The sequence below is a fragment of the Mycobacterium sp. 1164966.3 genome (genome assembly GCF_001665395.1).
GTDB lineage: Bacteria > Actinomycetota > Actinomycetes > Mycobacteriales > Mycobacteriaceae > Mycobacterium.
Window position 1 is genome coordinate 57672 of record NZ_LZSG01000027.1, and the last position, 41108, is coordinate 98779.

40 protein-coding genes and 4 pseudogenes (1 of these 44 only partly in view) are annotated in these 41108 nt (G+C 65.3%); 26 read left to right on the forward strand and 18 right to left on the reverse strand.

The genetic code is table 11. The features are described 5' to 3' along the window. The 5 genes from A9W99_RS09680 to A9W99_RS09700 form a co-directional block, all read right to left on the reverse strand. Window positions 1-61: the 5' portion of an SDR family oxidoreductase gene (locus A9W99_RS09680; RefSeq protein WP_067239632.1), read on the reverse strand. It extends 779 nt beyond the left edge of the window; 61 of the gene's 840 nt are visible here — the first part of the coding sequence; the start codon lies at window positions 59-61; its stop codon lies off the left edge, out of view. 103 nt (window positions 62-164) lie between these two features. Further along, window positions 165-1442 (reverse strand): TetR/AcrR family transcriptional regulator, encoded by a 1278-nt coding sequence (locus A9W99_RS09685; RefSeq protein WP_067376220.1) that lies wholly within the window; start codon window positions 1440-1442, stop codon window positions 165-167. 111 nt (window positions 1443-1553) lie between these two features. Continuing rightward, entirely contained in the window at window positions 1554-2483 is a 930-nt protein-coding gene (locus A9W99_RS09690) for an SDR family NAD(P)-dependent oxidoreductase (RefSeq protein WP_067376222.1), read from the reverse strand. Next, on the reverse strand, window positions 2480-3553 hold the full coding sequence (locus A9W99_RS09695) for an acyl-CoA dehydrogenase family protein (RefSeq protein WP_067376224.1): 1074 nt from the start codon (window positions 3551-3553) through the stop codon (window positions 2480-2482). The genes A9W99_RS09690 and A9W99_RS09695 overlap by 4 nt, the downstream gene beginning before the upstream one ends. Beyond that, complete coding sequence (locus tag A9W99_RS09700) at window positions 3550-4695, reverse strand: acyl-CoA dehydrogenase family protein (RefSeq protein WP_067376227.1); 1146 nt, start codon at window positions 4693-4695, stop codon at window positions 3550-3552. Before A9W99_RS09700 ends, A9W99_RS09695 begins: the two co-directional genes overlap by 4 nt. A 145-nt stretch (window positions 4696-4840) precedes the next feature. Here A9W99_RS09700 and A9W99_RS09705 point away from each other — a divergent pair, with 145 nt between their 5' ends. From A9W99_RS09705 to A9W99_RS09745, 10 genes and pseudogenes are all read left to right on the forward strand, one after another. Beyond that, window positions 4841-6511, forward strand: coding sequence for a nitric oxide reductase activation protein NorD (locus A9W99_RS09705; protein ID WP_082929935.1), 1671 nt, complete (start codon window positions 4841-4843; stop codon window positions 6509-6511). 67 nt (window positions 6512-6578) lie between these two features. Next, the gene (locus A9W99_RS09710) at window positions 6579-7424 is read left to right on the forward strand and encodes a CbbQ/NirQ/NorQ/GpvN family protein (protein ID WP_067376228.1); all 846 of its coding nucleotides are present in this window, start codon (window positions 6579-6581) and stop codon (window positions 7422-7424) included. A 101-nt stretch (window positions 7425-7525) separates the two neighbouring features. Further along, a complete protein-coding gene (locus tag A9W99_RS09715) occupies window positions 7526-8638 on the forward strand; it encodes an ABC transporter substrate-binding protein (protein ID WP_067376229.1) in 1113 nt (370 codons plus the stop codon). A 10-nt stretch (window positions 8639-8648) separates the two neighbouring features. Next, window positions 8649-9785, forward strand: a complete 1137-nt coding sequence (locus tag A9W99_RS09720) for a spirocyclase AveC family protein (RefSeq protein WP_067376230.1) — start codon at window positions 8649-8651, stop codon at window positions 9783-9785. Then, the gene (locus A9W99_RS09725) at window positions 9778-10749 is read left to right on the forward strand and encodes an SDR family oxidoreductase (protein WP_067376231.1); all 972 of its coding nucleotides are present in this window, start codon (window positions 9778-9780) and stop codon (window positions 10747-10749) included. Before A9W99_RS09720 ends, A9W99_RS09725 begins: the two co-directional genes overlap by 8 nt. 11 nt (window positions 10750-10760) lie before the next feature. Beyond that, window positions 10761-11978: a cytochrome P450 gene (locus tag A9W99_RS09730; protein ID WP_067376232.1), complete on the forward strand. Its 1218-nt coding sequence runs from the start codon at window positions 10761-10763 to the stop codon at window positions 11976-11978. 94 nt (window positions 11979-12072) lie between these two features. Beyond that, window positions 12073-13557, forward strand: a complete 1485-nt coding sequence (locus A9W99_RS09735; RefSeq protein WP_067376234.1) for an aldehyde dehydrogenase family protein — start codon at window positions 12073-12075, stop codon at window positions 13555-13557. Continuing rightward, window positions 13558-14193 carry a maleylpyruvate isomerase family mycothiol-dependent enzyme gene (locus A9W99_RS09740; protein WP_067376235.1) on the forward strand — a complete coding sequence of 212 codons (636 nt, stop codon included), beginning with the start codon at window positions 13558-13560 and terminating at the stop codon, window positions 14191-14193. It abuts the gene before it with no gap. A 139-nt stretch (window positions 14194-14332) separates the two neighbouring features. Beyond that, a pseudogene (locus tag A9W99_RS26005) lies at window positions 14333-14565 on the forward strand (cytochrome P450); the annotation flags it as partial. Then, window positions 14562-15350 (forward strand): lysophospholipid acyltransferase family protein, encoded by a 789-nt coding sequence (locus A9W99_RS09745; protein WP_067376237.1) that lies wholly within the window; start codon window positions 14562-14564, stop codon window positions 15348-15350. The pseudogene A9W99_RS26005 and the gene A9W99_RS09745, both read left to right, overlap by 4 nt. Here the strand turns inward: A9W99_RS09745 and A9W99_RS09750 are convergent. Beyond that, the gene (locus tag A9W99_RS09750; protein WP_067376239.1) at window positions 15347-16783 is read right to left on the reverse strand and encodes a wax ester/triacylglycerol synthase family O-acyltransferase; all 1437 of its coding nucleotides are present in this window, start codon (window positions 16781-16783) and stop codon (window positions 15347-15349) included. The two genes, A9W99_RS09745 and A9W99_RS09750, sit on opposite strands and share 4 nt — an antisense overlap. Before the next feature lie 453 nt (window positions 16784-17236). On the opposite strand from A9W99_RS09750, the gene A9W99_RS09755 reads away from it, so the two are divergent. Together A9W99_RS09755 and A9W99_RS09760 are read left to right on the forward strand one after the other, a co-directional pair. Beyond that, window positions 17237-18385: a thiolase family protein gene (locus A9W99_RS09755; protein WP_067376241.1), complete on the forward strand. Its 1149-nt coding sequence runs from the start codon at window positions 17237-17239 to the stop codon at window positions 18383-18385. Further along, entirely contained in the window at window positions 18382-19179 is a 798-nt protein-coding gene (locus A9W99_RS09760; protein WP_067376242.1) for a crotonase/enoyl-CoA hydratase family protein, read from the forward strand. Before A9W99_RS09755 ends, A9W99_RS09760 begins: the two co-directional genes overlap by 4 nt. Before the next feature lie 20 nt (window positions 19180-19199). On the opposite strand, the gene A9W99_RS09765 is transcribed toward A9W99_RS09760, so the two are convergent. Both A9W99_RS09765 and A9W99_RS09770 read right to left on the reverse strand, forming a co-directional pair. Further along, entirely contained in the window at window positions 19200-20216 is a 1017-nt protein-coding gene (locus A9W99_RS09765; protein ID WP_067376244.1) for an NAD(P)/FAD-dependent oxidoreductase, read from the reverse strand. Continuing rightward, window positions 20213-20713, reverse strand: coding sequence for an isoprenylcysteine carboxyl methyltransferase family protein (locus tag A9W99_RS09770; protein ID WP_067376246.1), 501 nt, complete (start codon window positions 20711-20713; stop codon window positions 20213-20215). The genes A9W99_RS09765 and A9W99_RS09770 overlap by 4 nt, the downstream gene beginning before the upstream one ends. A gap of 180 nt (window positions 20714-20893) precedes the next feature. Here A9W99_RS09770 and A9W99_RS09775 point away from each other — a divergent pair, with 180 nt between their 5' ends. Together A9W99_RS09775 and A9W99_RS09780 are read left to right on the forward strand one after the other, a co-directional pair. Continuing rightward, window positions 20894-22039, forward strand: a complete 1146-nt coding sequence (locus A9W99_RS09775) for an NAD(P)H-binding protein (RefSeq protein WP_067376303.1) — start codon at window positions 20894-20896, stop codon at window positions 22037-22039. Then, entirely contained in the window at window positions 22036-22758 is a 723-nt protein-coding gene (locus tag A9W99_RS09780; protein WP_067376248.1) for a CPBP family intramembrane glutamic endopeptidase, read from the forward strand. The genes A9W99_RS09775 and A9W99_RS09780 overlap by 4 nt, the downstream gene beginning before the upstream one ends. Here A9W99_RS09780 and A9W99_RS09785 read toward each other — a convergent pair whose 3' ends face one another. Together A9W99_RS09785 and A9W99_RS09790 are read right to left on the reverse strand one after the other, a co-directional pair. Beyond that, entirely contained in the window at window positions 22759-24135 is a 1377-nt protein-coding gene (locus A9W99_RS09785) for a DUF2867 domain-containing protein (protein ID WP_067376250.1), read from the reverse strand. Between the two features lie 76 nt (window positions 24136-24211). Further along, window positions 24212-25024 (reverse strand): enoyl-CoA hydratase, encoded by an 813-nt coding sequence (locus A9W99_RS09790; protein ID WP_067376252.1) that lies wholly within the window; start codon window positions 25022-25024, stop codon window positions 24212-24214. A gap of 91 nt (window positions 25025-25115) precedes the next feature. Here A9W99_RS09790 and A9W99_RS09795 point away from each other — a divergent pair, with 91 nt between their 5' ends. After that, complete coding sequence (locus tag A9W99_RS09795; protein WP_067376254.1) at window positions 25116-26213, forward strand: CaiB/BaiF CoA-transferase family protein; 1098 nt, start codon at window positions 25116-25118, stop codon at window positions 26211-26213. 56 nt (window positions 26214-26269) lie between these two features. Then, window positions 26270-27022, forward strand: coding sequence for a 3-hydroxyacyl-CoA dehydrogenase (locus A9W99_RS09800; protein WP_067376260.1), 753 nt, complete (start codon window positions 26270-26272; stop codon window positions 27020-27022). Between the two features lie 202 nt (window positions 27023-27224). Here the strand turns inward: A9W99_RS09800 and A9W99_RS27540 are convergent, their stop codons facing one another. Continuing rightward, the gene (locus A9W99_RS27540) at window positions 27225-27356 is read right to left on the reverse strand and encodes a hypothetical protein (protein WP_156623035.1); all 132 of its coding nucleotides are present in this window, start codon (window positions 27354-27356) and stop codon (window positions 27225-27227) included. Between the two features lie 247 nt (window positions 27357-27603). On the opposite strand from A9W99_RS27540, the gene A9W99_RS09805 reads away from it, so the two are divergent. Both A9W99_RS09805 and A9W99_RS09810 read left to right on the forward strand, forming a co-directional pair. Continuing rightward, window positions 27604-29934, forward strand: coding sequence for an MMPL family transporter (locus tag A9W99_RS09805; protein ID WP_067376263.1), 2331 nt, complete (start codon window positions 27604-27606; stop codon window positions 29932-29934). 56 nt (window positions 29935-29990) lie between these two features. Then, window positions 29991-30632: a bifunctional 2-polyprenyl-6-hydroxyphenol methylase/3-demethylubiquinol 3-O-methyltransferase UbiG gene (locus A9W99_RS09810; RefSeq protein ID WP_067376270.1), complete on the forward strand. Its 642-nt coding sequence runs from the start codon at window positions 29991-29993 to the stop codon at window positions 30630-30632. 86 nt (window positions 30633-30718) lie between these two features. Here the strand turns inward: A9W99_RS09810 and A9W99_RS09815 are convergent, their stop codons facing one another. Both A9W99_RS09815 and A9W99_RS09820 read right to left on the reverse strand, forming a co-directional pair. Beyond that, window positions 30719-31570 carry a hypothetical protein gene (locus A9W99_RS09815; RefSeq protein WP_067376274.1) on the reverse strand — a complete coding sequence of 284 codons (852 nt, stop codon included), beginning with the start codon at window positions 31568-31570 and terminating at the stop codon, window positions 30719-30721. Window positions 31571-31697: 127 nt separating this feature from the next. Next, window positions 31698-32411 (reverse strand): NAD-dependent deacylase, encoded by a 714-nt coding sequence (locus tag A9W99_RS09820; RefSeq protein ID WP_067376276.1) that lies wholly within the window; start codon window positions 32409-32411, stop codon window positions 31698-31700. A gap of 38 nt (window positions 32412-32449) precedes the next feature. Between A9W99_RS09820 and A9W99_RS09825 the strand changes: the two genes are divergently transcribed. Next, a complete protein-coding gene (locus A9W99_RS09825) occupies window positions 32450-32815 on the forward strand; it encodes a GntR family transcriptional regulator (RefSeq protein ID WP_067376278.1) in 366 nt (121 codons plus the stop codon). Window positions 32816-32823: 8 nt separating this feature from the next. On the opposite strand, the gene A9W99_RS09830 is transcribed toward A9W99_RS09825, so the two are convergent. Next, window positions 32824-33657, reverse strand: coding sequence for a class I SAM-dependent methyltransferase (locus A9W99_RS09830; RefSeq protein ID WP_067376280.1), 834 nt, complete (start codon window positions 33655-33657; stop codon window positions 32824-32826). After that, entirely contained in the window at window positions 33654-34169 is a 516-nt protein-coding gene (locus A9W99_RS09835) for a DUF1697 domain-containing protein (protein ID WP_067376281.1), read from the reverse strand. The genes A9W99_RS09830 and A9W99_RS09835 overlap by 4 nt, the downstream gene beginning before the upstream one ends. A gap of 56 nt (window positions 34170-34225) precedes the next feature. Between A9W99_RS09835 and A9W99_RS09840 the strand changes: the two genes are divergently transcribed. Together A9W99_RS09840 and A9W99_RS26505 are read left to right on the forward strand one after the other, a co-directional pair. Beyond that, window positions 34226-34669 (forward strand): PPOX class F420-dependent oxidoreductase, encoded by a 444-nt coding sequence (locus A9W99_RS09840; RefSeq protein WP_067376284.1) that lies wholly within the window; start codon window positions 34226-34228, stop codon window positions 34667-34669. Window positions 34670-34691: 22 nt separating this feature from the next. After that, window positions 34692-34865 (forward strand): DUF5302 domain-containing protein, encoded by a 174-nt coding sequence (locus A9W99_RS26505; RefSeq protein ID WP_156623036.1) that lies wholly within the window; start codon window positions 34692-34694, stop codon window positions 34863-34865. A gap of 53 nt (window positions 34866-34918) precedes the next feature. Here the strand turns inward: A9W99_RS26505 and A9W99_RS09845 are convergent, their stop codons facing one another. Further along, on the reverse strand, window positions 34919-36124 hold the full coding sequence (locus A9W99_RS09845) for a cytochrome P450 (RefSeq protein WP_067376285.1): 1206 nt from the start codon (window positions 36122-36124) through the stop codon (window positions 34919-34921). A gap of 163 nt (window positions 36125-36287) precedes the next feature. Here A9W99_RS09845 and A9W99_RS09850 point away from each other — a divergent pair, with 163 nt between their 5' ends. The 3 genes and pseudogenes from A9W99_RS09850 to A9W99_RS26010 all read left to right on the forward strand — a co-directional run. After that, a complete protein-coding gene (locus A9W99_RS09850; protein WP_253869714.1) occupies window positions 36288-37142 on the forward strand; it encodes an SMP-30/gluconolactonase/LRE family protein in 855 nt (284 codons plus the stop codon). A gap of 114 nt (window positions 37143-37256) precedes the next feature. Then, window positions 37257-37340: pseudogene (locus A9W99_RS26510) on the forward strand (Fe-S cluster assembly protein HesB); the annotation flags it as partial. A 332-nt stretch (window positions 37341-37672) separates the two neighbouring features. Continuing rightward, window positions 37673-37846: pseudogene (locus A9W99_RS26010) on the forward strand (Fe-S cluster assembly protein HesB); the annotation flags it as partial. Between the two features lie 108 nt (window positions 37847-37954). Here A9W99_RS26010 and A9W99_RS09860 read toward each other — a convergent pair. Further along, the gene (locus A9W99_RS09860; RefSeq protein WP_067376289.1) at window positions 37955-39007 is read right to left on the reverse strand and encodes a class I SAM-dependent methyltransferase; all 1053 of its coding nucleotides are present in this window, start codon (window positions 39005-39007) and stop codon (window positions 37955-37957) included. 124 nt (window positions 39008-39131) lie between these two features. On the opposite strand from A9W99_RS09860, the gene A9W99_RS09865 reads away from it, so the two are divergent. Then, window positions 39132-39797 carry an HhH-GPD-type base excision DNA repair protein gene (locus tag A9W99_RS09865; protein ID WP_067376290.1) on the forward strand — a complete coding sequence of 222 codons (666 nt, stop codon included), beginning with the start codon at window positions 39132-39134 and terminating at the stop codon, window positions 39795-39797. A 22-nt stretch (window positions 39798-39819) separates the two neighbouring features. After that, the gene (locus A9W99_RS09870) at window positions 39820-39966 is read left to right on the forward strand and encodes a DUF1059 domain-containing protein (RefSeq protein WP_067235884.1); all 147 of its coding nucleotides are present in this window, start codon (window positions 39820-39822) and stop codon (window positions 39964-39966) included. 54 nt (window positions 39967-40020) lie between these two features. On the opposite strand, the pseudogene A9W99_RS09875 reads toward A9W99_RS09870, so the two are convergent. Then, window positions 40021-41034 (reverse strand): annotated as a pseudogene (locus A9W99_RS09875) (hypothetical protein); the annotation flags it as partial. Window positions 41035-41108 lie beyond the last annotated feature (74 nt).

The window sequence follows — 41108 nt, forward strand, 5'->3', positions numbered from 1 at the left end:
TCGCGCCGCCGACGACGAGCGCCCGCTTGCCGTCATAACGCAATCGATCGATAACAGTCATGGAAATCCCCTTCTCGGCAACTGCCAACCCGGTTCTAATTGCCCAACTGTATGGGTAACAGTTATTTGGTTCAACACCGGGTACCCGGTTGTGACTCTGACGCCTACTTCCCGCAAACCGCGACTCCGCGCAGGACGGTGTCGCGGGCGTGCAGCAACGCCGCGCGAGTGCCCACGGCACGCAGAATGTTCTCCGGTATCCACTGCATGCCGATGACACAGCGCGCCAGCATCGCGGTCGACGGCGTGTCGATGCTTATCTCTCCCGACCGGATCCCCTCGGAGAGCAGTGATTTCATCTGTCGCAGCCGCGTGGTGTACGACCAGCCCGGGTTGGTGGTCGGTGGCGACTGTCGCATCCATGCCAGCTGGATCCGGAACTCGTCGGAGAACCGATCCAACGCGTTGACGTGGACCCAACTGAGCGCGTCGAGCTTCTCGAGCGTCGACGCATCCGAGCGCAGCACGCTGACCCATCCGGCTTCGACCTTCTGCCCGAACGAACGCATGATCGAGGCCAGCAGCTCATCCTTGGATCCGATCACCCGGTAGACGGTGCCGGTGCCCAGACCCGCCGCGGATGCGATGTCCCGGATGGTGGTGACTTCATAGCCTTTTCGGCCGAACTCGGTTTTTGCAACCGCGCGCAGATGGGCCGCCTTGTCGCCAGGGTCCGCGAAGCTGTCGTCGGCCCATGTCTCGATGACCTCGCTGGCCGCGGCAATGGCCTTGGACCGATCCAGTGCGGCATCGGTGGGGGGCCGTGCTGCCAACCCGTGCAGGATGATTCGGCACATGAGCCCGGCCACCTGATCGGCGGATGCTTTGTCGCGAATGACGTCCAGACCCACCTGCAGCATGGTCTGGCAGATCCGGTCGGCCAAGGTCGGAAGGTCGATGTCGGGTTTGATGTAGCCGCTCCACCTGCCGGCGCGCAGTGTCTGCAGCATCGCGTCATGGATTGCGCTGGACTGTTGCGCGCGCTTGAGCAGTTCGGGATCCGCGCTCGGTCCCTCGTAGAACGACATCTGCAGGGCGGCCTGATGTTCCACCGCACAGTTGGCGATTGCCACTCCGAGCTCGGTGATTTGCTTGTCGGCGGGCCGCGAGTCGGGTTGGTCCAGCCTCGCCTGTGCGCGCTGGCCGATGCGGTTCAGATCGTCGTGGTAGCGCTGCGTCAGCTCGACCAGGATCGCTTCTTTGGATTCGAAGTGGTGGTACAAGCTGCCCGGGAGAATGCCTGCGGCATCGGCGATTTCCTGCAGCGAGGTCCGTAGCCCCGACGAGGCGATCAGGGATGCCGCGGTCTGCAGGATCTCGGTCCGGCGGGTTCCGGAATCGGCTGCGGTGCCGGCTTGTTCCAGTGCATCGGCTCTGGCCATATGCACCTGTCCTCCCGGTGAACCAAATCTTTGTTGAAGGCTATCAGACTGCCCGGTTGGAAAGATGCTGCTGAGCGGGCCAACCAGCCAATCTTAAAGCGGGTAGCGGCGTCACGTCGTCACACCGAGCTGGGCGGCCACGGCGAAGACTTCCTCGAAGATCGAGTCGGGCACGGTGAACGGTTCGGTTGCCGACACCTCGGAAAGATGAGCTTCGATGTCGTCGGCCGTCGGATTGCTGTCACGCGCCGCGAACCAGCCCTGACCGAGGCCGACGAAGACCCGAGCGAAACGACCAGCGCAGGCCGAGTAGTTCTGGTGGGTGAATTGGCAGGCCCGACTCGCCAGGAAGACCACGACAGGGACCACCAGCTCCGGCTTGATCACGTTCAGAAATCCGATCTCCTCAAGGGCTTTCGGGTCGCCGACGGTTTCGGTCACCATGCGGGAAAAGCCGAACGGTAGCACCGTGTTGGAAAGTATGCCGTGGTCGGCGCCCTCGATCGCGATCACATTCGACAATCCGACCAGCCCGGCTTTGGCAGCGGCGTAATGGGCTTCCAGCGGTTGTCCGAACATGCCGCCCGACGAAGAGATGAAGACGAACCGGCCGTAGCGCTGTCTCTTCATCACCCGGTAGGCGGCCTGGCTCAAATAGAACCCGCCGTCCAGGTGCACGCTGAGCATCTGCCGCCATTGCTGCGCGGACATCTCGTCGAACGGAACGCTGTTGAAGATGCCGGCGTTGCTCACCACCGCGTCGAGTCGGCCGAACCGCTCGACGGCCGTATCGACGATCGCTTCGCCGCCCTCCGGGCCGGCCACCGAGTCGTGTGATGCCACCGCGACACCGCCGGCGTTCTCGATCTCGGCGACGACCTCGTCGGCGACGGTTGCGTCGGAACCTTCGCCGTGCATGGTGCCACCCAGGTCGTTGACAACCACCGCAGCTCCGCGCCGGGCCAGCTCGAGCGCATACAACCGGCCAAGGCCTCGGCCTGCGCCGGTGACGATTGCGACCTGGTCGGTGAAGTCGATCACGGGAAATCCTTCGTCGGTTCGGAACTAGCAAGGCGTGCACCGAGTTCGGTGAGATAGCGGTCGGGGCCGCCGAGGAATTGGCTCCAGCTCAGCAGCCGCTTGAGATAGAGATGAGCGTCGTGCTCCCAGGTGTAGCCGATGCCGCCGAACACCTGGATCGCGGTGTCGCCGACGGTGGCCAGCCGCCCGGCGAACGCCTTGGCGCGCACCGCGGACAGGTGCCGCTCGTTCGGGGCGGCGTCGGCGGCCCACAGCGCGTGGATGACTCCGCTGCGGGCCAGTTCGACAGTCTCGTACATGTCGACGCACAAATGCTGGACCGCCTGAAACGACCCGATGAACTGACCGAATTGTCTTCTCGTCTTGGCATATTCGACGGCGAGCTGCATTACCGCCGTTGCCGCCCCGAGTGCGTCAGCGGCCATGGCGATGAGCACGTCGTCGACGACTGCGGCGATGTCCTCCGGCGAGGGTGTGGCGAGCAGATGCGCGTCGGCGTTGTCCAGCGTGACCCGAAACTGTTTGCGAGTCTGGTCGACTCCGCGTTCGAACGTCAATGAAACGCCTGCCGAGTCTTTGTCAACGGCGAAAAGCCCAGTGCCGTCTTGGTATTCAGCAAGTATTAGCAATACATCGGCCGCCGCGGCGTCAGGCACGCCGGTTAGCGTGGCCGACAGTGCCCCCGGCTCGCCCAGTGGAGCCAGCGTCGCGATCGTGCTGCCGTCGTCGATGCCGGCCAGAAGCTCAGCGGCCGCGTCTCCGCCGGCCCGGGTCAGCATGCGTGTCGCGGCCACCGCGCTCGACAGCCATGGCCCCGGGTGCAGGGCGGCGCCGAGTTCCTCGGCCACGATGCCGGCCTCGACCATTGTCATGCCGGCGCCGCCGTATTCCTCCGGCACGAGCAGTCCCGTCGTCCCGAGGTCGGCGAGGCCCTGCCAGACCGCGTCGTCGGTGCCGCAAGGATCATCGAGCAGCTCGCGAACGTGCCCGGATATCGGTGCTTTCTCAGCCAGGAAGCGTCGCACGGTGTCGCGCAGCGCCAGTTGCTCGTCGGTCAGCTCGAGGTTCATTTTCGTGGCAGCCCCAGTACCCGCTGGGCGGTGATGTTCTTATTGATCTGCGTCGTGCCCCCCGCGATGGTCAGCGAGCGGGAGGTCAGCCGGTAGTCGGCCCAGCGCCCGTTGCTGCCCAGCACGTCGAAGGCCAGCGCGGCCAGATCCTGCCCGATCTCACCCCATACCGTCTTGGCCAGGCTCGCGGATCCAAAAGCGTCGCCGCCGTGCAAAGTTGCCGAAATCGACCGCTGGCAAAGTACTTCCAGATACTTGATGCGGACCGCGATCTCGCCGAGGCGCCGCAGTGTGACTGGGTCTGCTCCGACGCCCGCGGCGGCGAAGCCGGCCATTAGTTCCTCGAGCCGGACCTGCAGTTCGGCGTATAGCCTTGCCGCCCCGGCACGTTCGTGGCTGAGGGTTGTGGTGGCAACTTGCCAGCCGCCGTTGAGCGGCCCGAGTAGCGCGTCCGCCGGCACCCGCGCGTCGTGGAAGAAGACCTCGGCGAAATCGGTGTCCCCGTTGAGCGTGACGAGCGGCCGGACCTCGATGCCCGGCAACTTCAGGTCAACAATCAGGCAGGAGATCCCCTGGTGTTTCGGAGCGTCGGGATCGGTGCGCACATATAGCTGACACCAGTCGGCCCGGTGCCCGAGCGACGTCCAGATCTTCTGCCCGTTGACGACGAACTCCCCGTCTCGCTGGCCGCCGTGCCGCACCGCACGGGTACGCAGGGCAGCCAGATCGGATCCGGCTTCGGGCTCGGACATGCCTTGGCACCAGATGTCGTCGGCCCGCATCATGCGGGGCAGCAGCGTCTCCTTCTGCGCCTCGGTCCCGTACTGCATGATGGCCGGAGCGATATTGTTCATGCCAATGACATTGAGCGGCAACGGAGCCCGCGCGCGAGTGGTCTCCTCGGTATAGATCAGTTGCTCGAGCACGGTCGCGCCTCGGCCCCCGTACTCTCTGGGCCAGGAGACCGCTGCCCATCCGGCCTCGGCCATGGCGCGATTCCAGTCGCGCAGCATCTCGAATGTCGCGTCGTCGCGGCCGGTGGGCCGACGAGCCGCTATCAACTCGTCGGTCAGATTGTCTGACAACCAGGCGCGCAGCTCGCCTCGGAAATGTTCCACTTCCACTGGGTATGAGAAGTCCACGTTTCCTATTCGACCTCACGCGATTGACTGCGACCAAGCCGGACTCTACGTTGGAACAGATATTTGGTCAATCGGTCAAGAAGGGTGCATTCGGAGGTTGGGCGCGGGAAACGACGCTTGTGGCGAGCAGTTTCAGGCCCTCGGCATGCTCGCTTCTGCGCTGGCGGGCCGTCCCGTGGCGGTTGCGGAACTGCCACCGGGTGAGTCCTCGTGGACGGACGGCCACACCATATACATTGACGCCTCGACGCGGCCGCAGCGGAAAATCGAGATCCTCGAGGCTGTAGCGGTGCAGGCGTCGATGATCGCGGCCGGCAGCCTGGAGACCGACGTCGTTCGTCGGTTGGTCCGACACCCGCGGTTGGCTAAGCGCTACCTTGCGATCGAGGGTCACCGCGCCCTGGTCGCCAACGGCGACTTGCTGCCGAGCATCGTGTCGACGATGGGCAACCGCGACATTGCCGGCCGCAGCGACTCGCCCGCCACGTCGCTGCGAATTGCCGAGGGACGGGAAGCGATCGACGACCCGCCGCCGGGATTCGGCGTGATCCGCGCAGCCAAGGTGCTGGCGGCGTCATCCCAGGCGGTCGCGCAAAAGGACCCGGGGACAACGCAGCATGTCCCGCGAGACCCTCAAAAGCGGGACAGCGTGCGGCAACTGGACGAGCTCGACGACGGCGAAGTCGACGCGTCGGACGATCCCGATGTGTTCACCAGCCCGGTCGGCGGCGGCGGCTTCATAGGCAAGTGGTTGAAGAAGATGCTGTCGTCCGCGCGCAAGGCCGGTCGCGGCGGCGGACCGCCGGGTGCGGACAATCCGACGCATCGCACCATCTCGGGAATTCGCGGCTTGCACGCCGTGACCTCGTTGGCGTCGACCTCGAGCGAAGACGTTGGAGACAGCGATGTGCAAGCGGACGGCATGCAGTATCCCGAATGGGATGTGACGCGCAAGCGGTATCGTCCCGGGTGGTGCACGGTGCGTGAGGTCGAGCCGACGATCAAGCCGACTGCGACTCAAGCGATCGAATCCGCCATTGGACTGCGGCGCCCGCTTTCCCGATTGGGAATGGGTCTGCACCGACGGCATCGGCAATCGCAGGGCGACGACATCGACATCGATGCCGCCGTCGAGGCCCGCGTCGAGGTGTTGGCCAGGTCGGCGCCCGACGAAGCGGTGTACCTCGACAGCCTGCGGCGCCGTCGTGACCTCTCGGTGTTGCTGCTACTCGATGTGTCCGGGTCGACGGCAGAGCCTGGAACGGTAGGGCGCACGGTGCACGAACAACAACGTGCGGCCGTCGCCAACCTCACCGTCGCACTTCATGATCTCGGTGACCGGGTTGCGCTCTACGCCTACTTCTCCCAGGGCCGAGGAGCGGTGAACATGGTGCCGGTCAAAAGGTTTGACGACCCTCTCGACGCCCGGGTGATACGGCGGCTGAACAGTTTGGAACCTGGTGCTTACTCCCGCCTGGGTGCGGCGATTCGTCACGGCTCGGCGGTCCTGGAGGCTCGCGGAGGCACGACGCGGCGGTTGCTGGTTGTGCTTTCCGACGGTCTCGCTTACGACCACGGCTACGAGCGGCCCTATGGTGCCGCGGATGCGCGCCGCGCGTTGACCGAAGCGCGCCGACGGGGCACCGGCTGTGTATGCCTGACGATCGGCGCCGGAACTGATGTGCAATCGCTGCGACGAGTGTTCGGCACCACTGCGCACGCGACTATCGCCCGCCCAGATCAGCTCGCTGGTCTGATCGGGCCGCTGTTCCGGTCCGCGCTGCGCTCGGCAGAGGTCCGCCGGAGAGTGTCATGACGACGGCCGACCTTGAAACAAACATCTGTTCCGGTTAGGCTCCGAAACAACTAGCAGAAGGGAAGCCATGGCCAAGGAGTCCGGGGTGGTGCACCGGAACGGCGCGACCCCCGAGGCGGAGAACTTGCGGCCCTATTACAAAACGGTCGGCAGCGAAGAGGCGGTATTCAAGGCGGCCTACCACCAAGGTTTGGCACTCGTGCTCAAGGGACCGACGGGTTGCGGCAAGACCCGCTTCGTCGAGGCCATGGCCCACGACCTCGACCGGCCGCTGATCACCGTGGCCTGCCACGACGACCTCACCACGGCGGACCTCGTCGGACGGTATCTGTTGCAGGGCGACGAGACGGTGTGGGTGGACGGTCCGCTGACCCGAGCGGTGCGCGAGGGCGCGATCTGCTACCTGGACGAAGTAGTGGAGGCCCGGCAAGACACCACGGTGGTGCTGCACCCGCTCGCCGACCACCGCCGCCAGCTGCCCATCGAGCGGTTGGGGATCACCCTGGACGCCGCACCCGGCTTCGGCCTGGTGGTGTCATACAACCCCGGCTACCAGAGTGTGCTCAAGGATCTGAAGGATTCGACCCGTCAGCGCATGGTCGCGATCGAATTCGGTTTCCCCGCAGCCGATATCGAAGAGGAGATAGTGGCGCACGAAGCAGGGGTGGACAGTGCTGCGGCGGCCGAGCTGGTGCGGTTCGGCCAGGCAATTCGGCGGTTGGAAACCGGCGGACTGCGTGAGGTGGCGTCGACGCGCGTGCTCATTGCGGCCGGCCAGCTCATTGCCGAGGGCTTGACTACGCGAGAGGCCGCCCGGGCTGCGATCGCCGGACCGCTCACCGACGACGTGGCCGTGGGCCGGGCCCTGAACGAGATGATCGACGTCTACTTGGGCGGGGACGGATGGAACTGACGTGTGCCGGTGCAGGCCGTTACCATTACTGCGCGAACAAATATTAGGTTGCTCACGGATCCATGCCGGTGACTCGTCACGCGGCTTTTCAAGGAGGTCAGATGTCCTACGAAAGCAGCGCCGAGCCGATCAAGGTCGGCTACCTGATGGACTTCACCTTGCCGCCGATGTTTCCCGAGGAGATGAAGGCGGATTTCACCCAGTGCTTTGACCTGGTATTCGAGGAGGCCGTTGCAAGCGGGGCGCTGGACCGGCCCGTGCAAATGGTTTACCGCGAAGTGGAGGGGCTGCCGAAGGGATCGGTCAAGGCCGTGATCGATGTGTTCGGTGAGCTCGTCGACGAAGGCTGTCTGGTGGTGTTCGGACCGCACATCACCGACAATTGTGTGCCGACTCGCGAAGCGATCGAGGAGCGGTTCAAGGTTCCGGCGATCGGGGTCACCGGCACCGACGACTGGCTAGGCGAATGGACGTTCTCCTTTCCGCAGGGATCGATGACCGACGAGCCGATCTTCATCGCCGACCTCGTCGCCAAACGCGGGCTCTCCGACATCGGGGTGCTCGTCGAACAGAACCTCATAGGCGAAAGCTACTTGAAGAATCTGCGAAACGCTTGTCGCCGCAATGGCATTCGGATTGTGGCGGAAGCACCGATCGCGCAGACCGCCCAGGACATCAATGAAGCCGTGCGTACCCTTCACGATGCCAAAGCGGAAGCGATCGTCCACCTGGGCTTCGGCTTCGGGATCGTGTTCATCAATCCCGCCTTGCAGGCCGTCGACTGGGACCCGCCGCGATTCACCACCACGGCTTTCCAGAACGCGTGGGTGAACCCGATCATGTGGAACGCGTTCATGGGCTGGATCGGGGTCGATCAGTACGACGAAGAGAATCGGATCGGCCAGGACTTCCTCGATCGTTATGCCCAGAAGTACGGAGGCAGGCGCCCGGAATACTGCGTGCCGGTGGTCAACCGGGACGTCGCCGCCACACTCGTGCGCGCGTTCACCGATGCACACCCGCTCAGCCCGCGCGGGGTCAAGGAGGCGCTGGAGCGGGTGAAGATGATGCCCGCCGCCTCGGGGGCGCCCGGCACCCGAGTGTCGTTCGGCAAGTGGACTCGCCGGGCCTGGATGGGTGCCGGCTATCTGGTGGCGCGAACCCTCGATGCCGACGGCATCAACTCGCACTTGGTAGATCGTTTCGGAGAGTGAGGCCGACACCATGACGACTGAACAGTTGCCGGCACACGAGGAGCCCACCCGGGCGCGTGAGACCAAAAAGCGTAGTTGGGGCGGTTGGATCGCCGGCGCCGCGCTGGCGGCGTTCGTACTCTTCTTCATCGCGAACATGCGCGTCGCCCTCGACCCCCGCGTCGCCAACCCGAACGTGCAGGGCCGGCCCCGCCCCGTCAAGTTCATCTTCGGCTTGGACTACATCGCGTTTCTGCACATTGCGACGATCGTCTTGCTGCTGGTGCTGCTGGTCATATTCATTCGGGGCTGGCGACGCAACCCGGGCAGCCCGGCGATGCTGATGTTCCTGTGCACCACCCTGATCGTCTGGCAAGACCCGATCATGAATTGGTCCCCTTTCGCGGTATACAACCCCGACCTCATCCACTGGCCGGAGTCGTGGCCCTTGGTGTCGCTGTCGCCGACCGTCGAGCCGTTCGTCGTGTTCGGCTACGTCCTCTTCTATTTCGGGCCCTACTTCCCGGCGGTCTGGATCTTGCGCAAACTGCAGGCCAAGCGTGGGCCGCAAGCGTTTGTGTCGCGCCACCCGCTGGTCAGCCTGGGCTTGCTGACCTGTGCAATCGGCTTCGTCTTCGATATGTTCTTGGAGATCCCGCTGGTCCACATGGGCATGTACATCTACTCTCAGGTCATTCCGTGGGGTTCGGTATTCACCGGCACGACGTTCCAGTTTCCGCTGATCTGGGAGTCGTTCTCGGTGACGTTCGTGATGGTGCCCGCGGCCATACTGTGCTATCGCGACGACACGGGTAAATCGGTGGCGGAGAAGCTCGCCGCCAAGGCCAAGGTATTTCCGACGCGTCCGGTGTTGGGCACGTTCCTGGTGATGTTTGTCATCATCAACGTGTCGTACTTCGCCTACGGCGCATGGTTCGCGGTCATCAAGGCCAGTGGAGCGGCTACCTCAGTTGCCTGCCCGTGGCCCTACCCGGAAGCGAAAGTGTATGACCCGCAAGGCTATTACGAGAAGGCGGGTGCGCAGGGACCGTATTCGGTCGGCATCTGGTCGACCTGGATGAGCGGCCAGCCGAACGGGCGTCCCCATGTCGACCCACCCCCTGCGGGCCAAGGCGCCTGTGCGACTTCACCGAGCGCGCATGGCTGAGCCGCGCACCGTCGTCATCACCGGCGCGTCACGCGGACTCGGCTTCGCCTCGGCGGTGCGCTTGTATCGCGAGGGCTGGCGGGTGGTCGCGGCCATGCGCACACCCGACCCGGGGATGGCGCGGCTGCGCGAGGCGACGGGGGCGGGCGAGGACGACGACCGGCTGATCGGGGTGCAACTCGACCTGTGTGACCCCGCATCGGTCGCCGCTGCCGGCAAGGCAATTGGAGAAGCTGTGGGCGCACCCTATGCGGTCGTACACAACGCGGGGATCGCCGCCGGCGGAATGGTGGAGGAAGCGGGAACGCAGTTGTGGCAGAACATGTTCGCCACGCATGTCTTCGGCCCGGTCGAACTCACCAAGGCGTTGTTGCCGACCATGCGCGCGGCGGGCGAGGGCCGCATCGTGCTGGTGTGCAGTGCGGCCGGGGTGCGCGGTCAGCCGGCGGCGGCGCCGTATGGCGCGGCCAAGGGAGCCGTGGAGCGGTGGGGCGAGTCATTGGCGGGTGAGATCGCGCCGTTCGGACTTGGCGTCACCATCCTGGTGGCGGGAATGTACGACACGGACATCATCACCGACGACGGCGTCACCGATGACCGCGACCTCAACGGCCCCTACGCCCGACTGCACCCGACCATCTACGCCCGTGGCCGCTTCGCGACCAGCTTCGCCCGTCCACCCGAACGGTTCACCGACGGGTTGGTTAAGGCATTGGCCGACACGAGCCCGTTCCGGCGCCGCGGTGTCGGAACGGACGCGTCAATATTGTTGGTGGCCAACCGGTTTCTTCCGGCGATAGCTATGCACCACATGTCGCGGATCTTCTTGGGCATACCCAGACGCGGCTCGATGCGGCGCGGCGCCTGGCCCTTGACGGCGGGCCAAAAAGCAATGGTGTTCGCCGCGCGCGTCATCCCGCAGCCCGTAGTGCGGCGGCTGGCCGCCCTGGCGAAGAAGGACTAGAAGGAGCACCAATGGATCAGCTTTTTGACGACCTGGAGGATTTCGGCTCCTTCGACGATGCCATTTCCGGTGACGTGCGTGATCCGTACACCGAGCTGGCTCGATTGCGCCGCGTGGAACCGGTGCAGCGGCTTGAGACGTCGGGCGCATTGCCGCACGAGGAATCGAAGCCGATGTTCATCGTGTATCGCCACGAGGACGTCCAGCAGATGCTGCGTGACAACGAAACGTTCTCGTCGTCGGCCGTGATCGCGGCCTTCGGTCCCGTGCTCGGCGAGGGCGTGATGCTCGGTATGGACGAGCCGATCCACGGCCGGCTCCGTTCGTTGGTGTCAAAGGCGTTCTCGCAAAAGGCATTGGCTCGCTGGCAAGACGAGTTGGTCGGCAGGGTGGCCAACAGCCTGATCGACAGGTTCGCACCGAACGGTAAGGCAGATCTGGTGAAGGAGTTCACCTTCGACTATCCGAGCCAGATCATTGCGGGTCTATTGGGCTTGCCCGAAAAGGACTACCCGCAGTTCCAGCGATGGTCGATTTCACTGCTGAGTTGGCTGATGAATCCGGAACGCGGGCTCGCGGCCTCGGCCGCCCTGTGTGACTACTTCGCGCCCCGCCTCCCGGCCCGCCGCGCCGAGCCGAAGGACGACCTGATCAGCGCGCTTGCCGCGGCCGAGATCGACGGGGAGAAGCTCGCAGACGAAGAGATCTTCTCGTTTCTGCGACTGCTGCTCCCCGCCGGCGTGGAGACGACCTATCGAGCGCTCGGCAGCCTCCTTTTCGGCTTGTTGTCCGATCCGCCACAACTCGACGCGATCCGCGCCGACCGCTCGCTGCTGCCGCAAGCGATCGAGGAGGGCGTGCGGTGGGAACCGCCCTTGTTGACCATCACCCGGGTGACGACCCGTGACACCGAACTCGGCGGGGTGCAGATACCTGCCGGCTCGACGGTGATGCCGATGCTGGGCTCGGCGAACCGGCAAGAGGATCGCTATCCCGACCCCGACACGTTCAACATCCACCGGCAGCAAAAGCCGAATCTGGGCTGGGGGCACGGCGTACACGTATGCCTCGGTATGCACCTCGCCCGCCTCGAAATGCGCACCGCCGTCAATCTTCTGCTGGATCGGTTGCCGAATCTGCGGCTAGACCCCGACGCCGACGACCCGCACATTCGCGGGCAGGTTTTCCGGTCTCCTACTTCGCTTCCCGTGTTGTTCGATCTCCAGTAGGCCGACCCCCACCAAGGCGACAGCTTGCCAATCGGCTAGTTTCCAGTAAGGCTCTCCGTAGAGCCCGCTAACGAGTCAACAGAGAGTGACAGACATGGCTGACACTGTAAAGGTCCGGTTCGAGCCGAAAATGATGATCGACGGCAAGCTCGTCGACGGCCAGGCCGGCACCTTCACGAACATCAACCCTGCTACCGAGGAATCGCTTGGCGAGGTCGCCGATGCGTCGAAGGAGGACATGCACCGGGCCATCGACGCCGCCCGGCGAGCCTTCGACGAGTCCGACTGGTCGACCAACCGGGAACTGCGCAAGCGCTGTTTGCTGCAGCTGCACGACGCAATCGAGGAGGAGAAGGAAGAGCTGCGCGAGGAGCTCATTCTCGAGGTTGGGTCGCCGCGGGCGATCACCTTCGGTCCGCAGCTGGATGCCCCGCTGGCCGACGGCTTGAAGTACCCCGCCAGGCTGATCGACGAGTACGCCTGGGAAACCGACCTCGGTGACCGGGTGATCAGCCTCACCGGCGCGAACACGTCGATCAAGGTTTGGCGCGAGCCGGTGGGCGTGGTGGGCGCGATCGTGCCGTGGAACTTCCCCTTCGAGGTGACGCTCAACAAACTCGGCCAGGCACTCGGCACCGGCAACACCGTCGTGCTCAAGCCGGCCCCCAACACTCCGTTCAACGCGACGCGGCTGGGTCGGCTGATCGCCGAGAAGACCGATATTCCGGCCGGCGTGGTCAACGTCGTGACCGCATCGGATCACTTTGTGGGCGAGGAGCTTACGCTGTCGCCCAAGGTCGACCTGATCTCGTTCACCGGCTCGACGGTGGTGGGCAAGCGGATCATGGAAAAGGGTGCGGCAACGATGAAGCGGCTGTTCCTCGAGCTCGGCGGCAAGTCGGCCACCATCGTTTTGGAGGACGCCGACTTCGGGTTGGCCTGCGCAATCGGCATCGCGCCGTGTATGCACGCCGGCCAGGGCTGCGCCAACCCGACGCGGATGTTGCTGCCGCGCTCGCGCTACGAGGAGGGTGTGGCGATCCTCAAGAGCATCTACGAGAACGTCACCTGCGGCGACCCGCAAGACCCCGGAACGTTGTGTGGCCCGGTGATTTCGGCGAAACAGCAGGAACGGGTCATGGGTTACATCCGCAAGGGCGTCGAAGAGGGCGCCACGGCTCTGGTCGGCGGGCCAGACGCACCCACCGGCTTCGATAAGGGATTCTTCGTCAGGCCAACGCTTTTCACCGACGTCGACAACAAGATGACGATCGCCCAAGAAGAGATTTTCGGTCCGGTGCTGTCCGTCATCCCGTTCGACGACGAAGAGGACGCGATCCGGATCGCCAACGACAGTATGTATGGGTTGGCGGGCAACGTGATGTCGGGCTCGCTGGAGCACTCGCTGGCGGTGGCACGCCGGATCCGGGCCGGCTTCATCGGCGTCAACGGTGGCGCACCGTACGGCGCGGACACACCGTTCGGCGGCTACAAGTACAGCGGGGTGGGCCGCCAGAACGGTATCGCCGGATTCGATCAGTACACCGAGATCAAGTCCGTAGGGTATCCCGCGGGGTAAATGGACCGCGAGTTTGTGTTCGCCGCCGTCGCCGATGAGCGACACCGGATCGCAAATTTGTTGGACAGCTTGGACGATGCGCAGCTGGCTGCGCCAAGCTTGTGCGCGGGCTGGAACGTCAAGACGGTAGCCGCGCACATCGTGAGCACGGTCGTCGACGGCACCCCCGCATTCCTCCGGCTTGCCGTGCGCCGAGGGAGCATGGCCCGCGCGATCGACGAGTTGGCGAGGCAACGTGCCCGGCTACCCGCCGCAGAGATTGTTGCCAGCCTGCATCGATGCGCCGATCGGCAGATCAGCCCGCCGTTGTTCGGACCCCTCGACCCCCTCGCGGACATCCTGGTGCACGGCGGCGACATCAGCATCCCGCTGGGTCTGCCGTTCGCGCCCGAGCCACAATTGGCTGCGCTGGCGATGGATTTTCTGACCGGTCCGTGGCCCTTCGGATTCGTGCCTGTTTGCCGCTTACGTGGGATTAGCCTGCACGGCAATGATGTTCGCCGGGCCTGGGGTCGCGGCGCGGAAATCCGCGGCCCGGTGGCCGCCCTGATGATGGCGGTCAGCGGCCGCGTCGCCCTGCTGCACCTGCTCGACGGTCCGGGGTTGCCAGTACTGCGTTCGCGTCTGCCAGCTTGACCTAATCTTTGTTCCGGCATAGATTGAGTTGCGGTCGGGATAGGGGAGACCGGCGTTTCCTCGATTCGGAAAGAGCCAATGACACCTCGAAGCCATCATGGAAACCAGCGACATGCCCGGCGGTCAGCGTGCCCGCACCCCGAACGTCCGGGAGCACATGGCATTCGGACGCGGCAAACATTCCCGCCCCGGCGCCCCGCCGGCTCGGGTCGAGGCCGAATTTCCCTGAGCCGCATCCTCGATCGGATGTCGGACATCAGCATTCTCGAGCCAAAACACGGTCCCGTTAATGCGCCTAGCTATACCTACGAACCGAGCTGGCAGATGCGTGGCCTCACTGCGCTGCACCTCGCCTTCAGTCCGATCTCATGACTGCCGAGCTCGCCGAGTTTGATCCCGGCTTCACCAAGCGCCTGGTCGAGGCGGCGGCCCCGATTGCCAAGCGCTGGTTTCGTTTCGAGGTGCACGGGCTGGAATCCCTGCCAACCAAAGGCGGGGCACTACTTGTTTCCAATCACTCGGGTGGGATGCTGACGCCCGACGTGCTGATCTTCGCCGCAGCCTTCTATGACCGATTTGGCTACGGTCGTCCCCTGTACACCCTTGGTCACGACGGATTGTTCGTCGGACCGATGGCGGATTGGTTGCGCCGTGTCGGCACGATCCGCGCCAGTTCGGAAAACACTGCCAACGCGCTGCGAGCGGGCGGAGTTGTACTGGTCTTCCCGGGCGGGATCTATGACGCGTACCGACCGACGCTGGCGTGCAACGTCGTCGACTTCAACGGACGCACGGGATATGTCAAATCCGCAGTGGACGCCGGTGTGCCGATCGTGCCGGCGGCGTCGATCGGCGGGCAGGAAAGCCAGCTGTTCTTGACTCGCGGCACGTGGCTGGCCAAGCGGCTGGGCCTGTCGCGCTGGCGGTCCGACATTCTGCCGCTGACCTTCGGCTTTCCGTTCGGGCCCAGTGTGATCATGCCGCCCAATCTGCCGTTGCCGACCAAGATCGTCACCGACGTCTTGGAACCGATCGACATCGTCGCGAGGTTCGGGCACGAACCCAACTTCGCCGACGTCGACGCGCACGTCCGCTCGGTGATGCAGACCGCTTTGGATCGGCTGGCCCGCAAGCGGAGGCTGCCCATCCTGGGCTAAGACTGGGCGGTTGCCGCCGGCATGGCGGTGTCAACTGTGGTCAGCTCGCCGGAAAAGCCTGCCGCAGTTCGAATTTCGCGGAAAGCGTGGATCATGGCGTCCGTCGCCTCGTGGGTGTCGCGCAGGGTGCGGTCGTCGGCGATAACCGAGATGTTTAGTTGGTCGACATAGCTCCACACGGTGATGTTCATGCCGCAAGCGGTGATAAGTGGTCCGACGGAATAGATTTCACTGATCGGAGCGCCCGCCAAATGCCCGCGCTCGCGGGGTCCCGCCACATTGGATATCGGGATGTTGAAGAGCTTGTTTCGCGCATTCCGTCGCCCCATCCAATTGAATACAGGAGGAGCGGCCAGAGGTGGCAAGTAGTCGATCAAGCGGGCCGTCACCTTCGGACCAAGCAGTTCGCTGTTCTCTTTGGCGATGCCGGTGCCCAGCGCGGTCAATCGCACCCGCTCCAGCGGATCGTCGACATGGGTAGGCAGCGAGACCACCATGCCGCCCAGTTCGTTGCCGGTGATCCGGTGTGGCGACCTGTCCGTGCTCGCCGGCACCGAAGTGATAAGGGGTCGGTCGGCGCGGCCGTCGTAGCGGAGCAACAACTCCCGCAAGCCGCCGGCGGCCATTGCCATCACCACATCATTGATGGTGATCCGCAGATGCTTGCTGGTTTCCTTCACCTCCGCCAGCGACAACGTCGCGGTGGCGAAAGTCCGCGCCGGTGAGACCACGTGGTTGAGGAAGGTCGGCGGCGCGTGGAGAAGCCGCGCCAGATCTGGCTGCCTACCGCGTTCGCGAGAACGCCGCCACACGCGACGCAAACCGGAAAGCGAATCGGCGACGACCCCGGGCAGTGCGACCGCCTGCTGAGCGTGGTCTCGGCCCGCCGCGCGTAATAGCTCTGCAGTGGACGGGGGTACGCAATTCGCGTCGTCGTCGCGTTCGTCCTGGACCGGCCCGTCCATGTCCATGATTCTGGCCAAGAGATTCGCCGACGCCACCCCGTCGGCCAGAGCGTGGTGCATCTTCCCGATGAGCGCGACTTTGTGGTCGGCCATCCCTTCGGCAAAGTGAAATTCCCAGAGCGGCCGGCTGCGATCCAGTGGAGTGCTGGCGATTTTCCCGATCACCTCGTCCAGCTCTCGGCGGCCACCGGGCGAGGGCACCTGCACTCGCCGCAGGTGGTAATCCAGATCGACCTCACAATTTTCCAGCCACATCGGATGGTGCAGTCGCAAGGGGATGTCGACGAGCTTGTAGCGCAACGGATCCAGCCGATGCAGCCGGCGCCTTAGCGTCTGCCTGAACAGCTCGAAGGTGAACTCTCCGGCACAGTCGGCAGTGTCGATCACAGCGACCTTCAAGGTGTGCGTGTGCAGGTTGGGCGTCTCGCTGTAGAGCAACATTGCGTCCATGCCGTTGAGCCGCTTCACACCCGATATTCGACCACTATCGCGGACGCCAAGTAGGCCATCTGAACAAATCTCTGGGTCATTTGTCGAGGTGGCAGGCGGCACCCTCGGGCAGCGCAACTGCGCCCAAAGCCACCTCCGACTGGCTAGCCGCGCGTTCCACGCGATTATTTGTGCACATCCGCGCGACAACCGTTGCGGACCAGTCGATTACCGCTACAAGCTGATACAAACCACGCGTTCCGTTCGCGGGCTGGAGTGGCAGGCGGGGCCGTCGATGCACGGCGGAATTTCGTCGATCCGAAACGGGTCCCTCCCCGCCGGCCGAGGCGCAACCGGGATCAGGCCCATCTCGTCCCGGTGTTTCAGCCCGCAGAAGCATAGGTTTTATAGCTAAATCGCACCCCGGCCGATGCCCGTCCAACGCGTTGGTCGACAATCGACCTAATAACACGCGTCAAAGGAGACCTGATCATGGCTGAAGCCGTCATCGTCGAGGCTGTACGTTCGCCCATCGGCAAGCGCAACGGAGGACTGTCCGGCGTGCACCCCGCCGACCTGTCCGCGCAGGTCCTCAACGGATTGGCCACCAAAGCGGGCATCGACCCCGAGATCGTCGACGACGTCATCTGGGGCTGTGTCATGCAGGCCGGCGAGCAGTCCCTCGACATCGGCCGTACCGCCCTGCTGGCCGCCGGCTGGCCGGAAACCGTGCCCGGCGTGACCGTCGACCGCCAGTGCGGGTCGAGCCAGCAGTCCGTGCACTTCGCCGCGGCCGGCGTGGTCGCCGGACACTATGACGTCGTCGTCGCCGGCGGCGTGGAGTCGATGTCTCGCACCCCCATGGGCTCGTCACTGGCCAACGGCGGACGGCCTTACCCGGAGTCGTTCTTGACCCGCTACGAAGGCAAGATTCCCAACCAGGGCCTGGGCGCGGAGATGATTGCCGAGCAGTGGGGACTCGACCGCGTAGCGCTGGACGAGTTCTCGCTCGGGTCACATGAAAAGGCTGCCGCCGCACAGGATTCCGGCGCTTTCGACGACCAAATCGTCGGCATCAGGGACCAGGACGGCAATGTCGTACTCAAAGACGAGGGCATCCGCCGCGGCACCCCGATGGAGAAGATGGCCTCGCTGAAGCCGGCGTTCAAAGAAGACGGCGTGATCCACGCCGGCAACTCCTCGCAGATCTCCGACGGTTCGGCCGCGCTGCTCTTCATGTCCGCCGAGAAGGCCAAGTCACTGGGCATGAAGCCGATTGCCAAGGTGCACACCGCCACACTGGCCGGAGCTGACCCGGTGATCATGCTGACCGCGCCCATTCCGGCCACCCAGAAGGTGCTCAAGCGCTCCGGCCTGAGCATCGACGACATCGGCGCCTACGAGGTCAACGAGGCGTTCGCCCCGGTGCCGCTGGCCTGGCTGCGCGACATCGGCGCCGACGAGAAGAAGCTCAACCCCAACGGCGGCGCGATCGCCCTCGGTCACCCGCTCGGCGGCTCGGGCGCGCGCTTGATGACCACGCTGCTCTACCACATGCGGGACAAGGGAATTCGCTACGGCCTGCAGACCATGTGCGAGGGCGGCGGACAGGCCAACGCGACCATCCTCGAGCTGCTGTGACAGACGCCGGGCAGCCCGGCGCGCTCGTCGAACACCGTGGCAACGTCATGGTGATCACGATCAACCGGCCGGAAGCCCGCAATGCGGTCAACGCCGCCGTCAGCATCGCCGTCGGGAATGCGCTCGAACAAGCACAGAACGACACCGAGGTGCGGGCCGTGGTCATCACCGGCGCCGGTGACAAATCCTTTTGCGCGGGAGCCGATCTCAAGGCGATCGCACGACGGGAAAATCTCTACCACCCCGACCACGGTGAGTGGGGGTTTGCCGGCTACGTGCACCATTTCATCGACAAACCCACCATCGCCGCGGTCAACGGCACCGCATTCGGCGGCGGCACCGAGCTGGCGCTGGCAAGTGATCTTGTGGTGGCCGGCGAACGCGCTCAATTCGGGCTGCCGGAGGTCAAACGCGGGCTGATCGCCGCTGCCGGCGGCGTCTTCCGGATCATGAATCAGTTGCCGCGCAAAGTGGCGATGGAACTGCTGTTGACCGGTGATCCGCTGAGCGCGTCACACGCGCTGCAATGGGGCTTGATCAACGATGTGGTGAAGGACGGCTCGGTGCTCGATGCTGCGCTCGAGCTGGCCGCGCGGGTAACCGTGAACGCACCGCTGTCGGTGCAGGCCAGCAAGCGCATCGCTTACGGGGTCGACGACGGCGTGATCGCCGACGAGGAAGCGGGCTGGGAGCGGACCATGCGCGAAATGCGTTCGCTGATCAGATCCGAGGACGCCCGGGAAGGACCGCTCGCGTTCGCCGAGAAGCGACAACCGGTCTGGAAGGCGCGTTAGTGGCGATCGCCACCATCGGGCTACGACGCCAGGACGTTGACTCCGTACTGGAATGCGCCGGGTAGCAGCGCGCACACCGGCACGATGCTGCGGCGTGCCGCCTGCGGCGCGCTGACCAGCACCAGGCCGCGGGTGAGCCAGCGGTAGTTCCGTGTAATCCGTTGCCAGGCAGCCTCATACGACCCCGGTGCATCATCGGCGATGGCGGCGACCGCGGCGGCGGCCTGCTTGACTCCCAAGCTGATGCCTTCGCCGGTCAGCGCGTCCTCGTATCCCGCTGCGTCGCCCACCAGCAGCACGCGTCCTGCGACCCGCCGCGAAACCACCTGCCGCAGTGGGCCGCAGCCGCGCGCCGGTCCGCGATTCGCACCCTGCAAATGCCGCGATAACTGTGGGAACCAGGCGAGGTCAGGCCGCCCACGAGACAGGATTGCCACGCCGACCAGATCCGGTTCCACTGGTGTCACGTACGCCTCGCCCCAACGAGACCAATGGACTTCGACGAACTCCGACCACGGCGCCACCCGGTAATGCCGGCGCACGCCGTAGCGTCGCGGCGTTCCGGCCGTCGCTTCGATTCCTACTGCGCGCCGGACCGACGAATGCAGACCGTCGGCTGCCACCAGCCATCTGGCGTGCACACCGGCAGCCGTCACTCCGTGCGCGTCCTGTCCGACGCTGGTAACCCGCGCCCGAATCCAGTCCGCGTCTTCTTCTTTGGCCCGGGCCGCCAGCGCGGCATGCAACGTGCTGCGTCGGACACCCCGGCCAGGCCCGGCGCGAAACCGGGCCGGCGCCCGACGGCGTTCACTCACATACTCGATCCCCTGGAACGGCAGGCCGGCCGGGTCCACGCCGAGCGACGCCAATTCCGCCAGACCCCCGGGCATCAGCCCCTCGCCGCACGCCTTGTCGACCGGGCTCTCCCTGGCCTCGACCACGATCACCGAAAGTCCAAGGCGCCGAGCGTATAACGCCGTCGCCAGACCTGCGGGCCCGCCGCCGACGATCAACAGGTCGGTGTCGTAGGCGGTCATGTATATCCCAGCGCGGAATTCTCCACCCGGATCCGCACGGTCAGCAGGATGGCATTGGCCAGCGTAAAGCCGACGGCCGTCAGCCATGCGGTATGCACCAGCGGCAGCGCAAAACCTTCGGCCACCACGGCAACGTAGTTCGGATGATGCAGCCACCGGTAGGGCCCACGGTGCACCAGAGGCGCGTCGGGTAGCACGATCACCCGGGTGTTCCATCGCCGGCCCAGCGATGCGATGCACCACCAGCGCAGTCCCTGACTGAGCACCGCCACGGCCAGCATCGGCCAGCCGAGCCACCCGATGAACGGCCGGTGCAATGCCCATGTTTCGGCGATGCAGCCCAGCAGTAACGCGGTGTGGAGGGCAACCATCACCGGGTAATGGGCCCGACCGAGTTCCCTGCCGCCGTGGGCAAAGGACCATTGCGCATTGCGCTTGGCTACCACCAGCTCCGCAAGGCGCTCGACCGCGACGGCCAGGATCAGCAGGTAATACACGGGTCTATCACTACCACTCGAGTAGACCCGGTGTTCCGGTCCATGTAGTGACTCACGTAACGGCCGCGGTACCGGTTCAAAGCTCGGCAGCGCGAGGGTGCGCAAATGTACGCGTGTGACGGCGTGTCGTCGTACAACATGCGCGCTCGCGCGAAAAACCGCCCAGGTAGGTTGGATCTCGTGCGGATTCTCGTCACCGGTGCCACCGGCTACATCGGATCGCGCCTGGTCACCGCCCTGCTGGCCGACGGCCACCAAGTGCTGGCGGCGACGCGCAACTCCGCTCGACTCAAGCGGCTGGGCTGGTTCGACGACATAACACCGGTGGCTCTCGACGCGTCGGATCCCGCGTCAGTGCGGGCTGCGATGCAGGCCGCGGGCCCGATCGACGTGGTGTATTACCTGGTACACGGCATCGGCCAGCCCGGCTTCCGGCAAGCCGACAAGGCGGCGGCAGCCACCGTCGCAACGGCGTCCAAGGAGGCCGGTGTGCGGCGCATCGTCTACTTGGGCGGCTTCGTGCCCGAAGACCAAGCGTTGTCCGAGCACCTGTCCAGCCGGGCAGAGGTTGCCGAGGCCCTGACCGTGGAAGGCGGTCCGGAATTGGTCTGGTTGGGTGCCGCGCTCATCATCGGCGCCGGGTCGACTTCGTTCGAGATGCTGCGCTATGTCGGCGACCGCTTCCCGCTGATGCCGATACCGGACTGGATGGACAATCCGATCGACCCGATCTCCATCCGGGACGTGCTGCACTACCTGGTGGCCGCGGCGGACTCAGACCGGGTGGCTGCCGGTGCCTATGACATCCATGGCCCCGACACCACGTCCTACCGGGAGTTGCTCAAGGCGTATGCCCGGGTTTCCGGCAGATGGCACGCTGCGCTGCGGGTGCCCAGGGTTCCCCCGGCGCTGGCGTCGCGGGTGACGGGTCTGGCGCTGCCGGTGCCGCAGGGACTGGCCGAAGACCTGGTCGAGTCGCTGGATCACCCGATGCTGGCTTCCGATGCCGGGCTGCGGGATCGGGTGCCCGATCCGCCCGGCGGGCTGCTGGGCGTCGACGACGCCATCGGACTGGCGCTGGCCAACGGCTCGCACCGGCCCCGGCCGGTCAACGCCCTGGCTGACCCGCATCACCTCGCCGACAGCGATCCGGCATGGGCTGGCGGTGACGCGTTACGCATCCGGCGGCTCTTCCGGACGCTGACGCCCCCGATCGCGCGGCCCACGCTGGGACTGGTCGATTTAGTGCCCGGTCCGCTCGCCGGAGCGCTTCGGACCGGCCTCGAAATCCTGATCACCCTGACCCCGAAAGTACGCCCTGCATGACCCAGACCGAGACTCCGTACCGGACCGGCGTCATCGCCGAAATGCGCCGCGCGATCACCAATGTCGCTGTGCCACACCATGAATCGCCTGGAGTGGTGCGGCGCAGGCGGGTCGTCGTCGGTATCACGCTGGTGATCGGCGCGGTGCTGCTCGGCTTTTCGTTGCGGCGCCATCCGGGTGAGACGAGCTTCTACTGGCTGACGCTGGCGTTGGCCGCTGTGTGGCTGTCCGGTTCGTTCCTGTCCGGGCCGCTGCATCTCGGCGGTATCTGCTGGCGCGGCCGCAACCAGCGCCCGGTCATCACCGGAACCACTATCGGGTTGTTGCTCGGGGGCGCCTTTGTCGTGGGTGGACTCGTGGCCCGCGAGATTCCACCCGTAGCGCACTTGATCAGCCGGGTGCTGCAATACGCCCATCAGGGGTCGTTCTTCCTGATCGTGCTGATAACGCTGGTCAACGGCATCGCCGAGGAAGTCTTCTTCCGCGGCGCGCTCTACACCGCACTGGGCCGGCGCCATCCGGTGCTCATTTCCACCGTGTTGTACGTCATCGCCACTCTGGCCAGCGGGAACCCGATGCTGGGCTTCGCCGGAATCATTCTCGGCACCGTGTGCGCGTTCGAGCGCCGGGCCAGTGGTGGGGTGCTCGCGCCGATGCTGACCCACTTCGTGTGGGGCCTGATCATGGTGCTGGCACTGCCGCCGCTGTTCGGCGTCTGACTATCCGGCCGCGGCAACGGTTCGCGCCAGCGCGCGTAACGCGGCGCCATGCAAGGGGCGCAACACAAACCAGTAGACCCGGCCCCGAATGCCGCGGGGAAACGCGATCGCCCGCTGCGTGTAGCGGTTGCCCCCGCGATCTTGTGGTGTCACGGTGATCTCCAGCCACGCCTTACCCGGCGAGCGCACATCTGCCTGCAGCCGCAGCCTGCCGCCCGGCTCACGCTCCGCGATGTGCCAGCGCTGGACGGACGGGTCTCGCCGCGGCGCGAGGGGAAACCATCGGTTGCCGTTCGCAGCCTTCTCGGCCGTCTTCCAGATGTCGTCGGGCTGGGTTGCGGTCACCGCGGTCCGTACGTCGGTGTAGACGGCATCGCCCGCCCAGTCCGGGTCGCTGGGCAGAAGATCGGCGGGCTTGGACTCCAGCGAAACCCAGGTCGCATCGGCCAGGCCACGCGACGCCTGGTCGAGCGCCAACGACACCGCTTGGCGGTAGCCGGTCAAGCCGCCCGGCGGGGGCTCGATGATCCGGTCGACATCGAAGTCGCGCATCACGGCATCGCATTCCAGCGATTCGATCAGGGGGCGTGCCAGGCCGGGCGGGATGGGCGTCACCAGTCCGACCCACAGACTGGCGATCGTCGGCGTCAGGAACGGCAGCACGATCAGATAGCGCTGGTGCAGCCCCGCCACCTCGGCGTAGACCCGCATCATGTCGCCGTAGTTCAACACGTCGGGGCCGCCGATATCCCACGTCCGCGAGCACGGCACCGCTGCGGTTGCCGCCGCGACCAGGTAATAGAGCACGTCGCGCACCGCAATCGGCTGAATCCTGTTGTGCACCCATTTCGGCGTGGTCATCACCGGCAACCGTTCAGTGAGATGCCGGATCATCTCGAACGATGCCGACCCGGACCCGACGACTACTCCGGCCTGCAGCACCACCGTCTCGATGCCCGAGTCGATAAGAGCATCACCGACTGCTTTGCGTGATTCGAGATGCGGCGAGAGCCTTTCCCACTGTGGGTGCAGACCGCTGAGATACACGATGCGGCGCACGCCGGTGCTGCGCGCGGCGGCCACGACGTTGCGCACGGCGCGGGCTTCCTCGTCGGCGAAATCTTTGGACGTACCCATCGAGTGGACCAGGTAGTAGACGACGTCGATGCCGTCGAAGGCCGCGCTCAACGACTCGACGTCACCCAGGTCGCCTTGCGCTACTTCGATGCTCGCGCGCCACGGAACGCCGTCCAATTTTCCCGGGGTGCGGGCGAGCGCGCGAACGCGGTGACCCTCGGCCAGCAGTCGTGGCACCAGCCGCGCACCGATGTAGCCGGTCGCTCCGGTGACAAGGCAGGAAATTTGTTCGGCCGGCACGGGTCTCCTCTTATTCTCTGTCGGTCATTCGGAGCCGATGCGAGGGAGGATTGCCGATTCGGCGTGCTTTAAAAGGTCAGGTGTCGGTGAAGGTGGGGTCGCGGCGCTCCTGGAAAGCCTTTGTGCCCTCTTTGAAGTCGGGCGCCTGCAGCAAACCGGACTGCCCGTGGAATTCGCGTTCCAAAGTGGCATCCAACTCGGTCAGGGTGGCGGCGTTGATCGCGTCCTTGGTCTTGGCGAAGGCCACCGCCGGCCCGGCCGACAGCCTGGCGATCACCTTGGCCACCTCGGCGTCGAACTCGTCGGCCGGGAAGACCGCGCTGACCAGGCCCCAGGACAGGGCTTCGGTGGCGGGCAATCGCTCGGGCAGCAACGCCATCCGCATCGCCCGGGTACGACCGACAGCGGCGGCGACCAACGCCGACGCGCCGCCGTCGGGCATCAACCCGATCTTGGTGAAGGCGAGCATGAAAAACGCTGTCTCAGAAGCCAATACGACGTCGCAGGCCAGGGCAATGGAGACGCCGACACCGGCCGCCGGACCCTGGACGACGGCAACCACCGGATGCGGCAGCGCCACGATGGCCCGGATCAGCCGGTTGATCTCGAGGATGATCTCGTCGGGCGGGACTCCGCCGCCGTCGGACACGTCGTCGGCGCTGATGCCCGCACCGGAGCTGAAGCCGCGGCCGGCTCCGCCCAGCCGCACCACCTTGACCTCCGGATCGGTGGCGGCGCACTCCAGCGCGTCGGCCATCCCGGTGATCACCGGAATGGTCAGCGAGTTGAGGCTGTCGGGTCGGTTGATGGTCACCGACAGCACGCCGTCGGTCAACGCGACGTCCAGACCTGCGACAGGGGCGAGGGTGGTGATTCCTGAATCCGGCATGCGCTCCACAGTAGGTGACCGGATGCAGGGCCCCCGACCGCGGCTGCGAAGATGCGAACAACGTCGGAGCGGACGAAAGGTCGGTAAACCCATGGCGGGACCTCTGAGCGGGTTGCGTGTTGTCGAATTGGCGGGGATCGGGCCGGGCCCGCACGCCGCGATGATTCTCGGTGACCTCGGCGCCGACGTGGTGCGTATCGATCGCCCCTCGAGCTTTGCCGCGGGTGGCGGCGGAGGCACAGCCAAAGACGCGATGTTGCGCAACCGCCGCGTGGTTACCGCCGACCTCAAGTCCGACGAGGGCCGGGAGCTGGTCCGCAAGCTCGTCGCCAAGGCCGACGTGCTGATCGAGGGTTTCCGCCCCGGGGTCACCGAGCGGCTCGGCCTGGGCCCCGAGGACTGCGCCAAGATCAACGACAGGCTGGTCTACGCCCGGATGACCGGCTGGGGCCAGACCGGCCCGCGCAGCCAACAGGCCGGCCACGACATCAACTACATCTCGCTGAACGGCATCCTGCATTCGATCGGCCGGGTCAACGAGCGTCCGGTGCCGCCGCTGAACCTGGTCGGCGACTTCGGTGGCGGCTCGATGTTCCTGCTGGTCGGCATCCTTTCCGCGCTGTGGGAGCGGCAAACCTCAGGCAAGGGGCAGGTCATCGACGCGGCCATGATCGATGGCTCCAGCGTCCTGGTCCAGATGATGTGGGCAATGCGGGCGACGGGCATGTGGAACGACGTCCGCGGCACCAACATGCTCGACGGCGGCGCGCCCTACTACGACACCTACGAGTGCGCCGACGGCCGCTACGTCGCCGTCGGGGCCATCGAGCCGCAGTTCTACGCCGCCATGATCGCCGGACTCGGGCTGGACGCCGCCAGCCTGCCGGCCCAGAACGACGTGACCCGGTGGCCCGAGTTGCGCGCCTTGCTGACGCAGGCCTTCGGCAGCCACGACCGCGACCACTGGGCCAAGGTGTTCGCCGATTCGGATGCCTGCGTGACGCCGGTGCTGGCGTTCGGGGAGGCACACACCGAACCGCACGTCACCGAGCGGAACACCTTCTATGAGGCCGACGGCGGCTTGCAGCCGATGCCGGCTCCGCGGTTCTCGCGGACCGCACCAGGCATGCCGCGCCCGCCGGCGGCACCGGTGACCGATGCCGAAGAGATACTTCGCGACTGGGTATAGTCCCGACCAACCAGTAGGTTGACAGACTCGGGCAAGGAACTAGGAGAAGGACTCGCATGGAGATCAGGGACGCCGTCGCCGTCGTCACCGGAGGAGCGTCAGGCCTGGGCCTGGCCACCACCAAGCGTCTGCTGGACGCGGGCGCGCAGGTGGTTGTGCTGGACCTCAGGGGCGAAGAGGCGGTTGCCGAACTCGGCGAACGTGCGCGTTTCGCACAGGCCGACGTCACCGACGAGGCCGGCGTGGCCGCGGCCCTGGACGCGGCGGAGTCGATGGGCCAACTGCGCATCGTGGTCAACTGCGCGGGCACCGGAAACGCCATCCGGGTACTCAGCAAGGACGGCGTCTTCCCGCTGGACGCCTTCCGCAAGATCGTCGACATCAACCTGGTCGGCACCTTCAACGTGCTGCGGCTGGGCGCCGAGCGGATCGCCAAGACCGAACCCATCGGCGAAGAGCGCGGCGTCATCGTCAACACCGCCTCGGTCGCGGCGTTCGACGGCCAGATCGGGCAGGCCGCCTACTCCGCATCCAAGGGCGGCGTCGTCGGCATGACCCTGCCGATAGCGCGCGACCTCGCCAGCAAGAACATCCGGGTGGTCACGATCGCGCCCGGGTTGTTCGACACGCCGCTGCTGGCCGGTCTGCCGGAGCCGGCCCGGGAATCGCTGGGCAAGCAGGTGCCGCACCCGTCACGGCTGGGGAAGCCGGACGAGTACGGCGCCCTCGCCGTGCACATCATCGAGAACCCGATGCTTAACGGCGAGGTCATCCGTCTGGACGGCGCCATCCGGATGGCACCTCGGTAACTCCGGCGAGCAGACGCAAAATCGCCTGAAAACATGGGTTTTCAGGCGATTTTGCGTCTGCTCGGCAGGCAAAACAAAAGCCCCCGACAACTTGGCGTGTCGAGGGCTTCTGCGTCTGCTCGGCAAGCGAACTATCGACGGAACCAATGCTGGACTCGGGGGTTGGCTATAAGCAGCCGTGCGAACATACCCATCGGAGTGCTCAGCTTGCTGTAGGCAGCGGGTGCCAGTCGTCAACCTGCTCTGAAGTCTCGCCTTCTACCAGCATGTCGCCGTGGTAGAGAGCCTCGAAGTCAGCCTTGATGACGTCGGCACTCGTCTCGTCGATCCACATGACCATGAGCGTATGAGTCGCTATTAAGGAATCTTTGAGTCACGATTCGGAAAATGGTGGCAATTATTACCGCTCGGTAGGGTGACGCCGCCCAGCAGCGCCGGGAGGCGATCTCCAGCGGCATTCCCAGCCAATATCGGCAACTTCGTGAACCATCGGGTCCCCGTTTTCGTACCTGTAGCAGGCGTCTTTTCGACACCTGTTCAGTTAAGCGCAGCGGCCAGCGTCGCAGCGGAAGGAACTCGTCATGCTGCAGAGGATCGCACTGCTCGCCCTCGCGGTCCCACGGCGCATCATCGCGATCGCGATCCTGGTATTCATCGCCGCCGCCGTATTCGGCCTCCCCGTCGCCAAGAGCCTGTCTCCCGGGGGCTTCCAGGACCCGAACTCCGAGTCGGCGCGCGCCATCCGGACGCTGGGCGACAAGTTCGGGCAGAGCGGTCAGCAGCTGCTGATACTGGTGACCGCGCCCGGGGGCGCTAACAGCGAACCGGCCCGAAGGCTGGGCATCGACATCGTCGGGAATCTGAAACGGTCGCCACTGGTCCTCAATGTGTCCTCGCCGTGGACCATGCCGGCGTCTGCGCCACCCGAGGCTGCCGCCGACCTGGTCAGCAAGGACGGCAGGTCGGGCTTGATCGTGGTCAACATCAAGGGCGGCGAAAACAACGCTCAGAAGAACGCCCAAACGCTGTCCGACGAATTTGTCCACGATCGCGACGGGGTGACCGTGCTGGCCGGGGGGGCTGCGATGCAGTACGCCCAGATCAACACGCAGAACCAGGCCGACCTGCTGATCATGGAGATGATCGCGCTTCCGATGAGCTTTTTGGTGCTGGTCTGGGTGTTCGGAGGGCTGCTGGCGGCGGCGCTGCCGATGGCCCTGGGAGCGCTGGCCGTCGTGGGCTCGATGTCGGTGTTGCGGCTCGTCACCTTTACCACCGAGGTCTCGATCTTCGCGCTCAATCTGAGTACCGCGCTGGGTCTGGCGCTGGCCATCGACTACACGCTGCTGATCATCAGTCGCTATCGCGACGAGTTGGCCGAAGGCAGTGACCGAGACGAAGCGCTGGTCCGGACCATGGCGACGGCCGGGCGCACGGTGCTGTTCTCGGCTACGACGGTTGCGTTGTCGATGTCGGCGACGGCGCTGTTCCCGATGTACTTCCTCAAGTCGTTCGCCTACGCCGGCGTGGCGACAGTGGCTTTTGTGGCCACGGCCGCGATCGTGATAACCCCGGCGGCGATAGTGCTCCTCGGGCCGCGGCTGGATGCACTGGACGTGCGCCGGCTGCTGCGGCGGGTGCTTGGCCGGCCCGGCCCGGCGCATAAGCCGGTCGACGAGCTGTTCTGGTATCGATCGAGCAAGTACGTGATGCGCCGCTCACTGCCGATCGGTCTGGCCGTCGTCGCCGTACTACTGCTGCTCGGACTGCCGTACTTATCGGTGAAATGGGGTTTCCCGGACGACCGAGTGCTGCCCGTTTCGGCGTCGTCGCACCGACTCGGTGATCAGCTGCGCACCAACTTCACGCACGATCCGACCACGACAGTGCCGATCGTCGTTTCCGACGTCCGCGACCTGAGCCCGGCGGAGCTGGACCGCTATGCCGCTGACCTGTCGCGCGTCCCCGACGTGGCCTCCGTGACCGGCCCGACGGGAACTTTCGTCGCCGGACAGCGCAGGGGCCCTCCGGCCGGGGCCAGCGGCCTGGTCGACGGCAGCGCGTTCCTGACCGTCAACAGCACGGCCGCGGAGTTTTCGCAAGCTTCGGACACCCAGCTCGAACGCTTTCACGCCGTGCCCGGTCCCGGTGGCCGGCCCGTCGCGATGGCCGGCGTCGCGCAGGTCAACAAGGACAGCGTCGATGCGGTGACGAAACGACTTCCGGCGGTGCTGGGGCTGATGGCCGCGATCACGTTCGCACTGCTGTTCCTGCTCACCGGCAGTGTGGTGCTGCCGGCGAAGGCGCTGGTATGCAATGTGCTGTCACTGACCGCGGCGTTCGGCGCGCTGGTGTGGATCTTCCAAAACGGCCATCTGGGCGCGATGGGCACGACGCCGAGCGGAACGCTGGTGGCCAACATGCCCGTGCTGTTGTTCTGCATCGCGTTCGGGTTGTCCATGGACTACGAGGTATTCCTGGTCTCCAGGATCCGGGAGTACTGGCTGGCTTCCGGTGCCGCCCGGCCGGCCACGCCGAGCCCCGCCGACGCTCACGCCGCCAACGACGAAAGTGTGGCGCTGGGCGTGGCCCGTACCGGTCGCGTGATAACCGCGGCCGCTCTGGTGATGTCGATGTCGTTTGCGGCGCTGATCGCGGCTCATGTGTCGTTCATGCGAATGTTCGGTCTGGGCTTGACGCTTGCCGTCTTCGCGGATGCCACGCTGGTCCGGATGGTCCTGGTCCCCGCGTTCATGCACGTGATGGGACGGTGGAATTGGTGGGCACCCAGGCCACTGGCGTGGATACACGAGCGGTTCGCCATCAGTGACGCCGGACCTGCTCGAGAGCCGGAAGCCGCGGTGCCGGCGCAACATATCGGACGTCCCCTACACGCCTCTTCGACTCGTTAAGGTGTCGATGGGCACGGCCCCTCCACGGAGTGCACCGAAACAAAGGAGTCCTTGGTATGACGGCGACTGCGGCGTCGGAGGTCGACAACCGGTTCTTCGCCCGGATTTGGCCCTTCGTCGCCAGCCATGAGACCGAGGCGGTGCGAGCCCTGCGACGGGAGAATCTGGCCGGCCTGACGGGTCGGGTGCTGGAGATCGGTGCAGGTGTCGGGACGAATTTCGCCTTCTATCCGCAGTCCGTGGCAAAGGTCGTCGCCCTCGAGCCCGAGCAGCGGCTGGCCGCCCGGGCTCACCAGGCTGTGGCGAGCGCGCCCGTTCCGGTCGTCGTGCTGGGCCAGACAGTGGAGGAGTTCAGCGGTGAGGAGCCGTTCGACGCGGTCGTCTGCTCGCTTGTGCTGTGCTCGGTGACCGAGCCCGACAAGGTGTTGCGGCGTCTGCAATCCTTTCTGCGGCCGGGCGGGGAACTGCGGTACCTCGAACACGTCGCCAGCGGGGGCTTACGGGGGCGAATGCAGAAGTTCGTCGACGCGACGTTCTGGCCGAGGTTGATGGGCAACTGCCACACCCATCGTCATACCGAGCGCGCGATCATGAACGCCGGATTCGAGCTGGCCAGCTCCAGGCGGGAATGGACATTGCCGGCTTGGGCGCCGCTGCCGGTATCGGAATTAGCCTTGGGCCGCGCTCGGCGAGCTTAGTCCGCCTGTACGGACTCCTTTGCCGAGACTGCGCTGAGGGCGTCAGTTTCCCGGAATCGTTGACGCTGGGCGCAGGGTGGGCGCCATCACCGCAGACTCGCCGCGCGGTATTCGAGCGCGTCGCGGACCCTCGCGACGATCTCAGCCGGACGATCCCCGGCGATCACCCGGATGACAATCCAGCCGGCCCGGTCTATAGCCTCCCTGCGACGCTGGTCCTGCTTGTACTGCCAGGGATCGAGACGATGCTGTTCGCCGTCATACTCGGCGGCGACCATCGGCTCCTCCCACCCCATGTCGAGGTGATACTCCATGGCCGGCGTGATGACCGGTATCTGGGTGGTGGGCCGCGGCAGGCCCGCTTCGATGAGCAACAGACGCAACCAGGTCTCCTTCGGCGACTGCGAACCCGCGTCGACGAGCCCGAGTGCCGTCTCCAGTTGCCGCAGTCCGCGTGCACCTTGATGTTGATCAGCGATTTCGACGACGTCGTCGAGCTTGATGCCGGTGGCCCGAACGAGCGCATCCAAGTGGGCGACCGCGGCTCCTATCGGCCCACGGCGACCGATGTCGAACGCGGTCCGTTGCGGAGTGGTCACGGGCAATCCGGCGACCAGGCCGTACTCGGCTGGCCGTAGCCGCATGCCGTGAGTTCGGATACCGTGCGGCGGCCGTGCGTTCGACCAGATCAATTCGACGGGCAGGCGATCGTCGACCCATTTGGAGGCATGCCAGTCGGACGCGGTGAGCCCGGCGATAACACCTTGGCGGTGCGACCACAGCCACGCGGCGACCGCGCGCTGGTGCAAGGTCAATCGCGCATCGCGAGATACGTAGACGTCGGGAAACACTGCCCGGAAGCGAGATCGCAACTGATGGCGGCGCAGTGCTCCGTTCGCTACGGCCTCGCTGCCGATAAATGGTTCGTCTCTGGTCATGGTCGGCAGATTCGCCGACCCGGCCGACGTAACCCCGATCCAAACTGCGATCAGGGCGCGATGTTGTGGACGAACCGCGATCTGTGTGCAGGCTCGGCGCCATCACCGCAGACTCGGCGAAGCAAAGCTACTTCAGCAGCGCGGGCAGCCGTTCCAGCAACCCGGGCAAGGCCCGACTCGCCGACTCGCGAATGCTGATCGTGGCGCTGCTCGTCAACGGCGTGGGCTCCGGATTGACCTCGATGACGGCCGTGCCGCGCGACAGCGCCAGATCGGGCAGCCCGGCCGCCGGATAGACGATCGCCGACGTCCCGACGACCACCATCACATCGGCGGTCTCGGTCGCCTCGACTGCGGCTTGCCACGGTCCCTGCGGTAAGGCCTCGCCGAACCATACGATGTCGGGCCGAATCAGGCCGCCGCAGCGGCACACCGGCGGCTCCACCTCGATGGTCGGTTCGAGCATCTCGGGAAGCGTTTCGGTGTATGCCGAACCACAACGCTCGCAACAGAATTCGAAAAGACTGCCGTGCAGATGGTGTACGGGCGCACTGCCCGCGCGCTCATGCAGATCGTCGACATTCTGGGTGATGACGCTGACGTCGGCATGCTGCTGCCAGGCGGCAATGGCGCGGTGCCCGTCGTTTGGTTCGACCTTCGCCACCAGATAGTGGCGCCACAAATACCATCCCCAGACCCGCTCGGGATTGCTGCGCCACCCTCGGGTGCTGGACAGCTCGTACGGGTCGAAACGGGCCCACAACCCGTTCTTGTCGTCGCGAAATGTCGGGACCCCGCTTTCCGCGGAGATCCCCGCGCCGCTGAGCACCGCTACTCGCATCCCACAAACATAGCCGTGCCTGGTAGATACTGGACAACGTGGAACTGCGGGATTTGTTACGGGTGGACGTGAAGGCGGGCAAGCCGCTTTTCGACCAACTCAGGACCCAGGTCATCGAAGGAGTCCGGGAGGGCGCGCTGCCGCCCGGCACCCGGCTTCCGACCGTGCGCGACCTCGCCGGGCAGCTAGGCGTCGCAGCCAATACAGTGGCTCGTGCCTACCGCGAGCTGGAGTCGGCGGCGATCGTCGAAACGCGCGGGCGCTTTGGCACTTTCATCTCCCGCTTCGACCCGACCGATGCCGCCATGGCGGCTGCTGCCAAGGAATACGTCGAAGTCGCCAAGGCGCTCGGGCTGACCAAGTCCGACGCGATGCGTTACCTGGCGAACGTGCCCGACGACTGAGGCCCGCGTCAACCGAACTCCAACAGGGTCAAGCACGGGCGCAACACGCCGAGACCGGGCAAGCGATAAATCGCCCCCAGCGCCGTACCGAAAACCACGCCGCGGCCCCGGGAGAGCCGCAGGTCGCGGACCGTGCGCACACCCGGCACAGTGTTAGCCAGTTCGGCCGCCTGCGCAGCAGACATGTTGAACGGCATCTCCGGGATCCGGTAGCGCAGCGAGGTTCGGATCCCCAAGCGGCTCCACATGCTGATGAAGGGTGGCGGCAGGTCGAAGAGCAGCCGGCCACCGGGAAACCTCTTGGCGCACTGGCCGATCAGCTCCAGTGCCTGCTCGGGCTGCAGATACATCAGCAGTCCTTCGGCGGTGATGAACACTCCATCAGCCGGGTCGACGGAGTTCATCCAGCTGTAGTCCAGCGCGGACTGGGCGCGGACCGCGATCCGCGGTGACGACGGGAGCAGTCGCGCCCTGATATCGATGATCGGCGGCAAATCAACTGTCAGCCAACGGAATTGGCCATCAGGAAGCGCTGCCTCCAACCGCCAGAAGCTGGTCTGCAGACCTTCGGCGAGCGCCACCACGGTGGCCGATGGGTGCTCTTCCAGATAGGCGAGGGCTTGGTCGTCGAAAGCTCGCGCGCGCAAGGCAATGTCCTGACGGGTGGGCCCGAACTTGGCGAAGTCGAAGTGAATCGAGTCCACCAGGGCCACTGCCATCGGATCGTCGATGATCGGATTGCGCCGGCGGGCTTCGGCGGCACGGGCGTTCAGCGTCAACAGCGCGGTCTCGGACACGCCGTCGAGGCTGACCTCTTGTTTCGCGGGTTCTGGGCTGCTCATTGCAGCACCTTGGCCAGCGTGCGCAGATTGCGGGTCGTCGTCGACGACTTGTAGCGCGGCTTGCCCATCGTCTTGCCGATCGTGCTGTCCAGGGTGCTGCCTTTAGGGACCTGCCAGTAGATGACGCCTTCGCCGCGGCTGATCTTCTCCTTCGGCCCGGCTTCCAGTTCGGCGAGTTCGTCGAGGATTTTCGCGTCGGTGACGAACGTGACGTAGGACTGATACCCGTCGCGGTCGCGCTCGAAAGGGTAGGCCTTGTCGATGGCGCGCACGGTATCGATGTCGTAGGCCAGCACCCACGCGTCGTAGCCGAACCTCTCACGCAACGCGGCCTCGGCCTTCTTGCGAACCGTCGCGACACGGGCGGAGGACTTCAGCAACACGTTGCCGGTGGCCAGGATGGTGCGCACGTCGGAGAATCCGGCGTCGGTCAGGGCGGCCTTCACCTCGGCCATCTTGAGGTTGACGCCTCCGACGTTGACGCCGCGCAGGAACGCCGCATACGTGGTCATGTTCCGATTCCATCAGGGCTGCCGAGAATGGCGCAACGGCGACGTAGGCTTTCGGCATGGGACGCCAAGTCTTCGACGACAAGCTGCTGGCCGTGATCAGTGGGAATTCCCTCGGGGTGCTGGCCACCATCAAGCGCGACGGTCGTCCCCAGCTCTCGAACGTGCAATACCACTTCGACCCGCGCAGGGTAGCGGTGCAGGTGTCGATCACCGAGCCGCGCGCCAAGACCCGCAACCTGCGCCGTGATCCGCGCGCCTCGCTGTTGGTCGACGCCGACGACGGGTGGTCCTATGCCGTCGCCGAGGGCACGGCGGAACTGACGCCGCCGGCCGCAGCCCCGGACGACGGCACCGTCGAGGCGCTGATTGCGTTGTATCGCAACATCGCCGGTGAGCATCCGGACTGGGATGAATATCGGCAGGCGATGGTCACCGACCGGCGGGTGCTGTTGACCCTGCCGATCTCGCACGTATACGGCCTTCCGCCGGGCGTGCGCTAGTCCGCGACGCTAGGCTGCCGGTATGCCTGAATCGAAGCCCCCGGAGGACGAGACCAAGCGCAAGTTTCGTGAAGCCCTCGAGCGCAAGACGGCGAAGTCCGCGGGCGGATCGGATCATAAGGACGGCGGCGGCAAACAGTCGCGGGCGCACGGTCCGGTGGAGAGCCGCCGGGAGTTCCGCCGCAAGAGCGGCTAGACGCCAAAACTATTGCCAGGGAAGCTGATCGGACCTCGCCGACGGCTGCCAACTCAGGGAATCAATACCGGCATGGCGTCCCAGCCCCGAGTTGTGGAGGACGACGACATGCGGGCGTTCTCGAAATCCACGTCCCACTCGGGAAATCGCTTGAGGATCTCTTCGAGCGCAATACATCCCTGAAGACGTGCAAGTGCCGCGCCGAGGCAGTAGTGGATGCCGACTCCGAAGCCGAGATGTTGGCGCGGCTCGCGGTGGATGTCGAAAACATCGCCGTCTGGCGGGTATTGACGGTGATCCCGGCATGCTGCGGCGACGAGCATCATCATGACGCTTCCCTCGGGAACTGTCTGACCGTAGTAGTCGACGGAGCGCTCGACATATCGTGCGGTATGGGGAGCAGGAGGTTCGAACCGCACTAATTCCTCGACTGCTTGCGGGATCAGTGCGGGGTTCTCGGCTAGTTCGCGTCTCTGGTCGGGATGCTCCGCGAGCACTTTGCCCGCCCAACCGATGAGCCGTGTCGTCGTCTCGTTTCCCGCTTGGGCCACGACGTTGACATAAAGCAGCAGTTCGTCGCGACGCAGACGACGAGTGGTGCCCGTCTCGTCTTCAAACTCGACATTGAGCAACTCGGTCATGATGTCGTCCGACGGATGCTCGGCACGCCAGTCGATGTAAGCGGCGTAACTGTCGCCCAAGCTCTGAATGTTTTTTGAACTGAGTTTGAGGGGCTTGCCCGCCTCGGTCCGCAGGTTCGTGTTCGACCGATCCCGGACGGTTTCCAGGTCATCGTCGGGAATGCCGAGCAGCATGCCGATCACTCGCATCGGCATCTGCGATCCGAGATCGCCGACGAAGTCGAACCGTCCGGTTCCAACGAGGGGATCCAAACTGCGCCAACAGAATTGACGTATCTTCTCGGCTAGCTGGTTGATCTTACGCGGCGTGAACATCCGGGCCAGTAGCTTGCGGTGAATGTCGTGGATCGGCGGGTCCTCGAACGACACTATGCCCGACGGCACCTTCATTCCGGCCTTGATCCACTCGAGTATCGCTCCGCGCCCAGAGCTAAATGTCTCGTGGTCGACCAGGGCCTTGCTGACGTCACTGAACCGGCTGACCGCATAAAAGTCGTGCTCAGCGTCGTAGTACAGCGGTGCCTCGTCGCGCAGCCGTCGAAGCATCGGATACGGATCGGCGTTGAGCTCGACGTCGTAAGGGTTGTAGTGAACCTCGCTTGCGGCACCAACCGTCATGGGTCTCTGCCTCTCTGTCAGCATGAGCAGAATAGCGAGAGCGGCACACGTTTGCGGGCGGTTCACGCGACGGCGACAGCACCTGCTGAAGAGTTTCGGGCCGTAGCGCCGAACATCCCGAAAACTCTCGCACATTGGCTCGCGTTCGGCGACCATGTGAGGCGTGGCCGCGGTCGTAGCTATTGAGCCGATGCCATTTATCGACGGCATCGTCTACGGTGAAGGACCCCGGTGGCACAACGACCGGCTCTGGTTCAGCGACGGACCGGCTGGTCGGGTGTGCTCGGTGGACGGAAATGGCGTCGTCGCGGTGGAGGCGGAGGTCGAGCACGCCTCGGGGTTGGGCTGGCTGCCGGACGGGACGCTTGTGGTGTCCGCCCTCCTCGAGCCCAAGATCCACCACGTGAACGCACACGGGCAGGTGGCAGCGACGTATGACCTCAGCGACCTTGCGTGGTCTACCAACGACCTGTGCATCGCCCCTGAGGGTCATGGCTACGTCGACCTCTACGGAGGCAAGGCGAGCGCGACGGGCATGGAAGGCGCAATCGGCCTCGTCGAACCTGGCGGGGCCGTGCGGATCGTGGCAACCGGCCTCGCGGTCCCGAATAGCCTTGCCTTCCTTCCGGACGGGCCGACTCTCGTCGTCAGCGAGACGAACGGGTCGCGGATTCTCGCGTTTCCGACCCAAGCTGATGGAAGCCTCGGCGCCCCAAGCGTGTTCGCCGATCTCGGCAAACATCGGCATCCCGACGGCCTCTGCGTCGACGTAGAAGGTGGGGTGTGGGTCGGCTGCTACGACACCGGTGAATTCCTCAGGGTCCTCGCGGGCGGCACTGTCACGCACCGCGTCACGATCAACCGTGGATGGGCTATCGCACCTGCCCTCGGCGGACCCGACGGGCGCACGCTGTACATGGTGGTCGACGAGACTACCCCCGAAGGCCTCGTCATGGGCGAGTCCACGGGGTGGATCATGCAGGCGCAGGTCGAGGTGCCGGGTGCGGGATCGCCCTGAGATCGTGGCTCCGTCAGATTGGGCGCCAGAGGCGTGCACCCTCCGGTCGCAGAGGTTCCTCTGCCCGTAGCTAGCTCACCGCGCGCAGTCCTAGACTGACCGAGTGCCGAAACTGCACTTGTCCAAGATCCCGCCGCCGACGCGCTGCTGGACGACAACCCCTTCGCGTTGCTGGTCGGTATGTTGCTCGACCAGCGTGGCGGGATGTAGAACACCGGGCCCGGGCAGAGGCGCGGGCGCAGCTGAGCGCAGCACACCCGAGCGCAATAGCATTCCTGTATGAGTAACAAGCGGTACTGCCCTAAGTGCTTCGCGGCGGTGGAGGTGGGCGAGGACGGTTTCCTCCTGGTGCACTATCGGACGATCGCTAGTGGCGAGCATCGCAAGTGTCCAGGCAAAAAACGTGGCACAAAAGACAGACCCTCAGCCGCCACCGTCGTTTCTGGCGGACTGCCGAACAGTAAGCGTCGGCGTTGAATGAGCACTAGGTATACGCGCCTGGTTGGGGCGGCCCGTAGGCTCCATTCATGATTCCGAAGCTCTGCCTGGCGCAAGATCCGGAGGCCGACGAACTCCTCTCGGCAAGCCCGATGGCCCTATTGATCGGCATGTGCCTCGATCAACAGATCCCCCTCGAAGTGGCCTTCGCAGGCCCGAAGAAACTTGCCGACCGCATGGCTGCGGCTAGTAGTAATCGTGTTGCCCACGGCCAGCAGAAGTCCATGCGGATGTTCATCTATCGGAACCAGACGTTTCCGGCCTCGAGGAGCATTACTGCGACGAGGATTTCAACAGCGATGTCCTGACAGCCGTTACGGCCGCGCCTCGAATATCAGGTTGAACGGTGTCTGTGTTGCTCTCCGGAAACGGGTGAAGCCACCGTCTTCGACCATTACCCTCCGCAACCGCTGCTCTCCCGCTTGTGCGCCGAGAGCCGGTCCATGCCGCGCCAGCGACACCGGAACACAAATCAGCGACGATGCGCCGTAGTACAGCCGGCCCACCGGATTCAAGTTCTCCAAGACGCTGTCGCCCGCGAAAGGCTCGACGAGCAGGCAATGGCCATCGGGTTTCAGTGCGGCTCTCGCATGCCGAGCAGCGCCGGACGGGTCGGCCATATCGTGCAAGCAGTCGAAGAACCCGATGAGGTCATAGTCATCGCCGCGGTAGGACGTGGCATCGGCCAGCTCGAAACTCGCGTTGTCGACACCTGCTTTCGCGGCCCGCTCGCGCGCGGTTTCGATCGACGCGCCGTGATAGTCGATGCCGACGAACTGCGAATTCGGAAATGCCTGCGCCATAAGTATTGTGCTTGCGCCGTGTCCGCAGCCGACGTCGGCCCCCCGGCCGCCGGCGGTTAACTTCTCAACAACGCCGTCGAGCGCGGGCAGCCACGACGAGACCAAATTTGCGTTGTAGCCGCCCCGGAAGAACCGTTCGGTGCCGTAGAACAGGCACCGGTCATGTTCGCCCCATTCCATGCCCTTGCCGCTGCGAAAATTCTCCACCGCGCGCTCACGCACGTAAAACAGGTCTTGGACGATCTGGTACGCGCCAACCAGGTCGACGGGACCGTTCGCGTTGGCGAGGCACAGCTCCTGTTCCTCATTCAAGTAGTAGGTCTCGCTGGCTTCGTCGTATTCGACATAGCCGCCTGCGGCCTGATTTGCCAGCCACTCGCGAATGTAACGCGCGTTCGTCCCGGTCTTTTGCGCCAGCTCCTCGGCCGACAAGCGATGTCCGGCGAGCGCCGTATATAAGCCGAGCTCGTCGCCGATCAACATCAGCACCGCGCTCACCGACGCGCCGAGATCGCCGACCGCCTTGCCAAGAAATGCATTGAGTTTGTCTTCGGTAACGGTCATCGCAAGCTCCTTTGCTCACCGTGGCCAACGCTAGGCTCCTCGGCACGGCCTTGTCAGCACGATGGCGTCGATCGGCTCCTCATGTCCGCTCAAACTCGCGCGTCCGCAGTCCTAGACTGGCCACGTGCCGAACCTGCAACTAGCCGGTGATCCGGCAGCTGACGCCCTGCTGGACGAAAATCCTTTGGCATTGCTCATCGGAATGGTCTTGGATCAGCAGATTCCACTCGAAGTAGCTTTCCGTGGACCGAAGAAGATCGCTGACCGCATGGCGGCTGATAGTTTCCAACGTATTTGCGACGACCAGCAGGTGCCAATGGAAATTGCCTTCGCAGGACCGAAGAAGATAGCCGATCGGATAGGAAGCTTCGACGCGGCCGAGATCGCGGACTACGACCCGGACAAGTTCGCCGCGCTGTGCTCGGAACGACCTGCGATACACCGCTTTCCGGGATCTATGGCTAAGCGCATCCAGGCCCTCGCGCAGATCATCGTGGACCGTTACGACGGCGACGCGGCCGCATTGTGGCGCAACGGTGAACCCGACGGCAAGGAGCTGCTGCAACGGCTCAGGGGATTGCCCGGTTTCGGTGAGCAGAAGGCGCAGATCTTCCTGGCGCTGCTCGGCAAGCAGTACGGAGTGACGCCGAAGGGTTGGCAAGCGGCCGCCGGGGAGTTCGGCAAGCCCGGCACTCACATCTCCGTCGCCGATATCGTCGATGCCCAATCGCTCGGAAAAGTGCGATCGCACAAAAAGCAGATGAAGGCCGCGGCGAAGGCGGCGAAGTAGAAAGTCAAGGGAAGGCGGCAACGTGAAGACGCACCTGACGTGCCCGTGCGGAGAAGCGCTGGTCGGCAAGGACGAGGACGACCTGGTCGAGAAGACGCAGGCCCACCTGGCTGAGGTTCACCCGGGTCTGGAGTACGACCGCGACGCAATTCTGTTCATGGCCTACTGATACGCGCCGCGAGCGCCCCGGTTGAACCCGGCCGCTCGCGGCGGGGGACGGTCGTTACGGGACCACCGTCGACCCAATCGTGGGCATGAACTGGCACTGCCTTTCCTTGGTGGTGACCTGCCCGAAGATCGTCGACATGATGCTGCCGGAACCGGTATCGGCGATCACGCTCAACGTCGTCGGCCCGTCCGGGTTGATGTCTGAGCGCGGCTTCAGTGTCGCGCTGCCGGACTTGCCGGTCGTCAGGTTCACCCATGTGACGTTCAATGGCAGCTTTTGCTCCTCGGCCGGCCCAGGTGTGCCGACAGCGGTGAACACGTAGGCGGTCTGGCCGGGGCCGGGGCCGGGCGTCGGAATCTTGGCCGGACCCGCGACCGACAGCGCGGTTGCTATCGAATTCGTACCATCCCCAAGGCAATTGGTGCCAATTGACGGGTACATGAAATCCTGCGTCGGCGGCGCGTCTGGACCGAAACCCGGCGACGCTGAGGGGGCGGCCGGTGGCGCGGCAGCCGGTGGCGCGGTGGCCGGTGCAGGGGCAGCCGGTGGCGCGGCGGCCGGTGCAGGTGCAGCCGGTGACGGGGCCGGTGCCGGCGCGGCGGCCGGGGCCGGGGCGGTTGGCGGTGTCGCGGCGGGCACCACGGTTCCAGGTGCCGGTGCCGCAGCAGGAGCCTGTCCGGCTGGAGGCGCGGGCGCCGGCGCCGCGGCTGGCGCGGGACCGGCCGCGTGGTTCGGGTCGACGCCCGTCGGCAAGTGGGACAGCGTGCCAGGCACTACACCCACCGGAGGCAGGTGCGTGGCGTCAGGCTGCGCCCCGACGGCAGGTGCCGGACCGGTATTCGGTTGCTGCACAAACTGATTCACCGACGCAGCCACGTTCTTGGATTCGGTGGGCGCGGCCGGGTTGTGGGTGAACGCCTGCGCGGCAGCCATGAGCAGCTGCGTCGCCTGCCCCGGGTTGCTGGCCGCCTGCTGAATAATCGGACTCAACTGCGATAGGGCCGGCAGGCCCGGTAGCTGTTCGGCAGGGTTCGGCGGCGGCGCCGGGGGGGGGGGGGGGGGGGGGGGGGCCCCGGCCCCCCCCCCCCCCCCCCCCCCCCCCCCCCCCCCCCCCCCCCCCCGACGCCGGCCCCCCCCCCCCC

Excerpts from the sequence above, each read along its gene's own strand:
- A9W99_RS09685 (WP_067376220.1), bottom strand. The coding sequence starts at position 1,442 with ATGGCCAGAGCCGATGCACTGGAACAAGCCGGCACCGCAGCCGATTCC.
- A9W99_RS09695 (WP_067376224.1), bottom strand. The coding sequence starts at position 3,553 with ATGAACCTCGAGCTGACCGACGAGCAACTGGCGCTGCGCGACACCGTG.
- A9W99_RS09705 (WP_082929935.1), top strand. The coding sequence starts at position 4,841 with ATGCTCGCTTCTGCGCTGGCGGGCCGTCCCGTGGCGGTTGCGGAACTG.
- A9W99_RS09710 (WP_067376228.1), top strand. The coding sequence starts at position 6,579 with ATGGCCAAGGAGTCCGGGGTGGTGCACCGGAACGGCGCGACCCCCGAG.
- A9W99_RS09715 (WP_067376229.1), top strand. The coding sequence starts at position 7,526 with ATGTCCTACGAAAGCAGCGCCGAGCCGATCAAGGTCGGCTACCTGATG.
- A9W99_RS09720 (WP_067376230.1), top strand. The coding sequence starts at position 8,649 with ATGACGACTGAACAGTTGCCGGCACACGAGGAGCCCACCCGGGCGCGT.
- A9W99_RS09725 (WP_067376231.1), top strand. The coding sequence starts at position 9,778 with ATGGCTGAGCCGCGCACCGTCGTCATCACCGGCGCGTCACGCGGACTC.
- A9W99_RS09730 (WP_067376232.1), top strand. The coding sequence starts at position 10,761 with ATGGATCAGCTTTTTGACGACCTGGAGGATTTCGGCTCCTTCGACGAT.
- A9W99_RS09735 (WP_067376234.1), top strand. The coding sequence starts at position 12,073 with ATGGCTGACACTGTAAAGGTCCGGTTCGAGCCGAAAATGATGATCGAC.
- A9W99_RS09740 (WP_067376235.1), top strand. The coding sequence starts at position 13,558 with ATGGACCGCGAGTTTGTGTTCGCCGCCGTCGCCGATGAGCGACACCGG.
- A9W99_RS09745 (WP_067376237.1), top strand. The coding sequence starts at position 14,562 with ATGACTGCCGAGCTCGCCGAGTTTGATCCCGGCTTCACCAAGCGCCTG.
- A9W99_RS09755 (WP_067376241.1), top strand. The coding sequence starts at position 17,237 with ATGGCTGAAGCCGTCATCGTCGAGGCTGTACGTTCGCCCATCGGCAAG.
- A9W99_RS09765 (WP_067376244.1), bottom strand. The coding sequence starts at position 20,216 with ATGACCGCCTACGACACCGACCTGTTGATCGTCGGCGGCGGGCCCGCA.
- A9W99_RS09780 (WP_067376248.1), top strand. The coding sequence starts at position 22,036 with ATGACCCAGACCGAGACTCCGTACCGGACCGGCGTCATCGCCGAAATG.
- A9W99_RS09790 (WP_067376252.1), bottom strand. The coding sequence starts at position 25,024 with ATGCCGGATTCAGGAATCACCACCCTCGCCCCTGTCGCAGGTCTGGAC.
- A9W99_RS09795 (WP_067376254.1), top strand. The coding sequence starts at position 25,116 with ATGGCGGGACCTCTGAGCGGGTTGCGTGTTGTCGAATTGGCGGGGATC.
- A9W99_RS09800 (WP_067376260.1), top strand. The coding sequence starts at position 26,270 with ATGGAGATCAGGGACGCCGTCGCCGTCGTCACCGGAGGAGCGTCAGGC.
- A9W99_RS27540 (WP_156623035.1), bottom strand. The coding sequence starts at position 27,356 with ATGTGGATCGACGAGACGAGTGCCGACGTCATCAAGGCTGACTTCGAG.
- A9W99_RS09805 (WP_067376263.1), top strand. The coding sequence starts at position 27,604 with ATGCTGCAGAGGATCGCACTGCTCGCCCTCGCGGTCCCACGGCGCATC.
- A9W99_RS09810 (WP_067376270.1), top strand. The coding sequence starts at position 29,991 with ATGACGGCGACTGCGGCGTCGGAGGTCGACAACCGGTTCTTCGCCCGG.
- A9W99_RS09815 (WP_067376274.1), bottom strand. The coding sequence starts at position 31,570 with ATGACCAGAGACGAACCATTTATCGGCAGCGAGGCCGTAGCGAACGGA.
- A9W99_RS09820 (WP_067376276.1), bottom strand. The coding sequence starts at position 32,411 with ATGCGAGTAGCGGTGCTCAGCGGCGCGGGGATCTCCGCGGAAAGCGGG.
- A9W99_RS09830 (WP_067376280.1), bottom strand. The coding sequence starts at position 33,657 with ATGAGCAGCCCAGAACCCGCGAAACAAGAGGTCAGCCTCGACGGCGTG.
- A9W99_RS09835 (WP_067376281.1), bottom strand. The coding sequence starts at position 34,169 with ATGACCACGTATGCGGCGTTCCTGCGCGGCGTCAACGTCGGAGGCGTC.
- A9W99_RS09840 (WP_067376284.1), top strand. The coding sequence starts at position 34,226 with ATGGGACGCCAAGTCTTCGACGACAAGCTGCTGGCCGTGATCAGTGGG.
- A9W99_RS26505 (WP_156623036.1), top strand. The coding sequence starts at position 34,692 with ATGCCTGAATCGAAGCCCCCGGAGGACGAGACCAAGCGCAAGTTTCGT.
- A9W99_RS09845 (WP_067376285.1), bottom strand. The coding sequence starts at position 36,124 with ATGACGGTTGGTGCCGCAAGCGAGGTTCACTACAACCCTTACGACGTC.
- A9W99_RS09860 (WP_067376289.1), bottom strand. The coding sequence starts at position 39,007 with ATGACCGTTACCGAAGACAAACTCAATGCATTTCTTGGCAAGGCGGTC.